Here is a 56,186-nt window from a genome sequence, read left to right on the forward strand (position 1 = left end):
GGTTGACCGAGCCGAGGTTTTCGATGCCGACCGTGCCCTTGTCGAGCAGGCGATGAGCGCCAGAATAGGTGATGTAGCCGCCGACCGTGCCACCGACAATCGTGGTGATCGTGGCAAAATCAATGGTGGAAGGCAGGAAGGTCTGGAAGATGGCGTCGCCGATCGGCGGGCCGGAAATGATGGCCACATAGAGTGTGAGCGCGATCATGGCGACACCGGCCACGACGATCAGCCGGTCGATGGCAACGCCCGCACTCTTCGATGAGAAGATGCCGATGGCGATCAGCGCGCTGATGGCGCCGCCCCATTTGGGGTCCATGCCGAGCATGGCATTGAGACCAAGTCCCGAGCCGCCAATATTGCCAATGTTGAAGAACAGGCCGCCGATAATGACGAGCACGGCAAGCAGATAGCCGGTTCCGGGAATGGCGGCATTGGCAATGTCGGAAGCGCGCATTTTGGTCAGCGTCACGATCCGCCAGATGTTCAACTGAACGACGAAATCGATCAAGATCGATGCGAGAATGGCGAAGGCAAAGGCCGCACCAAGCTTGGTGGTAAATGTGGCTGTCTGGGTGATGAAGCCCGGTCCGATGGCCGAAGTGGCCATCAGGAAGATGGCCGCGGTCAATGCGGCGCGGCGTGACTTTGTGGACATGCCGCCGGGCGCGGCACTGGCCGGCGCTGCTGAGTTCTGTTCCATGTTTCCCTCTCCGTTGATCCTGGATGCCGGGTGGACCCGGTCGGAATTGATGATCGACAAACGCAGCGTCGCCTCGTTTCACAATTCTGTCAATATTGTTCAACGATTTAATTTTATTGTTCTACTATCGTGCCGTAATGTTGAGCAATATGTTGCTTGATTAGGCAGCCATCGCCGCCTTCTGGCCGTTTTTTGACCGATCTCCCGACGCAATCCGCAGGCTGCCCGGCGGCCACCCCGGAAATGCCTGTGTTGAATATGAGTTTAATGTTTTCAACGGCGCCCTGACCCTTGTCGCCCATGGTCGAAGGAGGCTATCGACAACGGGCCGGAAAAGTCGGCTTCGGGGATTGGCATGGCAGCAATCGATAGCAACGCGGCACTGGCGCCGAGACTGGCGGAGGAGATCCGTGACAAGCTGATCCGCGGCGAGTTGAAGCCCGGGCAGCGTCTGTCCGAAGCTGCCCTCAGCGCCGATCTGGAAGTATCGCGCAATTCGTTGCGTGAAGCCTTCCGGCTTCTGACCAAGGAAGGCCTGCTGCGCCACGAGCCCAATCGCGGCGTCTTTGTCGCCACGCCCAGCATGGCGTCGATCATCGATATCTACCGGGTGCGCCGCATGGTGGAATGCCAGGCTCTGGCGCGCGCCTATCCCAAGCATCCAGCCGTCAGCCGCATGCGGGCGGCGGTGGAGCGGGCCCGCGCGGCAAGCGCTATTGCCGATTGGGGCACCGTTGGCAGCGAGAACATGAAGTTTCATGCGGCCATCGTTGAACTGTCCGATAGCCAGCGGCTCACCGTATTTTATGCGCAGATCGCCGCCGAACTGCGCCTGAGCTTCGGGCTCCTGCGCGATCCCGAGCTTCTACACGCCCCTTACGTGGAGTTGAACGGCGCCATCCTCGAAAAGCTCGAGGCCGGCGATACGGAGGCCGCCGCATCGGCGCTCGAAGCCTATCTGGCGCAATCCGAACGCACGGTGCTTGCCGCCTTTTCCCGGATCGAACCGCAGGCCTGAGAATTCCCGCCGGCCGGCGCCTTGCCCGCCGGCCTCAATGGGCGATCATCACATGGCGCACGGCGGTGTAATCTTCCAGTGCGTAAAGCGAGAGATCCTTGCCATAGCCGGATTGTTTCATGCCGCCATGCGGCATCTCGTTGCACAGCATGAAATGCGTGTTGATCCAGGTACAGCCGTAGCGCAATTTCGTGGCTGTGGTCATGGCGCGGGAAATGTCCTTGGTCCAGATTGATGAGGCCAGGCCGTAATCGCTGTCATTGGCCCAGGCGATCGCCTCTTCCTGTTCCTTGAACCGCGTCACGGAAACCACCGGGCCGAACACTTCCCGGCGTACGATTTCGTCTTCCTGCGTTGCGCCGGCCACCACGGTCGGTGTGTAGAAGAAGCCGTTTTCGCTTGCCACCTTGCCGCCGGCGACGACCTCGATATGGCTGTGCTCGGCGGCGCGGGCCACGAAACTTTCCACCCGGTCGCGCTGGCGCTTGGAAATCAGCGGGCCGATTTCGTTCTGCGTATCGTCGGCGAGGTTGTAGCGAATGGTGGAGACGGCGGCGGCAAGATCGGCGACGAATTTCTCGTAGATCTTGTCGGCGGCATAGATGCGGCAGGCCGCCGTGCAATCCTGCCCGGCATTGTAGAAGCCGAAGGTGCGGATGGCGGCGACGGCGGCGTCGATATCGGCATCGTCATAGAGGATGACAGGCGCCTTGCCACCGAGTTCCAGATGCGTGCGCTTGACGGTTTTCGAGGCGGCGACCAGCACTTTCTTGCCGGTGGCGATATCGCCGGTGATGGAAACCATGCTGATCTTCGGGTGATTGATCAGCGCGTTGCCGGCACTGTCGCCGCGCCCCAGAATGACATTCACCACGCCTTCCGGCAGGATATCGGCCAGAAGCTTTGCCATTTTCAGCGCCGTCAGCGGCGTCTGCTCGGAAGGCTTGAACACCACGGTATTGCCGCCGGCAAGTGCGGGGGCAAGCTTCCATGCCATCATCATCAGCGGATAGTTCCACGGTGCGATGGAGCCGACAATGCCGACGGGATCACGGCGGATCATCGAGGTATGGCCTGGCAGATATTCGCCGGCTACCGGCCCCTGCAATGTGCGGATGGCGCCGGCAAAGAAGCGGTAGCAATCCACCACGGCTGGAATTTCGTCATTGCGCACCGCGTTGATCGGCTTGCCGCAATTGAGCGCTTCCAGCGCCGCAAAGCCGTCGGCATCCTTTTCGATGGCATCGGCAATCGCCAGAAGATAGGCGGAGCGTTCCGCCGGCGTGGTTGAGGCCCAGCGGTCAAAGGCTTTGTCGGCGGCATCGACTGCAGCGTCGATCTGCGCCAGAGACGCCTCCGGCAGGTCGATGATCGTCTCGCCGGTCTTCGGGTTCAGGATCTTTTCCTCGATCTCAGTACCCGCAACGAAGGATGCCCCGATCAGCATGTCCGTGTTCATGATGCGCTCCCGTCTGTCATCTGTCACTCGTTAATCGTCATGGGGCATGCCCCGTCATTTTCCGCTGCCCGCAACCTCGTCGGTATCGCGGGTCAGGTAGAAGGCGGCCAGAATGGGCAGGAATGTCACCAGCACCACGATCACAGCCACCACATTGGTAACCGGGCGCTGGCGCGGGCGGATCAGTTCCTGCAGCATCCAGATCGGCAGGGTGGATTGCTGGCCACCGGTGAAGGTGGTGACGATCACTTCGTCGAAGGATAGCGCAAAGGCCAGCATGCCGCCTGCCAGAAGTGCAGTCGCGATATTGGGCAGAATGATGTGGCGGAAGGTCTGGAAACCATCGGCGCCGAGATCCATCGAGGCCTCGATCAGCGAGCCGGATGTGCGGCGAAACCGCGCCACGGCATTGTTATAGACCACCACCACGCAAAATGTGCCGTGGCCGAGAATGATCGTCCACATGGAATAGGGAATATCGGCAAGCGAAAAGGCAGAGCGCAGCGCAATGCCGGTGATGATACCGGGAAGGGCAATCGGCAGGATCACAAGCAGGGAAATTGCCTCGCGACCGAAGAAGCGTGTCTGCGACACAGCCGCGGCCGCAAGCGTTCCAAGCACCAGCGCAATGATGGTGGAAATACTGGCAACCTTCACCGAAAGCCAGAGCGCGTCCCACACATCCGGCCGATTCCAGGCCACGGCAAACCATTTCAGCGTCAGGCCCGGCGGCGGCCACTGGAAGCTCTTCTCTTCCGTGGTGAAGGCATAGACGAGGATGAGGAGGATGGGCAGGTGCAGAAAGGCAATGCCTACACCCGCAGCAAGCTTCAGCGGAAAGCTCGCACCGGTTTGCGGCTCAGAGCGCATCGAAAGCCCCCATGCGTTTGGCAATCGTCAGATAGATGCCCATGATGACAATCGGCACGACCGAAAAGGCGGCGGCCAGCGGCACATTGCCCGCCGTTCCCTGCTGCGCATAGACGGCCTGGCCGATGAAAAGCCGCGAGGAACCGATGATCTGCGGAATGATGTAATCGCCAAGCGTCAGCGAGAAGGTGAAGATCGACCCGGCTACCAGACCCGGTAGGGCCAGCGGCAAAAGCACGGTGCGGAAGGTCTGGTCCGGCGTGGCACCCAGATCGCCCGAGGCTTCCACCAGCGTAACGGGCACCCGCTCGAGAGCCGCCTGGGTTGGCAGGATCATATAGGGTAGCCAGATATAGACGAAGACAATGAAGGTGCCGATATAGCTGATCGACAGCGAATTGCCGCCGATCACCGGCAGTGCCAGCAGCCCGTCAAGCAGGAAGGACAGATGCAGCTTGGCAAAGACCCAGGTGACAATGCCTTCCTTGGCAAGGATCAGTTTCCACGCATAGATCTTCACCAGATAGCTGGACCAGAGCGGCATCATCACGCCCAGATAGAAGAAGGCTTTCCAGCGGCCCTTGGCATAGCGGGCGGCATAATAGGCAATCGGAAAGGCGATGACCGCCGATGCCAGCGTGACAGCGATTGCCATGGTGAGCGTGCGCAGGATGATATCGAAATTGGCTGGATGCAGCAGTTGGCGATAGGTATCCAGCGTGAATTCATAGGTCACAAGGCCGGAAAAATCATCGATGGCAAAGAAGCTTTGCAGGAGAAGCGCCAGCAGCGACCCGACATAGATGATGCCGAGCCAGAGAAGCGGCGGCGTCAGCATCAGGAACAATAGAAGCTGCGGGCGTCGCCAGAAAAGATCCGACAACCGGCTGGCAACGCCATCGCGTCGAGGTCGAATGGCGGGGGTGGCGGTGAAATCGGTCATGCCACATCATCCATGTAATGCACATCACCTGGTGCCCAGCCAAGGTTCACATCGGCACCCACGTCCGGCACCGGCTGACCCGCCGGCACCATGACCGACAGGCTGACGCCCTCGGCAAGGACGCTGACCCGCGTTGCCGCGCCCAGAAAACTGGATGAACGGACATTGGCCCGCAACTGTCCCTCAGCCCCTATCGATATTGCTTCCGGGCGCAGGCTTGCCCAGCGTTCCAACCCACCGAAACGGGCCATGGCAGCCGGATCGATGACATTCGAGGAACCGACGAAATCGGCCACGAAGCGGGTTTTCGGGCGGCTGTAGATCTCCTGCGGCGAGGCGGCCTGCACGATCCGGCCATTGTTGAACACGGCGACACGGTCTGCCATGGAAAGGGCCTCGCTCTGGTCATGCGTGACGAAGATGAAGGTGATACCGAGACTGCGTTGCAGGCTTTTCAACTCCTCCTGCATCTGCTCGCGCAGCTTGAGGTCCAGCGCGCCGAGCGGTTCGTCCAGCAGCAGAACGCGCGGCCGGTTGATGAGAGCGCGGGCCAGCGCCACGCGCTGGCGCTGGCCGCCGGAGAGCTGGCCGGGCTTTCGCGTGCCGTAGCCGGGCAGCTTTACCATTTCCAGCGCCTGTTCCGCCTGCCGGTGGCGCTCGGTCTTGCCCATGCCCTTCACCATCAGCCCATAGGCGACATTGTCGAGAATGCTCAGATGCGGAAACAGAGCATAGTCCTGGAATACCGTGTTCACATTGCGCCGATAGGGTGGCACGCCCTCGGCGGTTTCGCCGAAGATCTCGATATGACCGGCGCTCGGCTGTTCGAAGCCGGCAATCAGTCGCAGGCAGGTGGTCTTGCCGGAGCCGGACGGCCCGAGCATGGCGAAGAATTCGCCCGGCTGAACGACCAGATCCACCGCATCGACGGCCCGGACGCTGCCGAAATGGCGCGAGACCTTGGAGAAAGAGACGGCTGCGGTCATGGAAGCTCCAGTGTGTGTGCGGCCCGTCATTCGCCTGCCATCCCTTCTCGCCACAGGGGGAGAGAAGGGCATGCGTAAGCCGGCCTTGCGAGGCTTCGGCTGGTGACATCAGGAGCGGAGGCTTCGGGGCAAGTCCCTCTCCCCGTTTACAGGGAGAGGGCTGGGTTGAAGGGCTCGCGGCCCTGCCTATGGCTTAGCGCCCGCCGATTACGCCGATATAATCGGAAACCCAGCGGTGATAGGGTACGCATTCACCCTGGCTTTCGCATTTGCTGGTCGGTGTCTTCCAGAAGCGGATCCGGCTGAAGTTGTTGTAGCCGTTGGTGGCGCAACCCTCATCGGTCAACAGCGCATTGCCCTTGCAGGCGGCGGGAACGGAAGGGTTGGCGCCGAACCAGGCGGACACATCGCCCTGAACCTTGGCCGAGACCGAATGCTCCATCCATTTATAGGCGCAATTGGGGTGCTCGGCATCCACATGCAGCATGGTGCTATCGGCCCAGCCGGTTGTGCCTTCCTCCGGGAAGGTGGAGGCAATCTTTGCCTTTTCCGCTTGCAGCAGGTTGACCTGGAAAGGCCAGGAGCCGGAAGCCACGACGCCTTCATTCTTGAAGTCGTCAATCTGGATCATCGCATCGTGCCAGTAGCGACCCACCAGCTTGCGCTGGCCGCGCAAGAGGTCCAGCGCTGCCTTATACTGCTCTTCGTTCAGCTCATAAGGGTCCTTGATGCCCAGTTCCGGCTTGTGTGCCATCAGGTATAGCGCGGCATCAGCCACATAGATCGGGCCGTCATAGGCCTGCACGCGGCCACTGTTGGATTTGCCGTCCGGCAGGGTCATTTCCTCGAAGACGACTTTCCAGCTCTTTGGCGCCTCGCCCTTGAAGGCATCGGTATTGTACATCAGCACATTCGGCCCCCAGACATAGGGCACGCCGTAATGGGCGCCTTTCACCGTATGCCAGGGTGCATTCTGCAGGCGCTCGTCCAGCGTGTTCCAGCTGGGAATAAGGGCAGTGTTGATCGGCTGAACACGCTTGCCGGCGATCAGTCGCAGCGATGCGTCGCCGGAGGCGGTGACGATGTCGAAGCCGCCCTCGTTCATCAGCGCCACCATTTCATCGGAAGTGGCGGCTGTCTTCACGGAAACCTTGCAGCCGGTTTCCGCTTCGAATTTCGTTACCCAGTCATAGTTCTTGTCGGTCTCGCCGCGCTCGATATAGCCGGCCCAGGCAACGAAGGAGAGCGCGCCTTCGCCGGGGCCGATGGCCTTTAGCGGTTCCTGCGCAATGCTGGCACTGGTGAAACTCAAGAATACGGAAAGGGTGGTGCAAGTCTTCAAGAACGACTTCATGGCAGGCTCCCGTTCGATGCCGATGTTACGGCCTTTGTTCCCGCATGAAAGGTGCGACGAAATTTTCGCCTTCGCAAATTCATTTACCAGAACGCCGATATCGGTTTTACCGATATCGGATATGTCAGCGGGTGCGCCCGCTGCGCATGGCCTCGGCAATGCCGATGAAATCACGGGCCGACTGGGCAAGGCTGGAACCCTTGCGCCACACCATGCCCACCTGCACGACGGGCAGAGAGCCGGATACGTCGCGGCTTTCGATACGGTCACCTTCCAGCGACCAGGGGCGGTAGACGAGATCCGGCAAAAGCGCCACGCCGGCGCCGGTGGCCACCAGGCTGCGCACTGCTTCCACCGAGCGGGTGCGAAACGCCACATGCGGGCGCGCACCGAGCGCAGACAAAAGCTTGCCGGTGTTTTCCTCAATCTCATCGACGGTCAGCATGATCAGCGGTTCGCGGGCCACGTCGGTGAGCGTGATGATATCGGCAGAGACCAGCGGATGGCCCATGGGAAGCCAGAGGCGATAGGGCGAGGTTTCAAGAATTTCCGCCTGCAGCGCCATGCGGTCGCGCAGGTTGGAAATCACCATCACCGCCACATCCAGTTCGCCGCCGATCAGCAGATGCTCCAGATAGGAGCCGTTGTCCTCCATGGCTGAGATATCGACACCCGGACAGGCCCGGCGATAGCGGGCGAGAAGATCAGACAGGACATAGCCGGCGACCAGCGAGGTGACGCCAATGTTGAGCTTGCCGCCTTCCACCCGCCTTGGCCCGGAAAAGGCGTTGCGGGCATCCGATACGCCCGCATGGATCTTGGTGGCATGGCGCAGGAACTGGTGGCCGTTATGGGTGATGGTCAGTCCGCGCGGATGGCGCTCGAACAGTTCCACGCCCAGATCCGCCTCCAGCTCCTTGATCGCTTCGGTGATGGAGGATTGCGAGATCGACAGGTTCTGGGCCGCACGAGTGATCGAGCCCTGTTCCGCCACGGCGATGAAATATTGCAACTGACGGAATGTGAAGGCCATGCCCCATAAAGCATCGCCAGCCCCTGCGAGGCAAGCGCCGTCGGCGCCCGCATGATGCCCTTCCGATAGGGCGCGAGCCCAGGCGAAGGAGAACATTCACGAACTCGTGTTGTCGGTTTTCCGTAACAGTTCCGACCTTGCTGGCGAAGACAGGGGTACGCAGCCGATGACCGGCTTGCGGATATTCCTAGAGGAGATCACCCATGATCCGTTCCACTCTCGCTCTTACGCTCGCCGGCTCGCTCGCCACCGCATTTGCTTCTGTTGCTTTCGCTGCACCGCTTCCTGCCGAGAAAATGGTTGGCAACGAAAAGTGCTACGGCATTGCGCTGAAGGGCAAGAATGATTGCGCCGCTGGCGCCGGAACCACCTGCGCCGGCACCTCCACCATGGACTATCAGGGCAATGCCTGGAAGGCCGTGCCGGCCGGTACCTGCACCTCGATGAATGTCAATGGCCACATGGGCATGCTGACGCCGAAGAAGGGCTGATCTCCCAAGGCGGGGGTCCGGTCACCGGGCCTCCGCACCCTTGCTATCATACAGTGAGAGCCGCCATGACCACATCACGACCCGTCAAAACCCTGCCGCAGCGCGCCGGCCTTGGCCTGAAGCCAGAGCATTACAAGACGATCCTCTCCGACCGGCCGGATGTCGGCTTCTTTGAAGTGCATGCGGAAAACTATATGGGCGCAGGCGGACCACCGCATCGCTATCTCGAAGAGATTGCAGCGCTCTATCCGCTTTCGCTACATGGCGTTGGATTGTCGATCGGGGCGGCCCGCGGGCTCGACAAGGCGCATCTGGCGCGCCTTCGCCAGTTGATCGATCGCTACCGGCCGCAGAGCTTTTCCGAACATCTGGCCTGGTCAACGCATGAAACGGGCTTCCTCAACGATTTACTGCCTGTTCCTTATACGGAAGAAACGCTGGCGCGTGTCGTGGCGCATGTCGATGAGACACAGCAGACGCTGGGCCGGCCACTTTTGCTCGAAAATCCATCGACCTATGTGCTGTTTGCCGACAGCACGATCGACGAGGTGGATTTCATGGCGACCATTGCGCAGCGTACCGGCTGTGGCCTTCTGCTGGACGTCAACAATGTGATGGTTTCGGCGGTCAATCACCGGCTCGATCCCTTTGCCTATATCGATCGTTTTCCAGTCGAGCTCGTGGGAGAGATCCATCTTGCCGGCTATGACGAGACGACGGATGCTGCCGGCGACCGACTGCTGATCGATGCGCATGGCACGTCGGTCAGGAATGACGTGATCGAACTCTATCGCTACACATTGGCGCGCAGCGGTCCATTGCCCACCCTGATTGAATGGGACAATGACGTTCCCGATTTTGCCACGCTGAATGCAGAGGCGGCACGCGCCGATGCCATGCTGTCGGCAGCCGCTCTGCAGCATGCCAAGGGGCGTGCCGCATGATCACGGGCTTTGCTGAAAGTCAGGACGCGTTTGCAGCCGCCTTGCTGCATGCGGACCAACCGCTGCCGCCGGGTATTACCACCGCCCGCGGCATGGCAGATGCCGCACGCTTTGCTGTCTACCGCAACAATGTCTTTGTCGGGTTGACCGGGGCGCTGGCGCAACGCTTTGTGGTGACGGAGCAGCTTGTCGGCACCGATTTCTTTGCCGGCATGGCGCGTGCCTATGCCCAGGATCACAAACCACGCTCCCCGCTGATCATCGACTATGGCGATGATTTTCCCGATTTCGTAGCCGCATTTCCACCCGCCGGTGGCCTTCCCTACCTGCCTGATCTGGCCCGCATCGAGGTAGCCTGGACGCAGGCCTACCATGCGGCGGATGCCGTGCCGCTCGATCTTGCAGCCCTTGCCGAAGTCTCTCCCGAAATACTGCCCGACTTGCGCCTTGTCGCCCATCCGTCAGTCCGGCTGATCCGGTCGGATTTTCCCGTGGGTTCCATCTGGAATGCGCATCAGCAGGACGAAGTCATGCCCGTGAGCGACTGGTATGGACAGGCGGTTCTGGTGCTGCGGCCGCACATGGATGTCGATGTCTGCATTCTGCCACCGCAGGACGCCGTCTTTGCCGCATTCCTTTTGAACGGAGCCTCTTTGGGCGAGGCAGCCCAAGCGGCATTTGCCGCAGCCCCCGAGTTCGATTTCGGCGCGGCGCTATTGGGCCTTGTCAATCTCGGTGCATTTTGCGCCTTCCATCCGGATAAAGGATCAAACCCATGAAGACGCAAGCCACCGAAACGCACACCACGCGTCCCGCCCTTGTCTCGCTGGTCACGGGTGCCAATACCCTTCTGTCGCGCATCCCTCCATCGCTGCCGCTTCTCGCCTTACGCTTTGCGCTTGCCGTTCCGTTCTTCAATTCGGGGCTGACGAAATGGGATGGCTTCCTGACGCTGTCGCAAGGCGCCCGCTATCTCTTCGAAGAGGAGTTCAAGCTGCATATCTTCGGCAGCGAGATCGCCTATCCGTTTCCGCTCGTTATGGCGGGTGCTTCGGGGATCGCTGAACTGCTTTTGCCGATCTTGCTGGTCCTTGGTTTTGGCACACGCTTTGCCGCTCTTGGCCTGCTTGTCATGACGGCGATCATCCAGCTGACCATTCCGGACGGCTGGGCGAATTTCCATCTGCCCTGGGCGGCCATGGCGCTGACGCTCGTGGTGTTCGGGGGAGGCCGGATCGCACTGGACGGCTTGCTGATGCAACGTCGGGCCTGATCTGCCCGGCACATGTTTTCACTTGGCGCTTGGCCTGATCAGCGTTCTCAGCTCGATCAGACGTTCGAGGGAATCCAGCGTGGCCTTGGGGCGCACAGCCGAATAGGTGATATGCAGCAGTTCGATTGCGATCAGCGAAGGGGCGTGCAGTGCCACGTGTTCGGATTTTGCCCGCGGCAGAACTAGCACTTCGGCGGCATGATTGCGCAAGGGGCTGTCGGCTTTGCCCAGAACCATGACGATCGGAATGCTCAGCCGTTCCGCTTCCGCAATGGTTGCCATCGCTTCACGATGCGCACGGCCATGCAAAAGCATGATCAGCAATTGGCCGGGGCGCATGGCAAGCAGCTGTTCGGCAAGTGATATGCCTGTGGCATTGAGGGCATAGCTCGGCACGCCCGAGCGGCTGAACAGCCTTGCGCCATAGTCTGCAATGATGCCCGAGGCGCCGATGCCGAAAATGGCAACCGCCTCGGCTGTGGTGAAGAGGCGGGTTATACCGCTCAGCGCCTGGCGGTTTTCGCTCGAAGACAGGGTCTCCACCGTGGCGGCGGTTGTCTGCAGCACGAAGTCTATGGCGTGGCTCACATGGCCATCGACGTCGCGCAACGTCGCTGCCATCTTCTCGATCGGCGAATCCGTCTCGCCGAGCCAGGCTTCCAGCACGTCCTTCAATTCGCGCAGGCCGCTGAAGCCGAGTGCCTGGATGGCGCGGATGACCGTGGCATCGGAGGCGCCGGTTTCAAAGCCGATTTCCAGCGCCGAGAGGCCAAGCACGCGATGCCGATGCGCATCGATGAACTCGACCACTTTCAGGAGGCCGGGCGACAGCCGTTCGCGTCGCTTTGCCAGCTGTTCGCCGAAACGATCCTTGAGACGGTTGGGTGTGGGGGGTAACGACATCAGGCTTCCCTGTCAGCGCCTTGTGCGCGGCAGGTCCGGCAGGCGATGCAAGGATTCGCACACTTCTCCCACAGTTTGAAGGGCAAAATCGGCCCATCTGGACGCAATCTTCGGCTCATTCCGGTCGGGGCGCAAAGGCTGTCTGCACCGTTGCCACCATGCGCGACAGGGCGGCATAGGAATTGGAGATGGCTTCTTCGCGCGGAATTAGGATGTAGCGCCCGTTGCGGCATGCGGACAAATACCGGCAGAAGCCGGGCACGATCTTTTCCATGGCGGCGATCTCGGCCTTGGCGCCGGCCTTGCGGTCCGAGCGATAGGGATCGAAAATCACATCGGCGTCGAGATCCGGCAGGCGTTCGGCGCTGATGACGACGCTTTCGCCCGCCGGTATCTCGTTCATCACGGCCGGGAATCGGAAGCCGGCATCGCGCAGCACCTGACCGATGGCGCGGTAGCTGTGATAGACATTGAGCTTGCCGCGCAGAGGCTGGAACACGGAGACCGTCCGTTTTTCGGGCTGGATTTCGGCCTTCAACAGGGCGATCTGCTCACGGTAACGGCTTTCCAGCCGCGCAAGCTCCGTATGTCGTCCCGTGGCGGCGGCAAGCATCCTGTAGACATGAGGCGCGCCGAGATCGGAATTGACGACGAGGGTCGGCGCCAGCTGCTCCAGTTTTGCCACCGGCGTGGAGCGGGACATCTCGGTAATGATAAGGTCCGGCTTCAGAGCCGCTACCGCCTCCAGATCGATTTCTGCCGCGCCGAGGAAGGCGATGTCGGCCGTGTCAAAGTCTACGCCGGTGAGCAGTTTCGACGAGCGCAGATAGGGGCTGCCATCCCGGTTGAGGCGGCCATGGCTGGCAATTGGCAGTACTCCAAGCTCGATCAGCGGAATGGTCACGTCGACATCATAGTCCGAGACGATGCGCGTGGCCGGCTGCGCCAGCACCACCGTGCGACCGAGATCGTCCACGAGCGTGATCGGCTGCGTGACCGGTTGTGCATTGGCTGCAAAGAGCGGCAGGACCGCCAGCAGCAGGGAAAGGATGAGAGGCTTCATGGCGGTTCAGATCCTGTTTCGACGCAGCCACAGCAGAAGGATCAGCATTGGCGCGCCGATCATGGCAAGCGGAATGCCGACGGGCAGCCGGATGGGTAAAAACAGCATGGCACCGGCCAGATCAGCCGAAAGCACCAGAAGCGCGCCGATCAGCATGGCCGAGACCAGACGGCTGCGCAGGCTCTGGCGAGGCAGTAAACGGGCCAGATGCGGCGCGATGAGCCCGACAAAGCCGAGCCCGCCGACGACCGAGACCGCGCCCGCCACGAGAAGCACGACGGCGCAGAGGCACAAGCTGCGCAGCCATGCCTGGCGCACGCCAAGTGTTGCGGCCTTTTCCGCGCCGATATCATCGAGTTCCGCATGGCGTGCCAGAGATAGGATGATGGCGGATGCGACAATAAGAATGAGGCTCGCAAGCTGGACGCCCGGCCAGTCGGCGCCTTCCAGGCTACCGGCAAGCCAGAGCATGACCCGCTGCAGGCTGCGGATATCAGCGGACGTCAGCAACACGACGAGAACGGATGACAGGCACCAGGACAGTCCGAAGCCGATCATGACGAAGGTGAGCGGCGAGGTGCCGCGAGCGAGAAAGCCGACGGCAAGCCCGGCGGCCAGCCCGCCGGCAAGGCCAATGACGGGGCGCAGGCCAAGCGGGGCCGCCGGGAAGGCGAGGATCAGCGCCACGATGCAGAGTGCGGCGCCGGCCTTGACGCCGATCAGGCTCGGATCCGCCAGCCCGTTGCGCGTCACGTGCTGGGTCAGCCCGCCGGCAAGTGCCAGCATGGCGCCGCTCAACATGGCAAGGGCCAGGCGCGGCGCGCGCAATTGCCCAAGAATGACGCTCGGCGTCCAGCCGATATCGCCTAGGCTCAGCCATGCAAGCACTGTTCCTGGCGCAATGGCATGGCTGCCAAGCCCAAGGCTGAGCACGGCGGCAAGCACCAGTGCCAGCAAGAGCCACAGATTGGCGAGCAAAGCCTGTGGGCGAAATCGGAGCGAGAAGCCGGCAGCGCGCCAGACAAAACCATGGCTGCTCATAGGCGCTTCCTTGTCACCATCCAGATGAAGACCGGTGCGCCGGCAAGGCCGGTGACGGCGCCGGTCGGCAGTTCGATGGGCGCCAGGAGCCCGACCGCCAGAATGTCTGCGGCAAGTAGCAGGGCTGCACCGGACAAGGCGACGAGCAAAAGGGCGCTGACGGACGGGCGGTGGTGCAGATGCGGCCAGAGCGCCGGCGCCATCAGGCCGATAAAGCCGATCGGCCCGACAAGCGACACGGCAGCGCCGCAGAGGAGCGCTGTGACGGCAAGTGCTGCAAGCCGGGTGCGGCGAACCGAGGCGCCCAGCGTGGTGGCCAGTGTTTCGCCGAGCGTGAAGGCGGACAGCGCCGGCATCAGCAGGCAGGCGAGCACCAGCCCGAGCGCGGCAGCCGGTGCGGTTGCGACGATGGCCGCATAGCTGACGCCGGCACTGTCGCCGACCAGCCAGAACCGCAATTGTTCCAGCGTGTCTTCGTCGAGGATCAGGATGGCCGAGACGATCGCATGGGAGAGTGCCGAAAGAGCAATGCCGAAAAACACCATGCGCGCCGGATCGAAGCGATCTGTGCCGACTGTCGACAGCATCAGCACCAGGCCAAAGACGATGCCGGCGCCAAGGCTTGCGACCAGTGGCATGACCATGTCCGGCATGGGAAAGAGCGGATAGGTGGTGAGGAGAACCACAGCAAGGCTTGCACCGGCATTGAGCCCCAGGATCTGCGGTTCTCCCAGGCGATTGCGCATGGCCGTTTGCAAGAGATAGCCGGCGGCGCCCAGGGCCGCGCCGGCAATTGCCACGGCCAGAATGCGCGGCAGCCGCAAGAAGAGGATGACGAAGCGGTCGAAATCCTCATGCTTTCTGTTGGCGATTACATCGATGAAGGACGACAAAGGGATGGTTCGCGGCCCCTGCAAAAGGTGCAGGACAGCCAGGGCGATCAAGACGGCAAACACGCACAGGAGAAGGTTTCGCCAGCGATGGCCGGCATGGGCTGCGGCTCTTGTCACGCGGAGTGCCCCGGCACGGCCATCGTTCCTGGCAGGAAGACGGGTAGCCCCGTCTGCGGATGGGGTACGGATACGCAGGCGAGATCGAAGACGTCCTCAACGATGGCGCAGGTGCAGAGCGCTGGATCTGCCAGCCGATGCCGGACCGTGCCATTTTTCAGAAAGACGAGATGATCGGCATATTGCAGCGCCATGTTCAGGTCATGCAGCACGCAGACCACCGTGCGGCCGTGCTTGTGAACCAGATCGCGCAACAGATCGAGAATGGCAACCTGATGGGCCACATCGAGGAAGGTGGTCGGCTCATCGAGCAGCAGAAGCGGCGTTTCCTGCGCCAGCACCATGGCAATCCACACTCTTTGCCGCTGGCCGCCGGACAGGCTTTCCACCGGCCGTTCCGCCAGATCCGCAATGCCGGTCAGGGCAATGGCGTCCGCCACCGCCGCTTCGTCCGCCCGGCTCCAGTGGCGCAGGAAACCCTGATGCGGAAACCGGCCGCGCGCCACCAGATCAAAGGTGCTGATGCCTTCCGGCACGGGCGGTTGCTGCGGCAGCATGCCGAGCCGACGTGCAACCTGAAGCGTCGGCTGGCGGGCAATGTCATGGCCATCCAGCAGCACGCTGCCATGGCGCGCCGGCAAAAGCCGGGCAAAGGCCGATAGAAGCGTGGATTTTCCCGAGCCGTTGGGGCCGAGCAATGCCGTCAGCTGGTTGTTGGCGATCTGCAGCGCAATGCCTTCCACCACGGTTTTGGCCCCGTAACCGATGGAAAGCTTGTCGGCTGTCAGGCGTGGCTGTGGTAGGTGCTCGGCATTTCCGGTCATTTTGGCGCGGGACTTCGGTTGAAAGACCGGCCCTTGTCGTCATAGATGAATGTAGTAGTCAACTATTATGGTGTCATTAAAGTTTGGCCGCGGCCTGTATAAGCCTTTGCGCTGACGGCTGGCTCCCGGCTGGGGTGTCTCCCGTCAGAGCGGCAGATAGGTTCCAAATGGCAGGTCCTACGCCCGCATTTTAAAAGGTTTCTGCCGGTTTACAGGGCCGCTCTTGGCATGTGTCCGAGCATCGAAGGGGCTTGGCCGCTTCACAAAGCCAGGCGGGCAGAGGGCGCCCGTCAATCCCAGCATTCGGAAAAATACTTGACTACTACATTCATCTATCTGACCACCGGCCATCCGCTTTCCGATGAACACCTGTGTGCGATATCCCATGACAATCAACCGACCCGCCTCTCTCATCTGCCTGTCGCTGACACTCGGTGGAGCAAGCCTGATGCTGCCAAACGATGGTCTGGCCGACGACGAGAGCGTGACCGTATTGGACAGGGTTCTGGTCGATGGAACGGCCAATGGCGGATCGGGCAAGAGTTACAAGGCCAGCCGCACCTCCACGGCAACCCGCAGCGATGCCCCTGTTACTGAAATCCCGCAGGCGATCACCACCGTGACGACGCAGGCGCTGAAGGATAAGTCAGCCGATAGTCTCGACGATGCCCTGTCGGATGTCAGCGGCATTTCGCAATCCAACACCATTGCCGGCGCCAATGATGCGATCATTCGCCGTGGCTTTGGCGAAAGCCGCGACGGCTCCATTCTGACCGATGGTCTCAACACGGCCCTTGCGCATAATTTCAACGCCACGACCGACCATGTCGAGGTGTTGAAAGGTCCGGCCTCGACGCTGTACGGCGTTCTGGATCCTGGCGGCATGATCAATTTGGTGACGAAGAAGCCGGAAGATGAGTTTTCGGCTGAGGTCTGGTCGAAGGTCAGCGCCTTTGGCGCCGGTCGCTATTCCAGCAAGGCGGGTCTTGATGTGACAGGGCCGGTCAGCGACAGCGGCGTGTCCTACCGCCTGATCACCGAGGGCGAGAAGGGCGACTATTGGCGCAATCTGGGCGAAAACCGCAACTGGCTCGTGGCGCCCTCGCTGAAATGGCAAGGCGAGGCAACCGAGATCGACCTGTCCTATACGCATGAAGATTATTTGACGCCCTACGACCGCGGCACCGTCTATGACGCGACGCGACGTGCCTTTCTGGATATCAGCCCGCGCCAGCGGCTGGACGAAGGCTGGTCGGAAGTCGATGGCAAGTCGGATCTTTTCAAGGCATCGATCAACCGCGAACTTGGCGAGGACTGGGACCTGTCGTTGAACTATGGCTTCAGCAAGGACAGTTTTTCCGCCGACCAGACGCGGGCAACGGCCTATAATTCCGCAACCGGCGTGCTGACCCGCCGCTCCGATGTGCGCGGCTATTACGATACGACTGTGCATTCGCTGAGGGCCGATCTGACCGGCAAGGAAGACCTGTTCGGCTTTGAAAACGAGTTTCTTTTCGGCGTCGCACTGCGAAAAGAAGATATTGCCCGCTCAACCCTGCAGCAGTGCAATCTCAACACGCGCTTTAACGTCAACGCCCCGGTCTATGGTGCCATTGCACCGTGCAGCTACAATGCGGCGACCTCGATCCGGGAATATCAGAACCTCAACACGCAGGCGATCTATGCCCAGGATCGTGTGCATCTCACCGAGCAGTTGATCGCGGTTGCCGGGCTGCGGCTTGAGCATTACGACATCGAAGCCGGCGCCGGCTCGACGGTCAATACCGATACGGCCGGGAACGCGCTGATCCCCAATGCCGGCCTCGTCTACAAGGTAACGGCGGATGCCTCGCTCTATGCCAATGTGGCCCGGACCTTCCGCCCCAACAGCTCAATCACCAGCGCCTATGGCGGTCTCGATCCGGAAAAGGGCATTTCCTACGAGATCGGCGCGAAAGCCGATTTCACTGACTGGCTGAGCGGAACGCTTGCCGTCTTCTATGCTGAGAAGAAGAATGTTGCCTATGCCGAAACCGTCGGCGGCGAGACGGTCTATCGCACGGCGGGCCTGGTGCGCTCCAAGGGCATCGAGCTTGATCTGGCCGGCCAGTTGACCGATGAGTTGCAGGCCGTGGCGAGCTATGGCCTGACCGATGCCCATGTGGTGGAAGATCCCGATTATGCCGGGAACGATTTGGCCAATGTCGCCCGCCACACGGCAGCCCTTCGGCTGGCCTATGAATATGGCGAGGTGTTTGGCGGTGCGGGCAGCCTGCGCTTTGGTGCCGGCTTGCGGTCTGCCGGCCGGCGTGCCGGTGATGCGGCCAACAGTTTCTACCTGCCCGGATACGGCGTGGTCGATCTGTTTGCCTCCTATACGATCGAGCGTGAGCGGCCGATCGAGATCCAGCTCAACCTCAACAACATTTTCGACAAGACCTATTATACGTCGTCAATCGGCAATTCCGCCTATGGCGTTTCCGTCGGCCAGTCGTTCAACGCGGCCCTGTCGGTCAGCATGAAGTTCTGACGCTGAATTGCCATTGGCCGGCTCAGGCGCTGGCCAATGGCATGATCAGGACGCTGTCAGGACCGACGTCTTGTCCACAGGGTCCAGCCTGCCCAGATGAACAGGATCTGGACGAAGACACGGGTCAGCGCTGCAAATGGCGGCGCAAAGACCGGGTCGGGACGAAAGAAGTCCCACAGATGCAGCGGCATGTAGGCGGCGCAGAGCAGCGCAAAGGCAAGGCCTGCCTGCGCGCGGCTGGCCGGCCATAGAACCGCCAGACCAATGATGATCTGCAGCACAGCCGTAGCTGGCAGGACCAGACGGGCCGGAAGCCATGGCGGAACCAGAACCGCAAAATAATCCGGTTGCAGGAGATGGCCGAAGGCGCCGAGGATCATCACCAGCGCGATCAGGATAGAGAGGGCCCAGCCTGACACGGAACTCCGGCTGGTCCGGGAAGCGACCGGTTCAACCATGGCTCACCTTCGTTGCTGCAACCGATACGTCCTTCCATTCTTCCCACGTATCAAGGCGGGCCTGATAAATGCCCGGAACCATCATCGTGGGCAGCGCCCCGAGGAAGAGGCGCAGCGGCGGGTTTTCCGAATCGACCAGCTTCAGGATGGCAGGACCTGTGGCATCCGGTTCGCCATACATGGCTGGCGGCATCTGCGACTGGCGCTCTTTCATGGCCTGACGCTGCGGATCATAGGCCCCGATCGGTATGGCATGCGTTGCAGAACTTCCGGCCCAATCGGTCATATAGGGGCCGGGCTCGACCAGCGTGACCTTGATGCCGAAGGGGGCTGCCTCCTGCGCCAGCGTGTCGGAAAGGCCCTCGACCGCCCATTTCGAGGCATGGTAGCCGCCAAGGCCTGGAAACGTCACGACGCCGCCGACGGTGGAGATCTGTACGATATGGCCGGCCTTTTGCGCCCGCAGCACCGGCATGACGGCTTGCGTCATATGGAAGAGGCCGAAGAAATTGACCTCCATCTGGTCGCGCATCTGCTGTTCGCTCAGTTCTTCCACCATGCCGAACAGGCCATAGCCGGCATTGTTGACGACGACATCGATCCGTCCGAGCTTTTCAGCGGCCTCCGACACGGTGGCAAAGCAGGCACCGCGATCCGTCACGTCGAGTTTCAACGCCAGGACCTGTTCGCCATAGGTCGCGACAAGATCGTCAAGCGCTTCAAGCTTGCGGCTGGTCAAGGCCACCCGGTCGCCGCGTTCCAGGGCCGACTTGGCGAAAACGCGGCCGAAACCGCGGTTTGCGCCGGTAATGAGCCAGGTCTTGGTCATATGCATACTCCCGTTGCTGATGGATGTTATCACTGATAAGATTATCCATAGACCTCAATCTGAGCACTGTATAGATACCAATGAACGCCAAAGCCGAAAAATCGGGATATCATCACGGGAACTTGAAATCGGCGCTGATCGCGGCAGCCGATGCCATCATTCTTGAGAAGGGGATCGAAGGATTTTCCCTGCGGGAAGCGGCACGGCGTGCCGGGGTCTCCATCGGAGCGCCCGCCCATCATTTCGGCAGTGCCAAGGGGCTTCTGACCGAGGTGGCGCTCTTAGGTTATGGCAGCCTTGGCGACTATCTGAATGCCGTGACAGAGAGCGATGATCCGGCGCGCGATCTGCGTGAACTGGCACGCGCTTATGTGGCCTTTGCGCTTGCCCATCCCGGCCGTTTCCGGCTGATGTTCCGCCCCGATCTCGTGGATCGGGATGATCCGCGCTACAGTGCCGCAAGTTCGAAGGCACTCAGCGGCTTTGCCCAGGCAATCGGCCGGCGCGCCGGTGCCGGTGAAGACCGGATGGCCGATCTGTTTTCCGTCTGGTCCTCGATCCATGGCATGGCCAATCTGATCCTCGACGGCAAGGCGAAATATCTCTTCGATGGGGCTGACCCGCAGCGTTTTTCAGACGAGATCCTGCCCGGCCTGCTGGAACGGGCCTGGCCTTACGGCAAAGGCTGACCGGCTGGTTCTGCCACCCCGCCCGCGGCAACGTGAATTGCCGTTGGCGGCTCTGTCGGGCTAGGTTTTGCCGGTGCACCGGAAGCCCTTGGTGTTGAGAATGCCAACAGACAGGAGAACTCCCATGAGCGGCATGAACAGAGAACCCGCACGGCGCCGGCTCCTCAAGTTTGCAGCCCTGGTGCCGACCAGTCTGGGTCTGTCGGTGGGTTGGGCCGAGGCGCAGCAGGCTATGATGCCGACCGCAAGCGATATGGAAGGGCCATATTACATTGCCAATACGCCTGTGGTCGATAACTTGAACCGTTTCGGCAAACCCGGCGAGCCCATGCGCATCGTCGGGAGAGTCATGAATGCGGCGTCACCCGATATGCCGGTTGCCGGTGCGCGGCTGGAACTCTGGCAGACGGATGGACGCGGACGCTATCATCCTGAGAAGAAAGGCAATTACCGCGATTTTCGGGATGACGAGATCGACATGCGCGGCACCGTCATCGCAGATTCAGCCGGCCGCTTTGAAGTCATGTCGCTTTTCCCAAAAGAATATTGGCCCCGCCCGCCGCACATCCACTACTGGATCCGCGCCGAAGGGTTCCGCCCGCTGGTGACGCAGCATTATCTTGATACAGGTCCTTCCAACCGACCGCATCGCACAGCGCGGGTGATCCGCGACCAGAGCCCGGCGCTCTATCCGGCGCCAACCTTCTACATCTCGCCGGTGTAAACACCCTGGGCGCAATCGGCTCGATTTGCGACACACGGCATGCCTTGTTATCGCAATGGAATGTGACATATACACACAGATCGACAGCTGCCACGCCTGCGATGTGGTGAACTGCTGCCATGTCTATGGTACAGGAAGCGATGAGCACCGCTGTTCAAGGCAGAACTGCCCCAGAATAGGTGAAGTGTTGGCCAATAGCTCAGTTCTTATGTTGCGCGCGTCGCCTGGGTCAGTCGATGCTTGCTGCGCCGATGGCGTGCAAATGGAAGAGTATCGATGAATAGCCAAGGTTCGGCCGGCCAGCCTGAATGGAGCGCCCGCGAGCTTCGCAATGCCATCACATCGGCGGGCGTTGCCCTCTGGGCCTGGATGGTCGAGCATGACGCCTTCGAGATGGATGGCAGGGCCTATGAATTGTGGGAGGTGTCAGATCGTGGCGCGCTGACATTCGAACTGCTCTCCATGAAGATACACCCGTCCGACCGCGACCGGGTGCGGGCAGCCTTTATCGCCACACGCGTGATCGACGGTCCGTTTGAAATCGATTTCCGCATCCTGACCGAGGCGACGGATGTACGCTGGATTTCCGCGCGCGGCCATGGCAACGGACCGTGCGAAGCCGACCGGCGGATGACTGGCATCTTCATTGATGTCACGGGTCGCAAGCAGGCCGAGGAAGGCCATGAGCTGCTGGCCGGTGAAATGAGCCACCGGGTTAAAAATCTTCTGGCGCTCGCCGCTGGGCTAACAGCCATCACCTCTCGATCGACCGAGACAAAGGAAGAAATGGCGCATCAGTTGACGCAGCGTCTCGTTTCACTCGGGCGTGCGCATGACCTTGTACGACCTCTTCCGGGTGGACAGGGCAGTGCGGCGCTGCTGGGTGATCTCTTTACCGTTTTGCTGGCGCCCTATGATGATGTGGATGCCTTTGCCGGTCGCATCCGTGTGGCCGTGCCGCGAATGGGCATCGGTGAGAAAGCCTCGACCAGTCTGGCGCTCATCATTCATGAATTGGCGACGAATTCGTTGAAATACGGCGCACTTTCGGATGGGGCGGGCCAACTCGATATAACCGGCAGATCGGTGGATGATGATGTCGAACTTGTCTGGACGGAGCAGGGCGGCCCGCCCATAGAACCGATAAAGGCTGCGGAGGGTTATGGTAGCAAGCTGCTTCAGCGCACCGTGACCGGTCAGTTGGGCGGTTCGATTGCCTATGACTGGACGAAAACCGGCGTGCTGGTGACGTTGCGCATGAAGGAATCCCATCTGGTGGCTTGATAGGCGTCTCCAAACCTCGAATGTCTATCGGGACGATGGGCGACGGGGCGAGCAGACTTGGGCCCCGTCGCTATCGTCCAGGCCTGTCGAAATCCTGTTGATCAGGCGGGATCTCTACAGGCTCACCTGATGGACTGGCGTTCCGGTTCCTGTTTCCGGTCTACCAGGCCATCCGGCGGACGCTTGGTGTCAGTCTGGTTCGCGCGGAATGCGGAACCAGGTGACGTAAAGTGCAGGCAGAAACAACAGCGTGAGCAGGGTTCCCACGACAATGCCGCCCATCATGGCATAGGCCATCGGCCCCCAGAAGATTTCGCGTGCAATCGGGATGAGGCCAAGCGTGGCGGCAGCCGCCGTCAGCATGATAGGCCGCATCCGGTGCTCTGTCGCTTCGATCACTGCCTTGAAAGGCGACAGGCCTTCCGCGCGCAAATGCTCGATCTGCACGATCAGGATCACCGAATTGCGGATCAGAATGCCGATCAGTGCCAGGACGCCGAGAATGGCGACGAAACCGAGCGGTGCGCGGCTGAGCACGAGTGCGGCCACCACACCGACCAGCGCCAGCGGGGCGATCGAAAAGACCAGAAACAGCCGGTGGAAGCTCTGCAACTGGACCATCAACAGGGTTGCCATGACAAACAGCATGACTGGCACGACCTGTATTATCGGCGCCTGCGACTGTGCGCTCTGTTCGACTGCACCACCGATTGCAACAGTGTAGTCGTCCGGGAGTTCCTCGGCGAAGGCCTTGATCTTCGGCTGCAATTCCTTGACGATGGTTGCCGGTTGCTTTGGCCCGACAACACCTGCCTTCAGCGTGATGGTGGGGATGCGGTTGCGGCGCGAAATGCTCGGCTGTTCCAGATCGTAGCGGAAGGTGGCGACAGATGAGAGCGGAATGGACTGCCCGGAACTGTTGGGAATTTGCAGGTTCAGCAGCGTATCGATCGACGAGCGGTCGCTATCCTGCGCGCGCCCGACGACATTGACGAGGTAGATACCATCGCGAACCTGCGTGACATTGGTGCCCTGCACGACGCCGTTCAGAACATTGGCGATGTCCTGCGAGGTGACGCCCAGATCGCGGGCCTTGTCCTGCAGAACCTCCATCTTGACGACGCGGGCCGGTTCATTCCAGTCCATGACGATGCTGGCAAGCGATGGGTCTTCGCCCATCAGGGTGGCGAGCTTGAGGGCGTGGTCACGTACGGTGACCGGGTCCGGTCCCGAAAGCCGATACTGGACAGGCTTGCCGACCGGCGGGCCGATATCGAGAAGCTTCACGAAGGCATCGGTGCCGGGGAATGTTGCCTTGAGGTAGACCTGCAGATCCGACCTGATCCGGTCACGGGCTTCCAGGCTCTTGGTCACGATCACGGTCTGCCCGAAAGCCGGCGAGGGGTCCTGGACATCGTAGGAGAGGATGAAGCGTGGTGCGCCCTGGCCGATATAGCTTGACCAGTGATCTATATCGGGGTTGCCGGACAGCTTGTCCGTTTCGAATTTCGCCATCTGACGACCGGTTTCAGCAATCGTGCTATTCTGTGGCAGGTTCCAGTCTACGATCAGTTCGGGGCGGTCGGAGCTTGGAAAGAACTGCTGCTGTACCGCAGACAGGCCAAAGATGGAGGCCGCAAACAACGCAAGCGTGGCGATGATTGTCGGCCAGCGCCAGCGCAGGCAAAAGCGTAGTGCGACGGAAAATACCCGCTCGATGCGACCCTTGTGATCCTGGTGCTTCTTCAGCGTCTTCGGCAGGATTGTAACGCCGAGAAGCGGTGTGAAGACGACGGCCACCACCCAGGAGGCAAGCAGGGAGGTTGCCAGCACGACGAACAGGGTGAAGGTAAATTCACCGGCGCTGCTGCTGTTGAAGGCAATCGGCAGAAAGCCTGCCACGGTGACCAATGTCCCGGTCAGCATGGGAAAGGCGGTCGATGTGTAGACATAGGTCGCCGCCTGGCGCAGGCTGTCGCCGACTTCCATGCGGGCAATCATCATCTCCACGGCGATCATGGCGTCATCGACGAGAAGGCCGAGTGCGATGATCAGCGCGCCAAGCGAGATGCGCTGCAGGGAAATGCCGGAATACTGCATAACCAGGAAAGTGATGGCGAGAACGAGCGGGATGGAGATGGCCACCACAAGACCGGCCCGGATGCCAAGGCTGATAAAGCTGATGGCAAGCACGATGACGACGGCTTCAAACAAGGCGCGGGTAAAGCCGGAAACGGCCTCTTCAACCACGGCCGGCTGGTCGGAGACATGTGAGATGGACACGCCGGCCGGCATCTGCCGGGCGATCCGTTCAACCTTGGCGTCCAGCGCCTCGCCAAATGCCAGAAGGTTCGCCCCAGGCTTCATGCCGATAGCAAGCCCTATGGCTGGCTGGCCATTGTAGCGGAACAGCGCGGTTGCCGGATCCACATAGCCGCGCTTGATCTCGGCCACATCGGTGAGCGGAAAGAACCGGTCATTGACCCGCAGATTGACCGCCTTCAGGCTCTCTTCGGTGGTGAAGCTGCCGCCAACACGCAGCGCAATCCGTTCCGGTCCCGATTGCATCACGCCCGACTGGGTAACGGCATTCTGGGCCTGGAGCGTGGTGATCACGATAGAGCTGTCAATGCCAAGCGCCGCCAGTTTCTGCGGCGAGAATTCGAGATAGATGACCTCGTCCTGCGCGCCGATGACATCCACCTTGCCGACATTGGGCACAGTCAGGATTTTCGTGCGGGCATTCTCCACCCGGTCGCGAAGTTCCCGTTGGCTGAGGCCGCTGGCGGTGAAGGCATAGATATTGCCATAAACGTCGCCGAATTGATCGTTGAAGAAGGGCCCCTGTACGCCGGTTGGGAAATTGCCGCGTATGTCATTGATCATGTTGCGCACGACAAGCCAGGTCGGGGCAACGTCCTTTGCCTTGGTCGAGGCCAGAAGGTTTACGAAGACCGTTGTCTGGCCGGCCTGGGTGACACTGCGCGTATAGTCGAGTGCGGCCAATTCCTGCAGCTTCTTCTCGATCCTGTCGGTCACCTGCTCGGTCACGTCTTCGGCCGATGCGCCGGGCCATTGGGCCTGGATGACCATAGTCTTGACGGTGAAGGAGGGATCTTCCTCGCGCCCGAGTTCCAGATAGGCAAGCATTCCGGCCACGGAAAAGGCGATTATGAAATACCAGACGATGGAGCGATGCTCGAGGGCCCAGTCCGAGAGATTGAACTTGTTCACGTGCGGCGTTCCTGTCCGAGTTTGACGATTTGTCCGTCCTTGATTTGATCGACGCCGGCAGCGACGATGCGGTCTCCAAGCGACAGTCCGGACTTGACCGTCACGAGCACTGTTTGGGCTGTGAGCGACCCGATGTCGATTTCGGTCTTGCGCACCGCGTTGGAGGCTTTGTCGATCCGCCAGACAAAATGCTTGCCCTCTTCATCGAAGACGGCCGATGCAGGCAGGCGAATGGCTTCCGAGGGCATATCGGCTGAGAACCGCACCGTGGCGACTGAGCCAAGGCGGAAGGAGGGTGGCGCCTTGTCAATTGCAATCTTGACCCGGTATGTGCGTGTCGTTGCATCCGCCTCCGGTGCGATTTCCCGCAAGGTTCCGCTCGTCGAGATGGTGGGGTCGAGTTGCAGTTCGACGGTGACGTCGGGAGCCGAGCGGATGGGAGTGAGCAAGGCTTCCGGCACATCGACCACGGCGTCGCGTTGTTCCAGGCCAGCCAATGTCAGTACTGTCTGGCCAACAGCCACCGTCTGCCCGACATTGGCAGCCGTCGCCGTGATGGCGCCATCGAAATCGGCCTTGAGTGTCGCATAGGTCAATTGCTCGCGCGCCTTGTCGAGGCTGGAATTTGCCCGGTCGAGGTTCGCCTGCGCGGCAATCAGCGACTGCTCCGCCACTTCGAGATCGGCCTGGCTTGCGCTTTTGCTGGTTACCAGGATCTGGTTTCTCTCAGCAATGGTCTGCGCATTCTGAAGCTGTGCTTGTGCCGAGCGCACTTCCGCTTCCGTACTGCGCACGGCAAGTTCCAGGGCGAGCGGATCGACGGCCATCAGCACGTCGCCCTTGCGCACGATGTCGCCCAGCTTGACGTTTCGTGAAACGACCCGGCCCAGTGTCCGGAAGGCGAGATCGGCTTCTACTCGGGGCTGGATCTTGCCGGCGAAATCGAGAAGGCCGCTATGTTCGGCTCTCGCGGTGACCCAGAGAACCGAGCGTGCCTCTGGCTGTGCCTCTTCGGCGCGCGGCAAGCCTGATTGCAGGAGAAATGCCGCAAGGGCGAGCGAGATGGCCGTGAACTTTCTATGGTGAAGCAATGGATCAGCCCTCCCATGTCAGCGTTTCGTCGGGTCGGATGATCTTGCCACCTTCCGTCACGACCAGGTCACCGGGCGCAAGTCCCTCAGCAACAATGATTTCTCCGGACCTGTAGAGTGCGATCTTGATCGGCCGGAGGGCGGCGGTGCGGCTCTGCTTGTCGATGACCCAGACGGCGGGCCTGCCATCCAGCGACGACATTGCGCTCCAGGGCAGAACCGCACCCTTGTCCTGCGCGGCAAGGAATGCGCCAAGGATTGGTGTTCCAAGCGGCCAGGTTGCCTCGTCTGGCAGCGTCAGCTTGACCTGGATCGTGCCGGTGTTGGGATCGATGACCGGCGAGGTTTCGCGAATGACGGCCTTTGCCCTTTGTGTCGGTGCGCTGATCGCCCAGACGTCGACATTCTGCGAGGGTTCGCCCTTCAGAAAGAAGGCTTCATAGACGTTGAAGACGGCGTCGCGCGGCCCGTCATGGGCGATGGTGAGTGCCGCCTGGGCTGCCGATACCACTGAACCTACCTCGACATTTCGTGCCGTGATGATCCCGTCCGCATCGGCACGCAAGGCTGTGTAGGTGAGCGCGTCCTTTGCGGAGGCAAGGGTGGCCTCGGACGATTCCAGCGTTGCCTGGCTGGTTGCCAGCTGCTGCTGCGCCTGATCGAAGACCTGTTGCGCAATGGCTTGCGTATCCAGAAGGGTGCGATAGCGCTGATAGGCAAGCGTCTTCTGCTTCACGTCTGCTTGCGCTGCCCGCAGCGAAGCTTCGGCAATCTGTACATCGGCCTGCTGTTCCGTATCGTCCAGACGCAAAAGCAGATCGCCTGCCTTCACATGCGTGCCCACATCGATGCGTCGCTCGACGACCTTGCCGCTGACCCGAAAGGCAAGGTCTGCCTGGATGCGCGCCTGTACTTGGCCGGTAATGGTCGCGACAGGCTGATAACTGGTGACCGATACGCTGACCGCCCGCACGGGCTGCGGCGGCCTCTCGGCGCTCTCTGCCGGCTTTTCGCAACCGGCAAGCGGCATGAGCATCAGGAGCAGAAGCAGAGGCCCTAGAGCTGCGCGCCTGTGCTGCCTGTCGCCTGTGGGTATTGATGGCCGATCGCTGTCCCGCGCAGGGCTGCGCATCGCGCTCTGATGGCAGAGATTCATCACGGTGCCTTCTTCAACAACTGTTCGACAAAGCTTTCTGCGCCAACGCGTATACCGGCACTGGCTGCCCCGAGAGGGGTTACACTTGCGGCTATGTTGAGAGCCTTGGCGCTCTGGTTGGCAACTTCCGCATAGAGAATGTCGCCTGTTTGCGTGTCACGGACCTCGACGGCATAGAGCACCGAGCCCGCAAACGTGCCATGCCGGCCGGCCATCTGCGCGCCGGCATTGATGACAAGCCCGACCGGCAGGACATGGCTGACCGTTGACATGACCGAATTGCTCTTGGCGGCATCAAGCAGTGTCAGTTGGACCAAAAGGTTGCGTGATCCCGGTGCGGCTGCGATGCGGAAATGCTGCGACAGGGCCGCGGTAAACTGCTGCTGCAATTCCTTGGCAAGCTGCGCCTGTTCGCCAGGCGTTACGGCATTGGATGTGCTTCCTGCCGCAAATGCCATTTTGACCGGCGCCATCACGATGCTGTTGTAGGTCGCGAAATCCACGCCTGGCCGACGAAAATGATAGGGCGTGTTCATCGTGCGCGTCGGCGTCAAAAGGGCTGAGGATGCCAGATTGACAGGCCGGGGCGGCACGGTTGCGCAGGCGCTTAAAAGCGCCGCCATTGTGCCGAGTAACCCGATAGAAAACCATGAACGATGGACGCGCATTTAAACTCCATATTGCTTTGCGGACTTAAGTCCTGAAATTGCTGGCACATGAATATGCGAGACAATCAACACCTGTTGACTAAATTTGTCAACGGTTGTTGATTTGGAGCGTCCGATCGCATAGGATGAGAGTGGAATGGGGAAAATACAGCTATGCTGGAACGGAAAAAGAAGTCTGAGCAAAAGGAGCCTGCCCGCGATCGCATCCTTCGTTGCGCGATTGCGCGATTTTCAACACAGTCCTACGAAAGCACGGGTCTGCGGATGATCGCCAAAGATGCGGGTGTCGATGTGGCTTGGGTGCATCGCAGCTTCGGTTCGAAGGAAAAGCTGTTCGCTGAATGTGTTCGGGTGGCGATTTCCGCCAACGAAGTGTTGCTTGCGTCCGACGGTGATCGGTTTAATCGTCTGTTCGAGCAGGTGGTGCGCAACCGCGAGCCGGGAGAGCTGCGCCCGATCGACATTTTTATCCGGTCCTTGTCCAGCTCGGAAGCCTCCACCGCCATCCGCGACATCGCCCAATCATTGGTCATGCCCTCGTTTGTCGAGACTGAAGGGCATGAGGCGAGGGTGGCGCTTGTGTTGTCCATGCTGTTCGGCTTTTCGATCCTGCGCGATGTTGTCGGTATTGACGCGCTGACCAAGGCCGAACCTGATGACATCAAGCGTCTATTGATCGCGGCTAGCCAGGCCATGAACCCTGGTCCGACCGCCTGAACCCGATAAGCATGATGGGGCCGCGCGACATGGGCCTTCCTGCGCTCTGCCGATGGGTTTCGCGAACGGTTCAGGGCATGCGCACTTGATGCGTATCAAGTTGACCTTTTGCGCTGCGTGCTAGCCTCGGCAGGATGGTTCCCCGCCGGGGACCCTCATTGGGAGTGTCGCAGATGCTGGAATATCGGGTAACGGCCAGCCGGATCGATCCGCAGGCCAGTGTCGCACAGGCAAAATCCGCACAGATCATGCTCGATACAGGCCTTTCCGGTACGCCAGATGCCTTCAATCCCGCCGAACTTCTGCTGGCGGCCATTGCGGCCTGCATGATCAAGGGCATAGAGCGCGTCATGCCGATGCTGGATTTCCAGCTTTCCGGCGTCGAGGTCAGCCTTCACGCACTGCGCCAGGACAGTCCGCCGCGCATTGTCTCTATCGATTACCAGCTTGTCATCGATACCGACGAAAGCGATCAGCGGCTTGAACTCCTGCACAAGAATGTTCGCAAATATGGGACGATTTCCAATACGGTGGCTGCTGCTGCGCTCCTTGAGGGCAGGATCACGCGAAAGCAGTGAACCGTGTGATCGGCAATGCGCCTTGCGCGGACAGGAAAGACATACATGGCCTATATCAACGCCGACCGTCTGAAATCCGCTTTGCTGCTGTTGGCAGCGCTCTGTCTGGTGCTGGGGCTTGGCCTTTTTGTTGCAGAAAGGCCGGATGCCGCGACGCTGGCCTGGCGCGTTGGTGTCGTTCCGGTTCTGGTTGCGCTGGTCGTCGAGATCCTGCGCAGCCTCTGGCGCGGCGAGGTGGGGCTCGACATCGTGGCGGCTCTCTCGATGACGGCGGCTTTGCTATCCGGCGAAACGCTGGCGGCATCCGTGGTCGCGGTTATGTATTCCGGCGGCACATTTCTGGAAAGCTTTGCAGAGGGCCGTGCCCGGCGCGAAATGAGCGCGCTCCTGTCGCGCGTGCCGCGATCGGCAACCCGCTATGTCGCGGCTGGGCTTGAAGATGTGCCGCTCGACGCGGTCGAGCCCGGCGATCTGCTGTTGATCCACCAAGGCGCGATCGTTCCGGCAGATGGCGATATAGAGAGCGCAGAGGCCATGCTCGACAAGTCGGCTCTGACCGGCGAATCCATGCCTGTCCGGCTTGATCGGGGTGCAGAGGCGATGAGCGGATCAACGAATGCCGGCGATGCCTTCGACTTGCGGGTTCGCCACCGTGCCGCCGATAGCACCTATGCCGGCATTGTGCGGCTGGTCGAGGCGGCGCAGGCCTCCAAGGCGCCGATGGCGCGGCTTGCAGACCGCTATTCCCTGCTGTTTCTCGCCGTCACGATTGCGTTGTCCTCTGCTGCCTGGTGGCTGACCGGAGACCCCATTCGTGCGGTTGCCGTGCTGGTCGTTGCAACGCCTTGCCCGTTGATTCTGGCCGTGCCCGTGGCGCTGGTGGCCGGTCTGTCGCGGGCGGCGCATTTCGGCGTTCTGATCAAGGGCGCAAAACCGCTGGAAGCCCTGTCGCGCATCCAGACGCTCGTCCTCGACAAGACCGGTACGCTGACGGAAGGTCGCCCGCAGATTGTTTCGACCGAAGCGCTGAACGGCATGTCGGACGCAGATATCCTGTATTTTGCCGCCGCTCTGGAACAGGCGTCGAAACATCCTATGGCACAGGCAATCGTTGCCGCAGCGCGCAGCCAGGGCCTCGTGCTTCCATCGCCTGAAAATGTCAGCGAACGTCCCGGCGACGGGCTTTCCGGCACGATTGCCGGTCGGCATGTGATCGTTGGAGGCCTCGCCTATGTCAGCGGCCAGATCGGCGTGCAGGCCGTGACGGGCGCCGCCCTCAATGTCGGGACCGTGCTGGTTGCCGTTGCTATCGACAACCGGATGGCCGGTACCCTGACCATGGCCGATGCGCTGCGGGAGGGAACGGCGGAACTGATCGCCAATTTGCGAAAGCTGGGTATCCGCCGCATCCTTCTGGCAACCGGTGACCGTCGCGCCGTGGCCGACACGGTGACCAAGGGCCTTGGCCTGGATGGTGTGCGCGCCGACCTGACGCCCGACCAAAAGGTTCTCCTGGTCTTGAGCGAGCACAAGCACGGACCGGTGATGATGGTGGGTGACGGCGTCAACGACGCGCCGGCGCTGGCTGCGGCCGATATCGGCATTGCAATGGGTGCGCGCGGGGCCGCCGCCTCGGCGGAGGCTGCCGATATCGTGCTGCTCGTCGATCATCTGGATCGTCTGCTGCCGGGGATCGAGATCGCCCAGCGTTCACGGCGCATTGCGCTGCAAAGCGTGGTGGCCGGTATTGGCCTTTCTGTTCTCGGCATGATCGCCGCTGCATTCGGCTATCTCACGCCTGTGCAGGGAGCCCTGCTTCAGGAACTGATCGATGTCGCCGTGATCCTCAATGCGCTGCGGGCTTTGCGGATCGAACCCCGGATCGGGCAGGGGAGCCGGTGAGCACCCCAGCCGGTCGGAAAAGCGCCAAGGGCGCGCGCCTCAGCTTGTCGGGCCAGACGGGCTTGCTTCGAGCGTGAAGCTGACGCGGATGAGCTTGTCCAGCCACTCGCCCTTTGCATCATTTTGCAGGCCAAGCCCCAGCACCAGCCGATCGAGTTCTGCTGAGCCGGTGGCGATGGCGCGTCCGGTCTCGTCGCGCTTCATGTCGAAGGCAACCGATACAGGCACGGTTGCGCCGCGGATCAGCACATTCCCGTGGCCGATATAGGCCGCGCCGGCGCGCTCAAAGCGATCGAGAACCACCTCCACCAGCGGGTGGGCCGCCGTCTGCAGGCCGTCGTCACCGCTTATGTTCGGTTTGACGAAGGGATTGTCGAAATCGACCGAAGCGGCGGCGATGCTGATGCTCGCTTTGGCGGCTGCCAGATTGTCGGGATCGAAATCGACGGTGGCATCCCATGTGCCGATGGTGCCGGCCGTCGGCGTTCCAGAAAAATTGATCGAATAGGCAAGCTTCGATTTGGCCTTGTCGATCACCCAGCCCGATGGCGCCGCAGAGGTCGGCCCAAGATTGGCGGCGTTGACGGCTGTGGGGGCGCCGGTTTGCGATATTGCCAGCCCGCCGCCGATGAAACACAGCGCCAGCACCACCGAGACCAAGGCGCCTATGGCAGAGGAGGGCATCCGCGTCAGCCAGCCAAGAGGAAGCATCCGTGAGAAGGACGGCATCTTGTCAATGAGCGAATGCTTCAGCGCGCCGGCGACATGCAGCACCAGCAATAGACCGAATCCATAGGCGAGGATTATATGCGCATAGTCTGAAACGGTTTCCACCGTGGCTCGTATGCTTGTTGGAACGAAAATATGCGGCCAGACAAGGCTTTGCGAGAGAAACAGAAAGGTCGGAATACCGGTGGAGGATGCCGAAACAAGCAGCCAGCCGGTTAGGGGCACGATCAGCATCAGGGCATAGAAGAGCACATGCACGATGCTGGCCGCTGTCGCTTCAGCCCTGCTCATCGGCGCATGGGCCGGCGGCGTGTGGAACAGGCGCCAGGCAATGCGGGCGATGGTCAGCGTCAGCACTGCAACGCCAAATGTCTTGTGCCACTGAAACATGGCAAACCGCAGCGTATCGGGCACGCTGTCCACGCGGCTCATCAGAAAGCCCACCGCAAGCTGGGTGAGGATGAGGGCCGCGATCAGCCAGTGCAGGATCATTGCACCCATGCTGTAGGCGCGAACCGAGTGTGTGTCTGACATTGGTGACTTCCAGTCGTTGCAGGGGAGTGTCAACGGCCGGCGCATCCCGACACGGTGTCGGGATGCGCCGGACCTGGAGCAGATTGAGCAAATAAGCAGCGTGGCGTTGCGCCCCGGCTGCCGGATATACGGCAGGCGCTGGGTGCTTACTGCGCGACGAACTCGGTTTCGATCGTCAGCTTCACGTCGTCGCTGACCGGGCCGACCAGCGCCGTGACGCCGAAATCGGAACGTTTGATGGTGCCGGTTGCCGAGAAGCCGACAGTCGGCTTCTTGGACATCGGATGCGGGTTGAGCGCGGCATTGAGAGTGACGTCAAGCGTGACGGGCTTGGTCACGCCGTGGAATGTCAGGTCGCCGGTAACGGTGCCGGTCTTGCCATCCTTGACGTTGATCGCCGTCGATACAAACTTGATTTCGCTGAACTTCGCTGCGTCGAAGAACATCGCACCGGCGATCTCGGCATTGAAATTCTTGTCGCCGGCGGGATAATTGGTGCTGACCGACAGGGGGTCGATGGTGGCCGTCAGCTTGGATTTGGTGACGTCAGCCGGATCGAGCACCAGTGTGGCGGAAATCTTGTCGAAACGGCCGATATAGTTGGAAAGGCCGAAATGCACGACGCTCCACAGGACATTGGTGTGGGTGACGTCAGCCTGGTAGGTGCCGGCGGGAACATTGATCGTCTGCGCAAATGCCGTGGAGGACGCAAGTGCGAGAGCACCGGCAACGAGGGCGGACTTAAGTGAAAACATCGCGGATCCTTGCATTGTTTCGAGAGCACATTGCGTGCAGGATCTACTAGGCACGGCAGTTTCCATCGCGGAATGGCGACGGTGTGTTCGCAATATGTTGACAATGACGCAGCTGCGGTAAAATACTGATATTAATACACAATATCTATTATCACCTGGAAACAATGAAGTGTGAGCGGCGCGTGATCCGCTTTATCTGCTGCGTTGCAGCAGGCCATGTTCACTGCTTGATCGCAAGCCGGCCCGTTACGCGGCAAGCGAACGGATCTTCTCGACAAGCTCGGTCATCGAGGTCGGCTTGCCGAGATTGTCCACATTGCAGAACACGGGGTCCTGCGCCAGTTCGCCGGGCGAGCCTGCGGTTGCCAGAACGAAGGGTACGCCCTGCGACTTGAGATAGAGAGCAACCGGCGTTACTTTTTCGCGTCCCAGATTGACATCAAGAACGGCGGCATCGGGCCGCGTCGTCCGCAGGAGGGCAAGGGCATTGTCCACCGAAGATGCAGGCCCCAGGACTTCAAATCCCGCTTCGAACAACGCATCGCCGATCTCCATCGCAATGAAGAGTTCGTCTTCGACGACGAGAACGCGTGTCGCGGATCTGTCGTATGTGGCGTCAGTCATGATGAAGTCCTCAAAGCGGAATGCGGATGCTGGCTTCCAAACCGGTCAAACCATAGATGAGTTCCACTCTGCCGCCCAAATGAGCTGCCGGTCCGTTGATCAATTGCGTGCCATAGCCCATGCGCTGAGGTGCTGCGACCGCGGGGCCGGCTTCTTCTCGCCATGCGCAGACGATGAAGGATCGCCCCGCCTGACCGTCTTCCAGCCGCCATTTGACCGACACGCGGCCCTCCGGCACGGACAGTGCACTACACTTTATCGCATTGGTTGTGAGTTCGTGAAAGATCATACTGGTTGAAAGGATGCGGGCGCTGACCAGCTCGACGGCCGGTCTGCCGCACTCGATACGGTCCAGCCCAATCGCGCCCACTGATTGCCTGATTATCGCTTCGAAATTCGCCGTCTTGCAGTCTGCCGTCATTTCCTGGGTACGCAGCGTGACGTTGAGCCGCCCGAGAAAACTGTCGCGATACTCGATGGCGCTGCGATCCTTCGTGTCTGTCTGCAATGCAATCGCGCGCACCACGGCAAACAGGTTCTTCATGCGGTGGCGCATTTCGGCAATGATGAAGCCCATTTCCGCATCATTTCGCTGGCGCTCTGTCACATCGTCAAACAGCACGAGAATGCTGCTGCTATTGCCGTCCAGATGCGACAGGTGTCGGGCATCGACGAGAAAGGTCCGCTGGCCGATGGTGGGGAAGTCATGTTTGACCTCGAAGCCGATCACCGCGTGGCCTTCGGAATGACCGAGGCCACAAGTTCGCGCAGCTCTTCAATATTCCATTGTCCATTACCAAGTGCAAGGAATGGCTGGCCGGCAATGGCGTCACGCTCCACCTTGAATGTGCGGATGAAGGCATTGTTTGCGATTGCCAGGCACAGATTCTGGTCCAGAACGATAATTGGCTGGGTGATCGTATCGACGGCACCCTGAGCCTGCACATGTCCGCTTCTCAGCAGACGATACAAATCTCCCAGCATCATTCCCGAGCTCTCTCCAAGGCGAACGCGTAACTTAACCTGCAGCCGAAACACGCGAAGCCTGGAGATAAGTTGTATGGACGTGCATGCTGTGGCGGCGTGGAAATGCGTCTATAGTTGCGATCGTGCGAGCATCTGCTCGATATCGGCCTGTTCGTCTTCCACCATCCGGCGCATGGCGCTCAGCGATTTGCGATCAAGCACGGCGGCAATGGCCTCGCGCACTTCAAGCATTGTCAGGCGAACCGCGCAGGCATTCTCGTCCGGGCAATCATGACAGCGGGAATAGGCTGTACGGCTGGCACACAGGATTGGCGCCAGCGGCCCGTCGAGCACACGCAGAACCTGGCCGACCATGATCGTATCTGCCGCCCGGCTGAGGCTATAGCCACCGCCGCGCCCCTTGCGCGTCACCACGAAGCCGCTATGGCGCAAGTCCCCCAGAATGGCATCGAGGAACTTCTTGGAAATGCCATTCGCCTCGGCAATCTCGACAGATTGCGCGAACGTACCTTCCGGCAGACCTGCGAGATGATAGAGCGCTTTCAGCCCATATTTGCCCTTCATCGACAACATGGCGTGCGTTTTCCTTCCAGATGTCCAGGAGAAAGCCTGGGCCGTTTTTCTATAGCGCCATGCGGCCTGGCTTGCCATCCGCTGCGGGCGGGAAATAGGGGCTGACGGTCTGGGACCGATGATCTATTCTCTCCCAAGGTTTTGCGGGAGAGACGCGCGGGCGTGACGACTGACCAGTTCCTGATAATTGCCCTGCTTCTCGGCCTTCTTGCCCTGTTTGCCACGGATCGTTTCCGGCTTGAAACCATGGCCATCGGTGGCCTGGCGCTGGCCGCGGTTCTCGGGCTGGTTCCGCTTGGCGGTATCTTTTCAGGTCTGACATCGCCGGCCGTGATTACCGTCATCGAGGTCCTGTTGATCGTCCAGGCGATCAGCCGCAGCCATATCTTCGATCGCATAGGGGGGTGGTTGAACCGGCGCGGCTTGCGCCCGCACTGGCTCGTCATTGCCCTTTGCGCGGTCGCTGCCTGCCTGTCCAGCGTCATGAACAATGTCGCTGCCTTTTCTCTGATGCTGCCGGCCTGTTTCTCGGTGATGGCCCAGAATCGCATTCCGGCGCGCTGGATCTTTCTACCTTTGTCCTATGCCACATTGATGGGCGGGCTCTGGACATCGATCGGCACGCCACCCAACCTGATTGCCAGCACACTTTTGCAGCAGGCAACCGGCAAGCCCTTTGCATTTCTAGATTTCGCGCCGGCCGGGATCGCGGCCACACTCTGCGGCCTCCTGGTCATGGCTGCCTGGTTGCCGCGCAGCCTCTATGTCGGGGTGCCGGCTGGCGAGGCGCCGGAAGAGATATCGCCAACCCGCAGGGTCATGACGGATCTGGTCGCTCTGCCAAGGGGTTCCGGTCGCCAGACGGTTGGTCAACTCGAAGGCATGCTCGAAGGCAGGGTTCGCAATGTTGTGCGGGCCGGCAAGCGGCTCTTTCCGTTGAAGCCGGACAGCATTGTGTCTGACGGCGATCACTTGCTGGTCGAGGCGCATGCGGTACGGCTCGAGGCCTGTCTCGCCTCCGGCGCCTTTGCCTATGCAGGCGGCGGCGAAAACAGCCGAGGCCAGCAGATCGCCGCGGTCGTCATGCCGCACAGCGTGCTTGTCGGCTCCTGCGTGGCAAGCCTCGACCCGGACAATGTCCCCGGTGTGACGATCCTGCGGATCGAAGGGGAGTCGGGCCGCTTTGAAGGTGCCTTCGAGGAATTGCCGTTTCGCGTCGGCAATCTGCTTCTGCTGGAAGGCGAGGCATCCGCCATCCGGTCCTTCATCGGCTATTATGATCTGATCGAGGTTGCCGGAAACGACGGCGCGGCACGAGCTGCCACCGGCTGGATGCCGCTTCTTGTCTTTGCTCTTGGTGTTTCTGTCTCGGCCCTCGGGCTCTTGGCGCCGGATATCGCGCTTGGCGCCGTCGTTGCGATCTTCTGCCTGATGGGCTGGCTGGACCTGCGGCTTGGCCTTCGAAACCTCAATTGGTCGATTATCATTCTTCTGGTGGCCATGTTGCCGCTCGGCACGGCACTGGCAACAACCGGTGCTGCTGCGGCAATTGCCCATGGGCTGATCGGCTTGATGCCGATGGCCAGTGCCCCGGTGGCTGTCATCGTGCTGCTGACGCTCGCCATGCTGATTACGCCCTTCGTCAACAACACAGCCACGCTTGCTATTCTGGCGCCCGTTGCGCTGGAGGTTGCCAGAGCGACGGGCCTTTCGCCGCAAATGCTGTTGATGGCCGTCACGATGGGCGCATCGCTGGATTTCCTGACACCCTTCGGTCACCACAACAATATGCTGGCCTATAGCCTTGGAAGCTATCGCTTCATCGAATTCGTCAAGGTCGGCTGGCCCGTGTCACTGGCCACGGGACTGGCGGGTGCGGTCGCATTATTGTTCTACTGGTGATCGAAACAAGGCGTTGTGCGCAGGAGATTATTGCGCCGATTGACGGCATTACACCCTATTCGTTCTGTTGCGCTGGCGCATGAGAGCCTCGCCATTCTCCCGGCAATCCTTGAAAGTGAAACAGTTTTGCGAACTGGTTTCGGTCCGTTGCAAATGTCTATCGGCTCTATAGACTGACGGCATTCAAACGGAGGAAGCCATCATGTCCAGGTCCACCCGAGTGTTCTCTCTTGCCGCCGCAAGCCTTTTTGCATCCCTGCTGGTTGCGCCGCAGGTCATGGCTGATACCACGCTGTTGAATGTCTCCTATGACCCGACCCGTGAGTTCTACAAGGACTTCAATGCGGCATTTGCAAAGGACTATAAGGCAAAGACCGGCGAGACGGTCACCATTCAACAGTCGCATGGCGGTTCCGGGAAGCAGGCCCGCTCGGTGATCGACGGGCTGGAGGCCGATGTCGTGACGCTGGCTTTGGAAAGCGATATTAACGCGATTTCCGAGAATGGCGGCAAGATCAAGCCGGATTGGCGCGGTCGCCTTGCCAACAATTCCTCGCCTTATACCTCGACCATCGTGTTCTTGGTTCGCAAGGGCAATCCGAAGGGCATCCACAACTGGGGCGATCTGGTGAAGGGGGATGTGTCCATTGTGACGCCGAACCCCAAGACATCGGGCGGTGCGCGCTGGAACTATCTGGCTGCCTGGGCCTGGGCAAACGAGGAGTTCAAGGGCGATCAGGCCAAGATAAAGGCCTATATCTCCGATCTCTACAAGCGCGCTCCGGTGCTTGATTCCGGCGCACGCGGCTCCACCGTGACCTTTGCTCAGCGCCAGATCGGCGACGTTCTGCTGGCCTGGGAAAACGAGGCCTATCTGGCCGGCCAGGAATTCGGCGAGGACAGTTTCGAGATCGTCGTGCCGCCGATTTCCATTCTGGCAGAGCCGCCGGTTGCCGTTGTGGATGCCAATGTCGATGCCAAGGGCAGCCGCAAGGTGGCCGAGGCCTATCTGCAATATCTCTATTCCGATGTGGGCCAGAATCTGGCTGCCAAGCATTTCTATCGTCCCGCAAAGCCGGAAGTGGTAGCACCCGATCTGTTGAAGAAACTGCCCGATGTGAAGCTCGTCACCATTGACGATCCGATCTTCGGTGGCTGGAAGAAGGCGCAGCCCGAGCACTTCGGTGATGGCGGCATCTTCGACCAGATCTACAAGCCGGCACGCTGAGCCCTGATCCTGCACACGATAAGGCGCCACGCTTCATGACACTTGCAGCCACGTCACGGTGGCGGTGGAAACAGCCGAGCATCATTCCGGGTTTCGGATTGACGCTCGGCTTTTCGCTCGCTTACCTTTCCCTGATCATCCTTATCCCGCTGGCGGGTCTTGTCTGGCGCACGGCTTCCATCGGCTGGGCGCAGTTCTTTGCGGTCCTCACGGACGAGAGAACGCTTGCCGCGCTCTACATAAGCTTTGGCACCGCCCTGATTGCTGCTTTGATCAATGCGGTGTTTGGCGTTCTCATCGCCTGGATCCTCGTGCGCTACGAGTTTCCGGGGCGCCGGCTGATCGATGCCATGGTCGATCTGCCCTTTGCCCTGCCAACGGCGGTAGCGGGCATCGCGCTTGCCTCGCTTTATGCGCCGAAAGGCTGGATCGGCGCGATTTTCATGCCCTTCGATATCCGCATCGCCTTCACGCCCATCGGTATCATCGTGGCACTGATCTTCATCGGCCTGCCCTTCGTGGTGCGCACGGTGCAGCCGGTGATGGAAGAGATCGACCGCGAGGTGGAGGAAGCGGCGGCAACACTGGGCGCCAGCCGCTTCCAGACCATCTTCACGGTCTTGCTTCCGGGCCTTGCACCCGCCGTATTGACCGGCTTTGCCCTGGCTTTTGCACGCGGCGTTGGCGAATATGGCTCCGTGGTCTTCATTGCCGGCAATATTCCTTATGTCTCTGAAATCGCGCCGCTCCTCATCGTCATCCGGCTCGAGGAGTTCAACTATGCGGGCGCCACGGCCGTCGCGACCATCATGCTCGCCATTTCCTTTGCCATGCTGCTGGTCATCAACCTGATCCAGGCCTGGAGCCGCAAGAGGTATGGCTATGTGTGACGTTTCTGTGGTTGCAGAGGCTGCCACCCACCACAGCCGTCTTCCCGTAGAGACGGGGAGACGGTGCCGGCACGCGGATGAGGGGCAGTTTGCCGCCGCTCAAGGTCAGAAGCGGAGTTCCCATGTCCGATAGTCGCACAACACCTTTCCGGGACCCTACAGACGAGAGCCCGCTGGTCAAGCTGCTGGTCATCCTTGTCGGCCTGGCATTTCTCGCCTTCTTTCTGTTCCTGCCGCTGGTGGGCGTCTTCGTCGAGGCCTTCCGCAAGGGCGGGCAAGCCTATGTCGAGGCGCTGGTCGAGCCTGACGCGGTTTCCGCCATCCGGCTGACGCTGCTGGTGGCCGTCATTGCGGTGCCGCTGAACCTTGTCTTCGGGGTTGCGGCGGCCTGGGCCATTGCCAAGTTCGAATTCAAGGGCAAGGCCTTTCTCATCACGTTGATCGATCTGCCCTTTTCGATTTCGCCGGTGATTTCGGGGCTTGTCTATGTGCTGCTGTTCGGCAGCCAGAGCCTGCTGGGCCCATGGTTGAAAAGCTATGGCATCGAGATACTCTTTGCCGTGCCGGGGATCGTGCTCGCCACCGTTTTCGTCACTTTTCCCTTCGTCGCGCGCGAACTTATCCCGTTGATGCAGGATCAGGGCACTGGCGATGAGGAGGCGGCGTTGTCGCTCGGAGCGTCCGGCTGGCAGACCTTCTGGTTCGTCACGCTGCCCAATATCAAATGGGGTCTGCTCTATGGCGTGCTTCTTTGCAATGCCCGCGCCATGGGTGAATTCGGGGCCGTTTCGGTGGTCTCCGGCCATGTGCGGGGCCTGACCAACACTATGCCGCTGCATGTCGAGATCCTCTACAACGAATACAATTTCGTGGCAGCCTTTGCCGTCGCCTCGCTGCTGGCAGCGCTTGCGCTTGTCACGCTCGCTCTCAAGACAATTCTGGAACTGCGGTTCGGCGCTGGCGGCGCCGGCGGCCGCAGGCATTGAAAGGCCTTTCTCCGATGGACGTCACCATCAACCATGTCCGCAAGGAATTTGCCCGCTTTCCGGCGCTGAACGACGTGTCGCTGGAAATCAAATCCGGCGAACTGATTGCCCTTCTTGGCCCTTCCGGTTCCGGCAAGACGACGCTGTTGCGGCTGATTGCCGGCCTTGATCAGCCGACCGAGGGGCAGATCTTCTTCGGTGAGGAGGATGCATCGCACCGCACGGTGCAGGAGCGCAATGTCGGCTTCGTCTTCCAGCACTATGCGCTGTTCCGGCATATGACGGCTGGCGACAATATTGGGTTTGGACTGAAAGTGCGCCCCGCCGCGATCCGCCCGCCGAAGGCGGAAATCCGCCGACGCGTCGGCGAGCTTCTGGACATGGTGCAATTGTCCGGTCTGGAAAAGCGCTACCCCAACCAGTTGTCCGGCGGCCAGCGGCAGCGGGTGGCTCTGGCGCGCGCCATGGCAATCGAGCCGCGCATTCTCCTGCTGGACGAGCCGTTTGGGGCGCTTGACGCAAAGGTGCGCAAGGAACTGCGTCGCTGGTTGCGCGAATTTCATGATCGCACCGGCCACACCACCGTGTTCGTCACGCATGACCAGGAAGAGGCGCTGGAGCTTGCCGATCGCGTGGTGGTGATGAGCCAGGGCAAAATAGAGCAGGTGGGATCTGCCGATGATGTATATGACCGACCGGGCTCGCCCTTCGTCTTTTCCTTCATCGGTGAATCCTCGCAGCTTCCCGTGAGGGTTGCCCCTGGCGGCAATGTACTCTTCAACGGTCGCCCGATCGGAATTGCCGAGAGACAGGAGGGCGATGCCATGCTGTTCTTCCGGCCGCAGGATGTGGCGCTGACGCAAGAGACCGATGCGTTGTTTGGCAAGGTAACCGCCTGTCGCCGGCTGGCCGGCACGCGCATTGCCGAAATTGATATCGCCAATGGCGGCAAAGCCCATCACGTGGAAATAGAAGTGCCGCTTGACGCGGCGGTTACGCTCGGTGCGGACCTGCGCTTTCGTCCCACGCGCTGGACGCTGTTTGCCGGTTCCAAGGCAGAATAGCTCTATAGAGTGACGAAAAGCGCCGCCGGATCTCTGTCCGGCGGGTCACACATGATGGCACTGTTGGGTTCAACTGACCGCCTTGCGGATATCCGTTGGATGCTCGTCCGCAAATATGCCCGCCCAGTCCAGATCGCCCGCATAGCGCCAGGCCATCCGGCCCTGGTCATCCAGCGCAAACAGATTGAGCCAGCCATTGTCGAACAGGGCCCGCACCTGGCCATGCCGGCGCAGGATGTCACTGATGGCTTCCCTTGGCGCCTCCACCGCAACGGTCAGCCGCAGCGGTTCGTGCACATAGGCTTCTCCGTCATGCACGGATTGAAAGGGCAGGCCGGCGCGCAGATTGCCGCCATTGCCTTCCACCACGCCGATGCCGCCGACCACATTGTGCAGCAGCTTGTTGCCGGCGCCATAAAGGGACGGCGCAACAACCGAGCCAAAATATTGCAGGCTGATCCAGCTTGCCACGACGACCGGCGCCGTCAGGATCAGCTCGAGGACCTTGAAACCCTCATCCTTGCGCCATGCATAGTCGTGCAGGAAAGCCTGGCCTTCCAGCGACCTGCCACTGGTGCGGCTGCGCGGCGCGGCAATGAAGGCCCGGCAGCCGGCAAGGCCCAGTTCAGGGCGAACCTGTGACCAGTCCTGACTGCGGGACGCGAGCGAACCGGCGGTTGCCCCCGGCAGGCGAAGTGCTCTTTCCTCGCGCACAAGGTGACCGGCCTTTGCCAGCCAGTCGCGAATGCGGCGAAGGTCTGTCGCCAGCTTCTTGTGATCGACATCGGCCTTGAACAGTGTGATCCTGTCGGTCGTGGTGTCATGCAGGCCGCCGAGAAACACGGTATCGGCCGGGATCTCGATACCCTTCTGCGCCACCAACTGGCGTACTTCCGGATCGTTCAGCAGGTTAGCAAGCAGCCGCGCATTGATATCGCCGGCATAGCCGCCGCAGGCGCCGCAATGCAGTGCGCTGGCATAGGGGTTGTTGACGACATTGGCACCGTGACCGCACAGAAGCACGACGCGGGCAAAGCCCTGCGTCAGCGACATGGCGCGCAAAACGGTTTCCGCCATGGTTGCGCGGGTCGCAAGGTCAAGCTTGAACGAGAAACGAGGGGCCGCCGCATCCGGCTTGTGCCCTTTGCCATAGCCAAGTCCGTCGCGCAGCAGCTTTGCCGCATAGACCGGACCCATGGCCTCGACAAAGGCGAAGGAGGAGACCGCCGCCAGCTTGAAGCGTCCCCAGGCGCGAATGGCGCGTGCGCCGAACCGTGCCTTGCGGTCTGCGGTGCCGCCTGGCTCCACCTCGCTGCACGTGAAGACCGAGGGCTTGAGCAGCACCGGAAGCCGGTGTTCGGCCACATCCGAGGCAAAGCCATGATGGCTTGCACCAAGCCCGAAAAAGCCGGCAAAGCCGAGCGTGCGGATGCCGGGATCGAGGCTTTCCAGCGCGCGGCGGAACACTTCCGAGCGCACGTCGATGCAGAACGCCGCCTGCAGCAGCGGGCGTGGCTCGGCAACCTTGGCAACGGTTGCAAGCGCAAGCGTGGCGGCGAGCCGGCGTTCGCTTGCGCGCTCCGCTGCAACCTGCAACAGCCCGTCGATCAGCGTATCCTCGCTCGGTACAAGCGGTTGCACATGCACCCGGCGGACATCGCGCCAGTCCTTGGCAATCTTGGACTGGTGGCGGATATAAAGCGCCTCTTCAAACACCAGCCGGATGGCCAGAAGCTCCAGCGCCGTCTGATCGGCATTGCCGTCCAGTTCCGCCTTCCACTGTAAATGCCGGGCATACTGCGCCCAGCCACCCAGCGTCAGCAGAAGCTGATGGAAATAGGTGCCGGGCTCGGCGCCAAGCCCGAACCGCATGGCTGCCCGCTCGATTGCCGCCTGCGCGGTTTCAGGCGTATCGGAGACATGGATGCCGAACCCCTTGAGGCCGAGAATTTCAGGTGTCAGGTCATGGGTCGCAAAGGCCCGCCAGGCCGCATAGATGCCGTTGCGCCGCGAGGCTGCCCAAAGCGCCTGGCCTTCATCGAAATAGCCGGAGGCAAACACGCCGATTCGGTCGGCAATCAGGCCCGGCCAGTCCTTGCCGGATGCGCGGGCGGCCAGATCCGCAATCGTCGGCAGTGCTTCCAGCGCCGAGGGCTCGCGGGTTGCCGCCGCCTTCAATCCGGCAAGATCCAGCCGATGCGCAAGTATGCTGGCCGATGTGCTGGCCGAAAGTGCTGCGACCAGATCGTCATCGCTGATCTCGCCCTTGGCGATCTTGTCGGCATAATGGTGTCTTGGCAGCGCAAGCCGCACGCCGCCGATGCGGGCAAGCCTTGCAGCCGTGATGTCGAGCTTTTCACCGACATGCCCGAGGAAGGGATTGACGGCAACGGTTGCCGTCAGCGGCCAGGCCGGCGGAATGGCCCGGACCGCCTGATCTGCCGCCCGTGCCAGCGCATCGCGATGCAGCATGTCGATCGTGGTTTTCTCGGTCATCGGATTACTCCTTCACTTGGGACACAGCGATGTCAGGCATTGCGGCTTTGGGCAGGCTGGTGGCGCGTGGCAGCGTCCAGCCTCCGAGCAGGCGGTCGAAGAGGGCATTGACGTAAAGGCCGTTGGCGAGATGCACCCGCAGGCCCGATGCGGCCGGGTGATAGGCCCAGAGCGGGAAGAGCGCCTGGGCGACGGCGACAATGCCGAAAGTGACAACGCAGAGCATCATCAGCGACCATTCGAGCGGTCCCGGCTGCGGCGTTGCCGGAAGCGTGCCGTGCAGCAGGCTATCGGCGCCGCGTTGCAGGGCGAAATAGGCGGTTGCCGCCGAGATGGCATAGAGCGAGGTGCGCCAGGTGAGGGCGCGCGGTGCGGCATCGGCCAGCCCTTGCGCAATCAGGTAGGCGACACCGAAGATCAGGATTGCGCCGAGGGCCAGCGCCTGCGGTGGCTTGTCGGCAAAGCCAAAGAGAACACCGATGACCGCATAGATGGCAAGCGCCAGCAGGAAGGCGCGACCCACCGCCCTTGCATCCGGGATGGCAACCGGACCGGGCCGCCGGATGGATGCGACCGTGTCAATGGCGGAACCGGAGGAGAGGAAGGCATGCGCCTTATACAGCGAGTGGGCAACGATGTGCAGAAGCGCGATGGGGAAAAGCGCCAGCCCGCATTGCAGGATCATGAAGCCCATCTGCGCCACCGTGGACCAGGCAAGCGAGGTCTTCACGTTGGATTGCGTCAGCATCACGATACAGCCAAACAGCGCGGTAAAGCCACCGACCATCACCAGCAGGGCAAGCACGACCGGCGCCTGCAGCATCACATCGGCAAAGCGGATGAGCAGGAAGCCGCCGGCATTCACCACGCCGGCATGCAGGAGGGCGGAAACCGGCGTCGGCGTTTCCATCACCTCGGTCAGCCAGCCATGCGTCGGAAATTGTGCGGACTTGAGCAGGGCGGCAAGCGCCAGAAGACAGGCGGCCGTTGTCGAAAGCGGTATGGCTTCCGTCTGCCTGGCAGCCGCCAGGATCTCGCCGATATCGCCTGTGCCGAAGGAATAAGCCAGCAGAACCACGGCGGCAATCAGCGCCACATCGCCGATGCGCGAAATCACGAACTTCTTGCGGGCGGCCCGCTGGGCTGCAATCCGCTGCGGATAAAACAGAAGCAACTGGTGCAGCAGAAGGCTGGTCGCGACCCAGCCGATGACCAGTTGCAGAAGCGTGCCGGACTGGACAAGCAGCAGAACGGCCGCAAGCGTTGCCGTCATCCAACCGGTAAACGGTCCCTGCCGTTCATCACCACCAAGGAATGTGCCGGCATAGCGCAGCACCATCCAGCCGATGAAAGACACGAGAGCGAGCATGATCAGGCTGACGAGGTCGAGGCGCGGCGCAAGGGCCATATAGCCATAGCCGATCTTGAAGCCGGTGCCGGGACCCGATTGCGCCAGCAGGATGCCGGACAGGACGGTGACGAGAATGGCGCCGATGGCGGCAAGTTCGGCGACCCGGATGGCAAGGCGTGGCCTCAAGCCTGGGGCGCGAAAGGCAGAGGCGGATGCGGCAAGCAGCAGCAGGGGCGCCAGAAGGGGCAAGGTGTGGCTCATGGGCAATCTCCGGGCTAGGGCCGTTCCTTGGGAGGACGTAACGGCTCAGTCACGGGTCTGTTAACAGTCGGGACATCCCAATAAAAATTCATTGTTTCTGTGAAACCGTTCTATAAAATAGAACCATGCCAGAGCTGAACTATCACCACCTGCGTTATTTTCGCGCCGTCGCCCATGATGGCAACCTCACCCGAACGGCTGAGCGGCTGAACCTGTCGCAATCGGCTTTGTCGATCCAGATCAAGCAGTTGGAAGAGCGGCTGGGCCATGCGCTGTTTGAGCGCCGGGGGCGCCAGCTCTATCTGACGGAGGCGGGACGCATCGCGCTCGACCATGCCGATACGATCTTTTCCACCGGCGATGAACTGCTTGAAACGCTGAAGGAGACCGGGCGTATCCGTCGCGCTATCCGCATCGGGGCGCTTGCCACGCTGTCGCGCAACTTCCAGATGGAATTCCTGCGACCGATCCTCGGTCGAACGGATGTGGACATGATCCTGCGATCCGGCAGCACCAGCGAGCTTCTGGGTGCGCTGGGCTCGCTCAATCTCGATATCGTGCTGCTCAATCAGGCGCCGATGTCGGATGCCATCACGCCCTTTGTCGCCCAGCATGTCTATCAGCAACGCGTCAGCCTTGTGGGGCAGCCCTCCTATAGCGGCTCGGGCCTGAAGCTTGCCCAGCTCCTGGCCCGACATCCGGTCATTCTGCCGACGTTGGAAAGTGGCGTACGCTCGCAGTTCGAAGCGCTTGTGGCGCGGCTCGGCATCGTTCCGCAGATCGCTGCCGAAGTGGATGACATGGCGATGATGCGCCTTCTGGCGCGCGAAGGGGCTGGCCTTGCGGTTTTGCCGCCCATCGTCGTCAAGGGCGAGCTTGAAGCGGGAAGCCTTGTGGAATTCGATGCGCTGCCCGGTGTTATCGAGACATTTTATGCCGTGACGGTGAAGCGCCGCTTTCCCAACCCGCTCATCCGCCTGCTTCTGGAGGCAACCGAAGACGGTAAGTTCAAGATCACCTGATCTGCCTTCTGCCGTCAGGCATAGGGCGCCAGCTTGTCCAGGAGCGGAAGCTGCGCCTGCAGCCGGGTCAACAGCAGCACCATGCCGCTGATCTTGCGCTGCAGAAAAATCTTGTCGGGCGGCGGCAGTGCCCAGCTCGCGCGGTCGGCAATCAGTGGTGCTGCCTTTAGCCGGATCTCTGCAATAAATTGCCGGTCGCCGAAATCAAACACCCCGCCGCGGCTTGCATGAATATGGGCAAGGCCAATGCCGATCATCGCATCCACCGCGGCACGATGGCGGGTGGCTTGCGCCTTCGACATAAAGCCCATGCCGATCAGCGCTTCGCGCACGGCTGGTACATCGCTTGCCAGACCGGCGCGCAGCAGCTGGCGGTAGGCGTCCGCAGTCTCGGGTCCCACCGGGCGTGCAGCGCCAAAATCCAGGAGGACGATTCTTCCGCTGTCTGGCTGCCAGCGGTAGTTGGCGAAGTTCGGATCGGTCTGCATCAGCCCGAAGTCGAACAATTCGCTAAGCACCAGATCAAGCAGCGCTTCGGTTGCGGCATTGCGCTTCTCCCGCGATACATTCGACAGGCTTTCGATGGGAACCCCCGGCAGGAAATCCATCGGCAGGACAGTGGGGCGCAGGAGTTCGTCAAACGGCTGCGGCAGGACAAAGCGGCTGTCTGTCGCCAGATGTTCGCCATAGCGGCGCATCTGGTCTGCCTCGCGCAGATAGTCGGCTTCTTCGTGCAGCTGGCGCTTGGCTTCAGTCAACAGGGGCGCGATGTTGAGCCCCGAAGGTAGCAGGCCTGACATGCGCAGCAGCGTTGCGACATTGTTGATATCGGCATTGATGCTGACGGCAACGCCCGGATACTGCACCTTGACCGCCAGATCACGCCCGGACACATGGCGGGCGCGGTGCACCTGGCCGATCGACGCAGCGGCGATCGGCGTCATGTCGAACCTTTCGAACTGGCGGCGCCAGTCGGCTCCCCAGGCGGCGGCAAGGCTGCGCTCCAGCTGGTGCGGCGGCATGATATGGGCTGAATTGCGCAGCTGCGCCAGAATGGCGGTCAGCTCCTCCGGCAGCATGTCGCCCGCATCCAGAGACAGCATCTGGCCAAGCTTCATGGCCGCACCGCGCAGGCGCGACAGCTGGTCGGTCACCTTGCGCGCATTGGAAGGCGTCAGCAGCAGGTCGCTCAAATGCGGCCGCTCGCCTTGTGCCATGCGGCGCAGACCCTCGCCCAGAACGCCTGTGGCAACGCCGCCGGCAATCTGGCCGAAGGCAGCTAGACGCGACAGGCGACCCTGCGGCACGGGGCGTGAACGATCACTCATTGAAACAGCCTTTGCAATCGGGGTCTGATACGCAGGAACGCTGTATAGGCGCGCTCGAAGATCGGTGTGGCAGGCGCCCAACCGGCCAGAAGCCCAAGCGGACGCAAAAGCGGTATGGCGCGCCACATGGCGGCAAAGGCTGCAGCGCCGGAGAACAGCGTGCCAGCCTCTTCGGCATGGAAACGCGCCAGGATATCGGCCCGGTCAATCGGGCAGCTGGACGAGGGATCGCAGGCATCGACAAAGCGGATCGCGCCGCGCCGGTCCAGCCGGCGCATCATGGCGATTTCCCGGATGCACAGCGGGCAGGCGCTATCGAACCAGACGGTCACCTGTTGTGTCATGGGTTACTCGGTCCATTTCTGTGCGTGTTACATCAGCCTACGGGTATTTAGCCGCCGCAGATCAGTGAACGCGCAAACGCCAGAGTACCCCCCTCACTCGTCCGCAACGGTGCGGGCGCCTTCGTTGCGATAGGAGGCAAGTTCGTCCAGCATATCGACCAGAAGGTCGATCCGCTCTCGGCCAAAACGGGTTTCGAGCTCCTGGTAGATCTTGCGGCTATCGGGCAGCACCTCGCGGATGATTGCTTCGCCAGCTGGCGCAATCGCCAGGAGAACACGGCGTCCATCGGAGATGTCCTTGTGCTTGGAAATGAAGCCTCGTTCTTCCAGTGACCGGATCATGCGGGTGAGGCTCGGGGCCAGGATGAAGGCGCGTTCGGCGACTTCCGAGGCATCCAGCGTGCCCGCCTCATGAAGAACGCGGATGACCCGCCATTGCTGTTCCGTCACGTCATGTTCGGCGAGCATGGGCCGGAAATGGCTCATCACGGCTTCTCGGGCGCGCAACAGCGTGATCGGCAGAGAACGACGCGTGGCACGCGGTGCCGTCATGCCGTCGGCTGCTTTGTTCTCGCCATCCCCGTTTACCGCTCCGTCTGCCATCTGGTCTTCACGCTCTTTGTTTTCGTTAACATGTTCATTGTTCTATTCGCCGGTTATCCGCAAGACTTTGCAGTAGAACATTCCATCAGGTCTTGCTCAATAACGGCTTTTGTTGGGGATCAGGCGGATCGACCTGCCTGATTGTGGCGCCATTCGCCCGGTGGAAGGCCGGTGCGGGCACGGAAGAAGCGGGAGAAATAGGCGGGGTCATGAAAGCCGATCTCATAGCTCACATCTTCCACGGAACGGACGGTAAAGAGAAGCAGGCGCTTTGCCTCCAGCAGGCGTCGTTCATCGATATAGGCCTTGAGGGATAGGCCGAAGGCCTGCCGGCAGGCTTTGGTCAGCAGATGCGGTGTGGTGGACAGGGTTTCGAGATAGCGCTCGATTGGCCAGTTTTCTCGAAAATGTCCATCGACCAGCCGGCGAAAGGCCTGTGCCAGATCATGGCTGCCCGGTGCCTGGCGGATGCCGGTGCTGGCCAGACTTGCAATATCATTGGTCGCAACCGCCAGAAGGGCGGCAAGGCCCGCCGGCATGCCGCGCCGGTAATCGTCGTGCAGCCGTTGCATGATGGCGCGCAGCTTTTCCCACAGGGCGTTTTCACTCTGCCCGGTCACCATGATTGGCCGGTCGAAGGCAAGGCTCGACAGCGTCGCAATCGGCACCAGCGCGCTGTCTGCCACCGAAGCGACCAGCGCATCTGATTCGTCCGGCTCAACTGTGAAGCCATGTACCACGCCGCTCGGCACAAAGCTGACGGCCGGTGCGATAAAATCCAATCTCTGATCTTCGATGAAGTAGACGCCACGGCCGCGCGTCCAGAAGGTGATTTGTGCCATGCGGTCATGCTGATGCGCGGCAACGCAGCCGGAATGCACCTGTCGGCGCTCCATCACGGTTTCCACATGCAGGAAACCGATGTCCAGAGGGCGATCCGGTTCGCCATAGACAAAAAAACTGGGAACCTTCTCTGTCATTGTTCGCCTGAAAAAGTGCAAGTTATTTTGCCATTCTGTCCATGGCTGACGCCTCTGGCAAGGGCTAGGCTTTGATCATCGTCAAGGGAGGACATGTGATGAAAGCCGAAGATTTCCGCGCCGACAGGAAGCGCCCATTTACCGGTGCCGAATATATCCAATCGCTGCGCGATGACCGCGAAGTCTATATCAATGGCGAGCGGGTGAAGGACGTGACGACGCATCCCTCGATGCGCAATTCCGTGCGCTCTCTGGCCCGCCTCTATGATGCCCTGCATGACCCGGCAACGAAGGATGTGCTGACGGCACCGACCGATACCGGCAATGGCGGCTACACGCACAAATTCTTCAAGCATGCCCGCTCGGTGGATGATCTCGTCGGACAGCAGGCGGCCATCGACCAGTGGGCCCGCATGACCTATGGCTGGATGGGCCGCACCGCCGATTACAAGGCGTCCTTGATGAACACGCTCTCGGTCAATGCCGACTGGTATGGCGACTATGCCGGCAATGCCCGCGCCTGGCACGACCGCACGCAGGAAGCCGGCCTGTTTCTCAATCATGCCATCGTCAACCCGCCGATCGACCGCCATAAACCCGCGGAGCACGTCAAGGACGTCTTCGTGCATGTGACGAAGGAAACCGATGCCGGTATCTATGTTTCAGGCGCAAAGGTCGTCGCCACATCTTCGGCGCTGACGCATTACAATCTTCTGGCGCAGGCTTCTGCCACCGTCACCGAAGATCCGTCGCTGTCGCTCACCTTCATCGCGCCGATGAATGCACCGGGCGTCAAGATGTTCTGCCGTACCTCTTACGAGGAAACCGCAAACCGTACCGCGCAGCCCTTCGACTATCCGCTCTCCTCGCGCTTTGACGAGAACGACGCGATCCTCGTGCTCGACAATGTGTTCGTGCCCTGGGAAGACGTGCTGATCTACAAGGATGCGCGACGCATCCTGTCCTTTACCGTCCTATCCGGCTTCATGCAGGGCTTCTGCTTCCAGGGTTGCGGCCGCTTCGTGGTGAAGCTCGAATTCCTTGCCGGCCTGCTCGCCAAGGCGCTGCGGGCCACCGGCGGCGATGCCTTTCGCGGTAACCAGGCCATGCTGGGTGAAGTGATTGCGCTTCGCCACAAGTTCAAGGCGTTTTCCGATGCCATGGCGCGCAATCCGGTTGACTGGGTGGGCGGTGCGAAGCTGCCGAACCTTGAGGCGGCGCTGTGCTACCGCGCCTTCATGTCGGATGCCTATCCACGCATCATCGATATCGTGCGTCGCTCGATTGCCTCCGGTCTCATCTACCTGCCATCCTCGGCCAAGGATTTCGCCAATCCGGAGATCAACCGCTACCTTGCGCAATATGTGCGCGGCTCCAACGATATGAGCCATATCGAGCGCATCAAGATTATGAAACTGCTCTGGGACGCCACCGGCACGGAATTCGGCGGGCGCCACGCGCTCTATGAGCTGAACTATGCGGGCTCCCCGGAAGATGTGCGCCTGCAGGTGCTGAAGGGTGCGGAAAAAGGCCGGATCCTGCGCGACATGGAAGCGCTGGTCGATACCTGCATGGATGACTATGACGAAAAGGGCTGGACCGGCGATACCTGGCTTCAGCCACTGGACGGGCGCCAGGCCGGTCTGCTTGACGCGGCCGAGTGAGGGGGCCCGATGTCCATGACCGTCACCAAAAGCGAATTTCGCGATGCCATGGCGCGTGTCTGCGCGCCGGTCAATGTCATTACCAGCAAGGGACCCGCCGGGCGCGGCGGGTTCACCGCCACCGCCATGTGTTCGGTGACTGATGAACCGCCGACGCTTCTGGTGTGCATGAATGCGCGCTCTGCCCAGACCGGCCTTTTCGTCGAGAATCGGCGTTTCTGCGTCAATGTTCTGACGCCCGATCATCGCGATCTCGCCGGTCTGTTTGCCGGACAGCAGAGCGATATGGAGGCACGCTACGCAGCGGCCGACTGGCTGGATCTGCCGTCGGGCAATCAGGCACTGGCGGATGCTATCGTCTCCTTCGATTGCCGGCTGATCGAGGCGCGCCCTGTCGGAACGCACAATATCTTCATCGGTGAAGTGGTGGGTATCCGCTGCCGCAAGGATGGCGAGGCGCTTTTGTATTTCGATCGCGGCTATGTGAATGTCGCTTCAGAGGCCCGCAGTGCGGCCGGCTGAAGGCATGTGGTCTCCCGCCAAGCAGTCCCGACGCAGACGACAAAAAGGCGCTTGACATTTTCCCGTATACTTAACATGTTAATTGAAAGTCTTGGAGGAGACATGCCCCATTTAACCGTCGAATATTCGGCCAATCTCGATGGCCGGACTGATCTCGGCCATCTGTGTGAAGCGCTTCTCGAAACGCTGCTTCAGACCGGGCTTTTCGAGATCGGCGCGATCCGTGTGCGCGCGCTTCGTGCCGATCATTTCGCTATTGCCGACCGCTTGGCCGAAAACGGTTTCATTGATCTTGTTCTACGTATCGGCACGGGCCGGACGGACGAAGAAAAAAAGCGAACCGGCGAGGCGCTGTTTGCCTGCGCCACCGATGTGCTCGGCCCCCTTTTCGAGACCCCGCATTTTGCACTGTCGCTGGAGATCCGCGAGATCGATCCAGCGCTCAGCTGGAAGAAGAATGCCATCCATCCGCGTCTGCGCGGCAAATAACAATCTTTAGGAAACGCGGTCCTGAACGGCTCGCACCGAGGAAGCTCCGAGGAAATTCCATGTCCAAATTGCAGGAAAATATCGAGAAGGCGCAAGCCTATCTGGCCCGCTTCAAAGAGGCTGGCGTGCTCAACCGCATCGGCGGCGAAGACGTGGCCGCAGCCGACGGCACGACGTTCGAAACCATCTCGCCGGTTGATCTGCAACCGCTTGCGAAGGTGGCGCGTGGCAAGGCTGCGGATATCGACCGGGCCGCCAAGGCGGCAAAGGCTGCGTTTGCCGATTGGGCTGCAATGCCGGGCGATCAGCGCAAGAAGCTGATGCACAAGATTGCCGATGCCATTGAGGCTCGCGCCGAAGAGATCGCCTTTGTCGAGGCGATGGATACCGGGCAATCGCTGAAATTTATGGCCAAGGCAGCGCTTCGCGGCGCGGAAAACTTCCGCTATTTCGCCGATCGCGCACCGGAAGCGCGCGATGGCAGGAGCATTCGTGCGCCGGGCCAGGTGAACATCACCACCCGCGTGCCAATCGGTCCGGTTGGCGTGATCACGCCGTGGAACACGCCTTTCATGCTGTCGACCTGGAAGATTGCACCGGCGCTTGCGAGCGGCTGCACCATCGTCCACAAGCCGGCGGAATTTTCGCCGCTCACCGCCCGTCTTCTGGTGGAAATCGCCGAAGGGGCCGGCCTGCCGAAGGGCGTGTGGAACCTCGTCAACGGTCTGGGTGAAGATGCTGGCAAGGCGCTGACCGAGCATCTGCTGATCAAGGCGATCGGCTTTGTCGGCGAAAGCCGCACCGGATCGATGATCATGAAACAGGGTGCCGATACCCTGAAGCGCGTTCATTTCGAGCTTGGCGGCAAGAACCCGGTGATCGTGTTTGCCGATGCCGATCTGGAGCGCGCAGCCGATGCTGCCGTTTTCATGATCTACTCGCTGAACGGCGAGCGTTGCACCTCGTCCTCGCGTCTCCTGGTGGAAGAGAGCGTTTATGACCGCTTCACCGCATTGGTGGCGGAAAAAGCCAAGCGTATCAAGGTTGGCCATCCGCTTGATCCGGAAACCGTGATCGGCCCGCTGATCCACCCGGTGCATGAGAAGAAGGTTCTCGACTATATCGAGATCGGCAAGTCGGAAGGCGCCACGGTTGCCGCCGGCGGCGCGAAGTTCGATGGTCCAGGCGGCGGCTGCTATGTTTCGCCGACACTGTTTACCGGCGCCAACAACCAGATGCGCATTGCACAGGAAGAGATTTTCGGCCCTGTGCTGACGGCCATTCCGTTCAAGGATGAAGCGGACGCGCTCAACATCGCCAATGACGTTCAATATGGCCTGACCGGCTATCTCTGGACCTCGGATGTGACGCGAGCCTTCCGCTTTACCGATCATCTCGAAGCCGGAATGATCTGGGTGAATTCGGAAAATGTGCGCCACCTGCCGACCCCGTTTGGCGGCGTGAAGAATTCCGGCATCGGCCGTGATGGCGGTGACTGGTCCTTCGATTTCTACATGGAAACCAAGAACGTCGCTTTTGCCACGCTGCCGCACGCCATCCAGAAGCTCGGCGGCTGATCAGGCTTTCGAACCCATTATAGGCGCGCGGCGGAGGGCCGCGCGGCCATCACCCCAGTCATTGACCGGTCGGCAATGTCCGTTCCGGTGCCCGAGGAGGAAACCATGCCGCTGCCGAAATTCAATCTCTACCCGGCCTTCAACACCGTGCGTCTGAGCCACGTTGAGTTCGTGGTGAAGGATCTGGCTGCCAGCCGCGCCTTCTATGCCGATATTCTCGGCCTGCAGGTGACGGATGAGGATACAGAAACCGTCTATCTTCGTGCTCTGGAAGAGCGCGGACACCATTGCATCATCCTGAAGAAGGGCGATGTGGCAGCGGTCAATTTCCTGGCCATGAAGGTCTATTCGGAAGAGGACCTGGACAAGGCGAAAAGCTATTTCGATGCCAAGGGCCACACGACCTCATGGGTCGAGCGTCCCTTTCAGGGCCGCACGCTGCGCACCACGGACAATTTCGGCATTCCGCTGGAATTTTACCACAAGATGGACCGCCTGGCGCCGATCCACCAGAAATATGCGCTCTATCACGGCGTCAAGCCGTTGCGCATCGATCACTTCAACTGCTTCACGCCGGATGTCGATGCCTCCGTCGCCTTCTACAACGACATCGGTTTTCGCGTGACCGAATATACCGAGGACGACGAGAGCAAGAAGCTCTGGGCGGCCTGGATGCATCGCAAGGGCGGCGTGCATGACATGGCCTTTACCAATGGCGTTGGTCCGCGCCTGCATCACACCGCCTTCTGGGTGCCGACGCCGCTCAACATCATCGATCTGCTCGACCTGATGTCGACAACTGGCTATCTCGCTAATATCGAGCGTGGCCCCGGTCGCCACGGCATTTCCAATGCCTTCTTCCTCTATATTCTCGATCCGGACGGCCATCGTATCGAGATTTACTGCTCGGATTATCAGACCGTCGATCCGGATCTCGAGCCGATCAAATGGGACCTGAAGGACCCGCAGCGCCAGACGTTGTGGGGCGCTCCTGCCCCGCGCTCATGGTTTGAGCATGGCAGCAGTTTTGCCAATACGGCAACGCTTGAGCCGCTTTTGAAGGCCCAGCCGATCATTGCGCCGTGAGCGCGACGACCGATAGCGGGGAGGGGGCTGTCGCAAGCCTGCCTCCCCAATCCCTATTCCTGTCCAAAGTTTTGAGCGAGGGATGAAGCCGATGACCTTGAACGACCCCACCTTGTTCCGCCAGGCTGCGCTCGTGGGCGGTGACTGGATCGCGGCTGATCCGGCCAATGCGATTGCCGTCACCAATCCGGCGACGGGCGTCGTCATCGGCCATGTGCCGAAGCTCGGTACCGCTGAAACCAAGGCGGCCATTGCCGCCGCGCAAGTCGCACAGGCGGAATGGGCGGCGCGCACCGCCAAGGACCGTGCCGGCATCCTGCGCAACTGGTTTAACCTGATGATGGAAAACCAGGAGGATCTCGGCCGTATCCTGACGCTGGAACAGGGCAAGCCGCTGGCGGAAGCCAAGGGCGAGA

At 60.9% G+C, this 56,186-nt stretch carries 54 protein-coding genes (2 of these 54 cut by a window edge); 24 read left to right on the forward strand and 30 right to left on the reverse strand.

The features are described 5' to 3' along the window. On the reverse strand, positions 1–703 hold the 5' portion of the coding sequence (locus E8M77_RS12715) for an NRAMP family divalent metal transporter (RefSeq protein ID WP_170975843.1). 557 nt of this gene lie to the left of the window's left edge; the window shows 703 of its 1,260 coding nt (coding positions 1–703); the start codon lies at positions 701–703; its stop codon lies off the left edge, out of view. Positions 704–1,058: 355 nt separating this feature from the next. Here E8M77_RS12715 and E8M77_RS12720 point away from each other — a divergent pair, with 355 nt between their 5' ends. Beyond that, positions 1,059–1,721 carry a GntR family transcriptional regulator gene (locus E8M77_RS12720; protein WP_137130991.1) on the forward strand — a complete coding sequence of 221 codons (663 nt, stop codon included), beginning with the start codon at positions 1,059–1,061 and terminating at the stop codon, positions 1,719–1,721. A gap of 34 nt (positions 1,722–1,755) precedes the next feature. Here E8M77_RS12720 and E8M77_RS12725 read toward each other — a convergent pair whose 3' ends face one another. The 6 genes from E8M77_RS12725 to E8M77_RS12750 all read right to left on the reverse strand — a co-directional run bounded on the left by E8M77_RS12725 (position 1,756) and on the right by E8M77_RS12750 (position 8,366). Further along, on the reverse strand, positions 1,756–3,180 hold the full coding sequence (locus E8M77_RS12725; RefSeq protein ID WP_137130992.1) for a gamma-aminobutyraldehyde dehydrogenase: 1,425 nt from the start codon (positions 3,178–3,180) through the stop codon (positions 1,756–1,758). A gap of 54 nt (positions 3,181–3,234) precedes the next feature. Next, on the reverse strand, positions 3,235–4,050 hold the full coding sequence (locus tag E8M77_RS12730; protein WP_137130993.1) for an ABC transporter permease: 816 nt from the start codon (positions 4,048–4,050) through the stop codon (positions 3,235–3,237). Next, positions 4,040–4,993: an ABC transporter permease gene (locus tag E8M77_RS12735; RefSeq protein WP_137130994.1), complete on the reverse strand. Its 954-nt coding sequence runs from the start codon at positions 4,991–4,993 to the stop codon at positions 4,040–4,042. The genes E8M77_RS12730 and E8M77_RS12735 overlap by 11 nt, the downstream gene beginning before the upstream one ends. Further along, positions 4,990–5,979: an ABC transporter ATP-binding protein gene (locus E8M77_RS12740; RefSeq protein WP_137130995.1), complete on the reverse strand. Its 990-nt coding sequence runs from the start codon at positions 5,977–5,979 to the stop codon at positions 4,990–4,992. Before E8M77_RS12740 ends, E8M77_RS12735 begins: the two co-directional genes overlap by 4 nt. Before the next feature lie 193 nt (positions 5,980–6,172). Then, positions 6,173–7,333, reverse strand: a complete 1,161-nt coding sequence (locus tag E8M77_RS12745) for an ABC transporter substrate-binding protein (RefSeq protein WP_137130996.1) — start codon at positions 7,331–7,333, stop codon at positions 6,173–6,175. 124 nt (positions 7,334–7,457) lie between these two features. Further along, positions 7,458–8,366, reverse strand: a complete 909-nt coding sequence (locus tag E8M77_RS12750) for a LysR family transcriptional regulator (RefSeq protein WP_137130997.1) — start codon at positions 8,364–8,366, stop codon at positions 7,458–7,460. Between the two features lie 203 nt (positions 8,367–8,569). Between E8M77_RS12750 and E8M77_RS12755 the strand changes: the two genes are divergently transcribed. The 4 genes from E8M77_RS12755 to E8M77_RS12770 all read left to right on the forward strand — a co-directional run bounded on the left by E8M77_RS12755 (position 8,570) and on the right by E8M77_RS12770 (position 11,074). Further along, positions 8,570–8,857: a DUF2282 domain-containing protein gene (locus E8M77_RS12755; RefSeq protein ID WP_137130998.1), complete on the forward strand. Its 288-nt coding sequence runs from the start codon at positions 8,570–8,572 to the stop codon at positions 8,855–8,857. Between the two features lie 65 nt (positions 8,858–8,922). Further along, positions 8,923–9,801: a DUF692 domain-containing protein gene (locus E8M77_RS12760; RefSeq protein WP_137130999.1), complete on the forward strand. Its 879-nt coding sequence runs from the start codon at positions 8,923–8,925 to the stop codon at positions 9,799–9,801. Then, on the forward strand, positions 9,798–10,580 hold the full coding sequence (locus E8M77_RS12765; RefSeq protein WP_137131000.1) for a DNA-binding domain-containing protein: 783 nt from the start codon (positions 9,798–9,800) through the stop codon (positions 10,578–10,580). Before E8M77_RS12760 ends, E8M77_RS12765 begins: the two co-directional genes overlap by 4 nt. Then, entirely contained in the window at positions 10,577–11,074 is a 498-nt protein-coding gene (locus tag E8M77_RS12770) for a DoxX family protein (protein ID WP_137131001.1), read from the forward strand. Before E8M77_RS12765 ends, E8M77_RS12770 begins: the two co-directional genes overlap by 4 nt. An 18-nt stretch (positions 11,075–11,092) precedes the next feature. On the opposite strand, the gene E8M77_RS12775 is transcribed toward E8M77_RS12770, so the two are convergent. The 5 genes from E8M77_RS12775 to E8M77_RS12795 all read right to left on the reverse strand — a co-directional run bounded on the left by E8M77_RS12775 (position 11,093) and on the right by E8M77_RS12795 (position 15,915). Beyond that, the gene (locus E8M77_RS12775; protein ID WP_137131002.1) at positions 11,093–11,977 is read right to left on the reverse strand and encodes a MurR/RpiR family transcriptional regulator; all 885 of its coding nucleotides are present in this window, start codon (positions 11,975–11,977) and stop codon (positions 11,093–11,095) included. A gap of 115 nt (positions 11,978–12,092) precedes the next feature. Further along, positions 12,093–13,040 carry an ABC transporter substrate-binding protein gene (locus tag E8M77_RS12780; RefSeq protein ID WP_137131003.1) on the reverse strand — a complete coding sequence of 316 codons (948 nt, stop codon included), beginning with the start codon at positions 13,038–13,040 and terminating at the stop codon, positions 12,093–12,095. 6 nt (positions 13,041–13,046) lie between these two features. Then, the gene (locus tag E8M77_RS12785) at positions 13,047–14,081 is read right to left on the reverse strand and encodes an iron ABC transporter permease (protein ID WP_137131004.1); all 1,035 of its coding nucleotides are present in this window, start codon (positions 14,079–14,081) and stop codon (positions 13,047–13,049) included. Then, on the reverse strand, positions 14,078–15,091 hold the full coding sequence (locus tag E8M77_RS12790; RefSeq protein WP_137131005.1) for an iron ABC transporter permease: 1,014 nt from the start codon (positions 15,089–15,091) through the stop codon (positions 14,078–14,080). Before E8M77_RS12790 ends, E8M77_RS12785 begins: the two co-directional genes overlap by 4 nt. Next, entirely contained in the window at positions 15,088–15,915 is an 828-nt protein-coding gene (locus E8M77_RS12795; protein ID WP_137131006.1) for an ABC transporter ATP-binding protein, read from the reverse strand. The genes E8M77_RS12790 and E8M77_RS12795 overlap by 4 nt, the downstream gene beginning before the upstream one ends. A gap of 385 nt (positions 15,916–16,300) precedes the next feature. On the opposite strand from E8M77_RS12795, the gene E8M77_RS12800 reads away from it, so the two are divergent. Next, the gene (locus E8M77_RS12800) at positions 16,301–18,445 is read left to right on the forward strand and encodes a TonB-dependent siderophore receptor (RefSeq protein ID WP_137131007.1); all 2,145 of its coding nucleotides are present in this window, start codon (positions 16,301–16,303) and stop codon (positions 18,443–18,445) included. Between the two features lie 56 nt (positions 18,446–18,501). Here E8M77_RS12800 and E8M77_RS12805 read toward each other — a convergent pair whose 3' ends face one another. Both E8M77_RS12805 and E8M77_RS12810 read right to left on the reverse strand, forming a co-directional pair. Next, positions 18,502–18,903, reverse strand: coding sequence for a hypothetical protein (locus tag E8M77_RS12805; RefSeq protein WP_137131008.1), 402 nt, complete (start codon positions 18,901–18,903; stop codon positions 18,502–18,504). Then, positions 18,896–19,732, reverse strand: coding sequence for an SDR family oxidoreductase (locus E8M77_RS12810; RefSeq protein WP_137131009.1), 837 nt, complete (start codon positions 19,730–19,732; stop codon positions 18,896–18,898). Before E8M77_RS12810 ends, E8M77_RS12805 begins: the two co-directional genes overlap by 8 nt. An 80-nt stretch (positions 19,733–19,812) precedes the next feature. Here E8M77_RS12810 and E8M77_RS12815 point away from each other — a divergent pair, with 80 nt between their 5' ends. The 3 genes from E8M77_RS12815 (at position 19,813) to E8M77_RS12825 (ending at position 22,429) form a co-directional block, all read left to right on the forward strand. Further along, positions 19,813–20,421: a TetR/AcrR family transcriptional regulator gene (locus E8M77_RS12815; RefSeq protein ID WP_137131010.1), complete on the forward strand. Its 609-nt coding sequence runs from the start codon at positions 19,813–19,815 to the stop codon at positions 20,419–20,421. 124 nt (positions 20,422–20,545) lie between these two features. Further along, positions 20,546–21,145, forward strand: coding sequence for a hypothetical protein (locus E8M77_RS12820; protein WP_170975845.1), 600 nt, complete (start codon positions 20,546–20,548; stop codon positions 21,143–21,145). 276 nt (positions 21,146–21,421) lie between these two features. Beyond that, complete coding sequence (locus tag E8M77_RS12825) at positions 21,422–22,429, forward strand: sensor histidine kinase (protein ID WP_137131012.1); 1,008 nt, start codon at positions 21,422–21,424, stop codon at positions 22,427–22,429. Between the two features lie 189 nt (positions 22,430–22,618). Here the strand turns inward: E8M77_RS12825 and E8M77_RS12830 are convergent, their stop codons facing one another. From E8M77_RS12830 to E8M77_RS12845, 4 genes are all read right to left on the reverse strand, one after another. Beyond that, a complete protein-coding gene (locus tag E8M77_RS12830) occupies positions 22,619–25,663 on the reverse strand; it encodes an efflux RND transporter permease subunit (protein ID WP_137131013.1) in 3,045 nt (1,014 codons plus the stop codon). After that, on the reverse strand, positions 25,660–26,754 hold the full coding sequence (locus E8M77_RS12835; RefSeq protein ID WP_137131014.1) for an efflux RND transporter periplasmic adaptor subunit: 1,095 nt from the start codon (positions 26,752–26,754) through the stop codon (positions 25,660–25,662). The genes E8M77_RS12830 and E8M77_RS12835 overlap by 4 nt, the downstream gene beginning before the upstream one ends. Positions 26,755–26,758: 4 nt before the next feature. Next, on the reverse strand, positions 26,759–27,790 hold the full coding sequence (locus tag E8M77_RS12840; RefSeq protein WP_137131109.1) for an efflux RND transporter periplasmic adaptor subunit: 1,032 nt from the start codon (positions 27,788–27,790) through the stop codon (positions 26,759–26,761). Between the two features lie 119 nt (positions 27,791–27,909). Then, positions 27,910–28,578, reverse strand: coding sequence for a DUF3313 domain-containing protein (locus E8M77_RS12845; protein WP_137131015.1), 669 nt, complete (start codon positions 28,576–28,578; stop codon positions 27,910–27,912). 153 nt (positions 28,579–28,731) lie between these two features. Here E8M77_RS12845 and E8M77_RS12850 point away from each other — a divergent pair, with 153 nt between their 5' ends. The 3 genes from E8M77_RS12850 (at position 28,732) to E8M77_RS12860 (ending at position 31,775) form a co-directional block, all read left to right on the forward strand. After that, complete coding sequence (locus E8M77_RS12850) at positions 28,732–29,295, forward strand: TetR/AcrR family transcriptional regulator (RefSeq protein ID WP_137131016.1); 564 nt, start codon at positions 28,732–28,734, stop codon at positions 29,293–29,295. A gap of 173 nt (positions 29,296–29,468) precedes the next feature. Continuing rightward, positions 29,469–29,873, forward strand: coding sequence for an OsmC family protein (locus E8M77_RS12855; protein WP_137131017.1), 405 nt, complete (start codon positions 29,469–29,471; stop codon positions 29,871–29,873). Positions 29,874–29,918: 45 nt separating this feature from the next. Next, complete coding sequence (locus E8M77_RS12860; protein WP_137131018.1) at positions 29,919–31,775, forward strand: heavy metal translocating P-type ATPase; 1,857 nt, start codon at positions 29,919–29,921, stop codon at positions 31,773–31,775. Positions 31,776–31,814: 39 nt separating this feature from the next. Here E8M77_RS12860 and E8M77_RS12865 read toward each other — a convergent pair whose 3' ends face one another. The 6 genes from E8M77_RS12865 to E8M77_RS12885 all read right to left on the reverse strand — a co-directional run bounded on the left by E8M77_RS12865 (position 31,815) and on the right by E8M77_RS12885 (position 35,977). Next, complete coding sequence (locus tag E8M77_RS12865; RefSeq protein WP_137131019.1) at positions 31,815–33,038, reverse strand: cytochrome b/b6 domain-containing protein; 1,224 nt, start codon at positions 33,036–33,038, stop codon at positions 31,815–31,817. Positions 33,039–33,184: 146 nt separating this feature from the next. Next, positions 33,185–33,793 carry a YceI family protein gene (locus tag E8M77_RS12870; protein ID WP_137131020.1) on the reverse strand — a complete coding sequence of 203 codons (609 nt, stop codon included), beginning with the start codon at positions 33,791–33,793 and terminating at the stop codon, positions 33,185–33,187. Between the two features lie 246 nt (positions 33,794–34,039). After that, positions 34,040–34,417, reverse strand: coding sequence for a response regulator (locus tag E8M77_RS12875; protein ID WP_137131021.1), 378 nt, complete (start codon positions 34,415–34,417; stop codon positions 34,040–34,042). Positions 34,418–34,427: 10 nt separating this feature from the next. Beyond that, positions 34,428–35,147, reverse strand: coding sequence for a sensor histidine kinase (locus E8M77_RS12880; RefSeq protein WP_348639904.1), 720 nt, complete (start codon positions 35,145–35,147; stop codon positions 34,428–34,430). Then, the gene (locus tag E8M77_RS24470) at positions 35,144–35,404 is read right to left on the reverse strand and encodes a hypothetical protein (RefSeq protein WP_348639905.1); all 261 of its coding nucleotides are present in this window, start codon (positions 35,402–35,404) and stop codon (positions 35,144–35,146) included. Before E8M77_RS24470 ends, E8M77_RS12880 begins: the two co-directional genes overlap by 4 nt. A gap of 108 nt (positions 35,405–35,512) precedes the next feature. Further along, entirely contained in the window at positions 35,513–35,977 is a 465-nt protein-coding gene (locus E8M77_RS12885; protein WP_137131022.1) for an Rrf2 family transcriptional regulator, read from the reverse strand. A gap of 162 nt (positions 35,978–36,139) precedes the next feature. Here E8M77_RS12885 and E8M77_RS12890 point away from each other — a divergent pair, with 162 nt between their 5' ends. The 5 genes from E8M77_RS12890 to E8M77_RS12910 all read left to right on the forward strand — a co-directional run bounded on the left by E8M77_RS12890 (position 36,140) and on the right by E8M77_RS12910 (position 42,047). Further along, complete coding sequence (locus tag E8M77_RS12890; protein WP_137131023.1) at positions 36,140–37,879, forward strand: SLC13 family permease; 1,740 nt, start codon at positions 36,140–36,142, stop codon at positions 37,877–37,879. A 202-nt stretch (positions 37,880–38,081) separates the two neighbouring features. After that, positions 38,082–39,107, forward strand: coding sequence for a sulfate ABC transporter substrate-binding protein (locus E8M77_RS12895; protein WP_137131024.1), 1,026 nt, complete (start codon positions 38,082–38,084; stop codon positions 39,105–39,107). A gap of 35 nt (positions 39,108–39,142) precedes the next feature. After that, positions 39,143–39,997: a sulfate ABC transporter permease subunit CysT gene (cysT, locus tag E8M77_RS12900; protein WP_137131025.1), complete on the forward strand. Its 855-nt coding sequence runs from the start codon at positions 39,143–39,145 to the stop codon at positions 39,995–39,997. A gap of 122 nt (positions 39,998–40,119) precedes the next feature. Next, positions 40,120–40,983, forward strand: a complete 864-nt coding sequence (cysW, locus tag E8M77_RS12905) for a sulfate ABC transporter permease subunit CysW (protein WP_137131026.1) — start codon at positions 40,120–40,122, stop codon at positions 40,981–40,983. Between the two features lie 14 nt (positions 40,984–40,997). Further along, entirely contained in the window at positions 40,998–42,047 is a 1,050-nt protein-coding gene (locus E8M77_RS12910) for a sulfate/molybdate ABC transporter ATP-binding protein (protein ID WP_137131027.1), read from the forward strand. 69 nt (positions 42,048–42,116) lie between these two features. Here the strand turns inward: E8M77_RS12910 and E8M77_RS12915 are convergent, their stop codons facing one another. Together E8M77_RS12915 and E8M77_RS12920 are read right to left on the reverse strand one after the other, a co-directional pair. Continuing rightward, positions 42,117–44,543 (reverse strand): DUF2309 domain-containing protein, encoded by a 2,427-nt coding sequence (locus E8M77_RS12915; RefSeq protein WP_137131028.1) that lies wholly within the window; start codon positions 44,541–44,543, stop codon positions 42,117–42,119. Between the two features lie 4 nt (positions 44,544–44,547). Next, positions 44,548–46,155: a proton-conducting transporter membrane subunit gene (locus tag E8M77_RS12920; protein ID WP_137131029.1), complete on the reverse strand. Its 1,608-nt coding sequence runs from the start codon at positions 46,153–46,155 to the stop codon at positions 44,548–44,550. A gap of 125 nt (positions 46,156–46,280) precedes the next feature. On the opposite strand from E8M77_RS12920, the gene E8M77_RS12925 reads away from it, so the two are divergent. Continuing rightward, a complete protein-coding gene (locus E8M77_RS12925) occupies positions 46,281–47,177 on the forward strand; it encodes a LysR family transcriptional regulator (RefSeq protein ID WP_137131030.1) in 897 nt (298 codons plus the stop codon). A 14-nt stretch (positions 47,178–47,191) separates the two neighbouring features. On the opposite strand, the gene E8M77_RS12930 is transcribed toward E8M77_RS12925, so the two are convergent. From E8M77_RS12930 to E8M77_RS12945, 4 genes are all read right to left on the reverse strand, one after another. Next, positions 47,192–48,505 (reverse strand): AarF/ABC1/UbiB kinase family protein, encoded by a 1,314-nt coding sequence (locus E8M77_RS12930; protein ID WP_137131031.1) that lies wholly within the window; start codon positions 48,503–48,505, stop codon positions 47,192–47,194. Beyond that, positions 48,502–48,849, reverse strand: coding sequence for a DUF393 domain-containing protein (locus E8M77_RS12935; protein ID WP_137131032.1), 348 nt, complete (start codon positions 48,847–48,849; stop codon positions 48,502–48,504). Before E8M77_RS12935 ends, E8M77_RS12930 begins: the two co-directional genes overlap by 4 nt. Positions 48,850–48,942: 93 nt before the next feature. Continuing rightward, positions 48,943–49,452 carry a homoprotocatechuate degradation operon regulator HpaR gene (gene hpaR / locus E8M77_RS12940; RefSeq protein ID WP_137131033.1) on the reverse strand — a complete coding sequence of 170 codons (510 nt, stop codon included), beginning with the start codon at positions 49,450–49,452 and terminating at the stop codon, positions 48,943–48,945. Positions 49,453–49,571: 119 nt separating this feature from the next. After that, positions 49,572–50,432 carry a helix-turn-helix domain-containing protein gene (locus tag E8M77_RS12945; protein ID WP_137131034.1) on the reverse strand — a complete coding sequence of 287 codons (861 nt, stop codon included), beginning with the start codon at positions 50,430–50,432 and terminating at the stop codon, positions 49,572–49,574. A gap of 98 nt (positions 50,433–50,530) precedes the next feature. Between E8M77_RS12945 and E8M77_RS12950 the strand changes: the two genes are divergently transcribed. The 6 genes from E8M77_RS12950 to gabD all read left to right on the forward strand — a co-directional run. Continuing rightward, positions 50,531–52,096 carry a 4-hydroxyphenylacetate 3-hydroxylase N-terminal domain-containing protein gene (locus tag E8M77_RS12950; protein ID WP_137131035.1) on the forward strand — a complete coding sequence of 522 codons (1,566 nt, stop codon included), beginning with the start codon at positions 50,531–50,533 and terminating at the stop codon, positions 52,094–52,096. A gap of 9 nt (positions 52,097–52,105) precedes the next feature. Next, positions 52,106–52,618, forward strand: a complete 513-nt coding sequence (locus tag E8M77_RS12955) for a flavin reductase (RefSeq protein ID WP_137131036.1) — start codon at positions 52,106–52,108, stop codon at positions 52,616–52,618. A 102-nt stretch (positions 52,619–52,720) separates the two neighbouring features. Continuing rightward, positions 52,721–53,107 carry a 5-carboxymethyl-2-hydroxymuconate Delta-isomerase gene (locus E8M77_RS12960; protein WP_137131037.1) on the forward strand — a complete coding sequence of 129 codons (387 nt, stop codon included), beginning with the start codon at positions 52,721–52,723 and terminating at the stop codon, positions 53,105–53,107. A 59-nt stretch (positions 53,108–53,166) separates the two neighbouring features. Continuing rightward, positions 53,167–54,684 carry a 5-carboxymethyl-2-hydroxymuconate semialdehyde dehydrogenase gene (gene hpaE, locus E8M77_RS12965; protein WP_137131038.1) on the forward strand — a complete coding sequence of 506 codons (1,518 nt, stop codon included), beginning with the start codon at positions 53,167–53,169 and terminating at the stop codon, positions 54,682–54,684. A 105-nt stretch (positions 54,685–54,789) separates the two neighbouring features. Continuing rightward, positions 54,790–55,770, forward strand: a complete 981-nt coding sequence (hpaD, locus tag E8M77_RS12970) for a 3,4-dihydroxyphenylacetate 2,3-dioxygenase (protein WP_137131039.1) — start codon at positions 54,790–54,792, stop codon at positions 55,768–55,770. Positions 55,771–55,861: 91 nt separating this feature from the next. Then, on the forward strand, positions 55,862–56,186 hold the 5' end (the start) of the coding sequence (gene gabD, locus E8M77_RS12975; protein WP_137131040.1) for an NADP-dependent succinate-semialdehyde dehydrogenase. It continues 1,130 nt past the right edge of the window; only the first 325 of its 1,455 coding nucleotides appear in the window; the start codon lies at positions 55,862–55,864; the stop codon falls past the right edge of the window.

This window comes from Rhizobium sp. FY34, assembly GCF_005222845.1.
GTDB lineage: Bacteria > Pseudomonadota > Alphaproteobacteria > Rhizobiales > Rhizobiaceae > Neorhizobium.

What these genes read in the sequence shown, in the direction of transcription:
- E8M77_RS12825 (WP_137131012.1), top strand. Translation starts at nt 21,422, where the DNA reads ATGAATAGCCAAGGTTCGGCCGGCCAGCCTGAATGGAGCGCCCGCGAG.
- E8M77_RS12800 (WP_137131007.1), top strand. Translation starts at nt 16,301, where the DNA reads ATGACAATCAACCGACCCGCCTCTCTCATCTGCCTGTCGCTGACACTC.
- E8M77_RS24470 (WP_348639905.1), bottom strand. Translation starts at nt 35,404, where the DNA reads ATGATGCTGGGAGATTTGTATCGTCTGCTGAGAAGCGGACATGTGCAG.
- E8M77_RS12725 (WP_137130992.1), bottom strand. Translation starts at nt 3,180, where the DNA reads ATGAACACGGACATGCTGATCGGGGCATCCTTCGTTGCGGGTACTGAG.
- E8M77_RS12950 (WP_137131035.1), top strand. Translation starts at nt 50,531, where the DNA reads ATGAAAGCCGAAGATTTCCGCGCCGACAGGAAGCGCCCATTTACCGGT.
- E8M77_RS12745 (WP_137130996.1), bottom strand. Translation starts at nt 7,333, where the DNA reads ATGAAGTCGTTCTTGAAGACTTGCACCACCCTTTCCGTATTCTTGAGT.
- E8M77_RS12720 (WP_137130991.1), top strand. Translation starts at nt 1,059, where the DNA reads ATGGCAGCAATCGATAGCAACGCGGCACTGGCGCCGAGACTGGCGGAG.
- E8M77_RS12925 (WP_137131030.1), top strand. Translation starts at nt 46,281, where the DNA reads ATGCCAGAGCTGAACTATCACCACCTGCGTTATTTTCGCGCCGTCGCC.
- E8M77_RS12770 (WP_137131001.1), top strand. Translation starts at nt 10,577, where the DNA reads ATGAAGACGCAAGCCACCGAAACGCACACCACGCGTCCCGCCCTTGTC.
- E8M77_RS12735 (WP_137130994.1), bottom strand. Translation starts at nt 4,993, where the DNA reads ATGACCGATTTCACCGCCACCCCCGCCATTCGACCTCGACGCGATGGC.
- E8M77_RS12910 (WP_137131027.1), top strand. Translation starts at nt 40,998, where the DNA reads ATGGACGTCACCATCAACCATGTCCGCAAGGAATTTGCCCGCTTTCCG.
- cysT (WP_137131025.1), top strand. Translation starts at nt 39,143, where the DNA reads ATGACACTTGCAGCCACGTCACGGTGGCGGTGGAAACAGCCGAGCATC.
- E8M77_RS12895 (WP_137131024.1), top strand. Translation starts at nt 38,082, where the DNA reads ATGTCCAGGTCCACCCGAGTGTTCTCTCTTGCCGCCGCAAGCCTTTTT.
- E8M77_RS12945 (WP_137131034.1), bottom strand. Translation starts at nt 50,432, where the DNA reads ATGACAGAGAAGGTTCCCAGTTTTTTTGTCTATGGCGAACCGGATCGC.
- E8M77_RS12795 (WP_137131006.1), bottom strand. Translation starts at nt 15,915, where the DNA reads ATGACCGGAAATGCCGAGCACCTACCACAGCCACGCCTGACAGCCGAC.
- E8M77_RS12780 (WP_137131003.1), bottom strand. Translation starts at nt 13,040, where the DNA reads ATGAAGCCTCTCATCCTTTCCCTGCTGCTGGCGGTCCTGCCGCTCTTT.
- E8M77_RS12815 (WP_137131010.1), top strand. Translation starts at nt 19,813, where the DNA reads ATGAACGCCAAAGCCGAAAAATCGGGATATCATCACGGGAACTTGAAA.
- E8M77_RS12915 (WP_137131028.1), bottom strand. Translation starts at nt 44,543, where the DNA reads ATGACCGAGAAAACCACGATCGACATGCTGCATCGCGATGCGCTGGCA.
- E8M77_RS12840 (WP_137131109.1), bottom strand. Translation starts at nt 27,790, where the DNA reads ATGCTCATGCCGCTTGCCGGTTGCGAAAAGCCGGCAGAGAGCGCCGAG.
- E8M77_RS12860 (WP_137131018.1), top strand. Translation starts at nt 29,919, where the DNA reads ATGGCCTATATCAACGCCGACCGTCTGAAATCCGCTTTGCTGCTGTTG.
- E8M77_RS12805 (WP_137131008.1), bottom strand. Translation starts at nt 18,903, where the DNA reads ATGGTTGAACCGGTCGCTTCCCGGACCAGCCGGAGTTCCGTGTCAGGC.
- hpaR (WP_137131033.1), bottom strand. Translation starts at nt 49,452, where the DNA reads ATGGCAGACGGAGCGGTAAACGGGGATGGCGAGAACAAAGCAGCCGAC.
- E8M77_RS12740 (WP_137130995.1), bottom strand. Translation starts at nt 5,979, where the DNA reads ATGACCGCAGCCGTCTCTTTCTCCAAGGTCTCGCGCCATTTCGGCAGC.
- E8M77_RS12885 (WP_137131022.1), bottom strand. Translation starts at nt 35,977, where the DNA reads ATGTTGTCGATGAAGGGCAAATATGGGCTGAAAGCGCTCTATCATCTC.
- E8M77_RS12765 (WP_137131000.1), top strand. Translation starts at nt 9,798, where the DNA reads ATGATCACGGGCTTTGCTGAAAGTCAGGACGCGTTTGCAGCCGCCTTG.
- E8M77_RS12870 (WP_137131020.1), bottom strand. Translation starts at nt 33,793, where the DNA reads ATGTTTTCACTTAAGTCCGCCCTCGTTGCCGGTGCTCTCGCACTTGCG.
- E8M77_RS12785 (WP_137131004.1), bottom strand. Translation starts at nt 14,081, where the DNA reads ATGAGCAGCCATGGTTTTGTCTGGCGCGCTGCCGGCTTCTCGCTCCGA.
- E8M77_RS12810 (WP_137131009.1), bottom strand. Translation starts at nt 19,732, where the DNA reads ATGACCAAGACCTGGCTCATTACCGGCGCAAACCGCGGTTTCGGCCGC.
- hpaE (WP_137131038.1), top strand. Translation starts at nt 53,167, where the DNA reads ATGTCCAAATTGCAGGAAAATATCGAGAAGGCGCAAGCCTATCTGGCC.
- E8M77_RS12920 (WP_137131029.1), bottom strand. Translation starts at nt 46,155, where the DNA reads ATGAGCCACACCTTGCCCCTTCTGGCGCCCCTGCTGCTGCTTGCCGCA.
- E8M77_RS12750 (WP_137130997.1), bottom strand. Translation starts at nt 8,366, where the DNA reads ATGGCCTTCACATTCCGTCAGTTGCAATATTTCATCGCCGTGGCGGAA.
- E8M77_RS12755 (WP_137130998.1), top strand. Translation starts at nt 8,570, where the DNA reads ATGATCCGTTCCACTCTCGCTCTTACGCTCGCCGGCTCGCTCGCCACC.
- E8M77_RS12775 (WP_137131002.1), bottom strand. Translation starts at nt 11,977, where the DNA reads ATGTCGTTACCCCCCACACCCAACCGTCTCAAGGATCGTTTCGGCGAA.
- E8M77_RS12955 (WP_137131036.1), top strand. Translation starts at nt 52,106, where the DNA reads ATGTCCATGACCGTCACCAAAAGCGAATTTCGCGATGCCATGGCGCGT.
- E8M77_RS12760 (WP_137130999.1), top strand. Translation starts at nt 8,923, where the DNA reads ATGACCACATCACGACCCGTCAAAACCCTGCCGCAGCGCGCCGGCCTT.
- E8M77_RS12855 (WP_137131017.1), top strand. Translation starts at nt 29,469, where the DNA reads ATGCTGGAATATCGGGTAACGGCCAGCCGGATCGATCCGCAGGCCAGT.
- E8M77_RS12865 (WP_137131019.1), bottom strand. Translation starts at nt 33,038, where the DNA reads ATGTCAGACACACACTCGGTTCGCGCCTACAGCATGGGTGCAATGATC.
- cysW (WP_137131026.1), top strand. Translation starts at nt 40,120, where the DNA reads ATGTCCGATAGTCGCACAACACCTTTCCGGGACCCTACAGACGAGAGC.
- E8M77_RS12935 (WP_137131032.1), bottom strand. Translation starts at nt 48,849, where the DNA reads ATGACACAACAGGTGACCGTCTGGTTCGATAGCGCCTGCCCGCTGTGC.
- E8M77_RS12850 (WP_137131016.1), top strand. Translation starts at nt 28,732, where the DNA reads ATGCTGGAACGGAAAAAGAAGTCTGAGCAAAAGGAGCCTGCCCGCGAT.
- E8M77_RS12875 (WP_137131021.1), bottom strand. Translation starts at nt 34,417, where the DNA reads ATGACTGACGCCACATACGACAGATCCGCGACACGCGTTCTCGTCGTC.
- E8M77_RS12730 (WP_137130993.1), bottom strand. Translation starts at nt 4,050, where the DNA reads ATGCGCTCTGAGCCGCAAACCGGTGCGAGCTTTCCGCTGAAGCTTGCT.
- hpaD (WP_137131039.1), top strand. Translation starts at nt 54,790, where the DNA reads ATGCCGCTGCCGAAATTCAATCTCTACCCGGCCTTCAACACCGTGCGT.
- E8M77_RS12820 (WP_170975845.1), top strand. Translation starts at nt 20,546, where the DNA reads ATGAGCGGCATGAACAGAGAACCCGCACGGCGCCGGCTCCTCAAGTTT.
- E8M77_RS12960 (WP_137131037.1), top strand. Translation starts at nt 52,721, where the DNA reads ATGCCCCATTTAACCGTCGAATATTCGGCCAATCTCGATGGCCGGACT.
- E8M77_RS12930 (WP_137131031.1), bottom strand. Translation starts at nt 48,505, where the DNA reads ATGAGTGATCGTTCACGCCCCGTGCCGCAGGGTCGCCTGTCGCGTCTA.
- E8M77_RS12845 (WP_137131015.1), bottom strand. Translation starts at nt 28,578, where the DNA reads ATGCGCGTCCATCGTTCATGGTTTTCTATCGGGTTACTCGGCACAATG.